Annotated in this window: 39 protein-coding genes, 1 other RNA gene and 1 pseudogene; 39 read left to right on the forward strand and 2 right to left on the reverse strand. The window is 30.0% G+C overall.

The window, feature by feature from the left end:
- The 6 genes and pseudogenes from OIO11_RS06360 to holA all read left to right on the forward strand — a co-directional run.
- A pseudogene (locus OIO11_RS06360) lies at nt 1-254 on the forward strand (Rpn family recombination-promoting nuclease/putative transposase); the annotation flags it as partial.
- 1,018 nt (nt 255-1,272) lie between these two features.
- Nucleotides 1,273-1,563: a hypothetical protein gene (locus OIO11_RS06365; RefSeq protein WP_268070604.1), complete on the forward strand. Its 291-nt coding sequence runs from the start codon at nt 1,273-1,275 to the stop codon at nt 1,561-1,563.
- A gap of 176 nt (nt 1,564-1,739) precedes the next feature.
- A complete protein-coding gene (locus tag OIO11_RS06370) occupies nt 1,740-4,334 on the forward strand; it encodes a cation-translocating P-type ATPase (protein ID WP_268070605.1) in 2,595 nt (864 codons plus the stop codon).
- A 70-nt stretch (nt 4,335-4,404) separates the two neighbouring features.
- Nucleotides 4,405-4,668 carry a hypothetical protein gene (locus tag OIO11_RS06375; protein WP_268070606.1) on the forward strand — a complete coding sequence of 88 codons (264 nt, stop codon included), beginning with the start codon at nt 4,405-4,407 and terminating at the stop codon, nt 4,666-4,668.
- Between the two features lie 9 nt (nt 4,669-4,677).
- On the forward strand, nt 4,678-6,015 hold the full coding sequence (locus OIO11_RS06380; RefSeq protein ID WP_268070607.1) for a ComEC/Rec2 family competence protein: 1,338 nt from the start codon (nt 4,678-4,680) through the stop codon (nt 6,013-6,015).
- 42 nt (nt 6,016-6,057) lie between these two features.
- Nucleotides 6,058-7,080 (forward strand): DNA polymerase III subunit delta, encoded by a 1,023-nt coding sequence (gene holA / locus OIO11_RS06385; RefSeq protein WP_268070608.1) that lies wholly within the window; start codon nt 6,058-6,060, stop codon nt 7,078-7,080.
- Nucleotides 7,081-7,126: 46 nt separating this feature from the next.
- Here holA and rpsT read toward each other — a convergent pair whose 3' ends face one another.
- On the reverse strand, nt 7,127-7,393 hold the full coding sequence (gene rpsT / locus OIO11_RS06390) for a 30S ribosomal protein S20 (RefSeq protein ID WP_268070609.1): 267 nt from the start codon (nt 7,391-7,393) through the stop codon (nt 7,127-7,129).
- 339 nt (nt 7,394-7,732) lie between these two features.
- Here rpsT and gpr point away from each other — a divergent pair, with 339 nt between their 5' ends.
- From gpr to ppdK, 24 genes are all read left to right on the forward strand, one after another.
- Nucleotides 7,733-8,707: a GPR endopeptidase gene (gene gpr, locus OIO11_RS06395; protein WP_268070610.1), complete on the forward strand. Its 975-nt coding sequence runs from the start codon at nt 7,733-7,735 to the stop codon at nt 8,705-8,707.
- A 54-nt stretch (nt 8,708-8,761) separates the two neighbouring features.
- Nucleotides 8,762-9,880: a stage II sporulation protein P gene (locus tag OIO11_RS06400; RefSeq protein ID WP_268070611.1), complete on the forward strand. Its 1,119-nt coding sequence runs from the start codon at nt 8,762-8,764 to the stop codon at nt 9,878-9,880.
- A 48-nt stretch (nt 9,881-9,928) separates the two neighbouring features.
- Complete coding sequence (locus OIO11_RS06405) at nt 9,929-10,357, forward strand: hypothetical protein (RefSeq protein ID WP_268070612.1); 429 nt, start codon at nt 9,929-9,931, stop codon at nt 10,355-10,357.
- Nucleotides 10,358-10,569: 212 nt separating this feature from the next.
- On the forward strand, nt 10,570-12,375 hold the full coding sequence (lepA, locus tag OIO11_RS06410; protein ID WP_268070613.1) for a translation elongation factor 4: 1,806 nt from the start codon (nt 10,570-10,572) through the stop codon (nt 12,373-12,375).
- A gap of 32 nt (nt 12,376-12,407) precedes the next feature.
- The gene (gene hemW, locus OIO11_RS06415) at nt 12,408-13,538 is read left to right on the forward strand and encodes a radical SAM family heme chaperone HemW (RefSeq protein WP_268070614.1); all 1,131 of its coding nucleotides are present in this window, start codon (nt 12,408-12,410) and stop codon (nt 13,536-13,538) included.
- A 204-nt stretch (nt 13,539-13,742) separates the two neighbouring features.
- Nucleotides 13,743-14,795, forward strand: a complete 1,053-nt coding sequence (gene hrcA / locus OIO11_RS06420; protein ID WP_268070640.1) for a heat-inducible transcriptional repressor HrcA — start codon at nt 13,743-13,745, stop codon at nt 14,793-14,795.
- Nucleotides 14,788-15,423, forward strand: a complete 636-nt coding sequence (gene grpE, locus OIO11_RS06425) for a nucleotide exchange factor GrpE (RefSeq protein ID WP_442781244.1) — start codon at nt 14,788-14,790, stop codon at nt 15,421-15,423. The genes hrcA and grpE overlap by 8 nt, the downstream gene beginning before the upstream one ends.
- A 54-nt stretch (nt 15,424-15,477) precedes the next feature.
- Nucleotides 15,478-17,325: a molecular chaperone DnaK gene (gene dnaK / locus OIO11_RS06430; RefSeq protein WP_268070615.1), complete on the forward strand. Its 1,848-nt coding sequence runs from the start codon at nt 15,478-15,480 to the stop codon at nt 17,323-17,325.
- A gap of 124 nt (nt 17,326-17,449) precedes the next feature.
- Nucleotides 17,450-18,577 (forward strand): molecular chaperone DnaJ, encoded by a 1,128-nt coding sequence (gene dnaJ / locus OIO11_RS06435; protein ID WP_268070616.1) that lies wholly within the window; start codon nt 17,450-17,452, stop codon nt 18,575-18,577.
- 126 nt (nt 18,578-18,703) lie between these two features.
- Nucleotides 18,704-19,639 carry a 50S ribosomal protein L11 methyltransferase gene (gene prmA / locus OIO11_RS06440; RefSeq protein WP_268070617.1) on the forward strand — a complete coding sequence of 312 codons (936 nt, stop codon included), beginning with the start codon at nt 18,704-18,706 and terminating at the stop codon, nt 19,637-19,639.
- 17 nt (nt 19,640-19,656) lie between these two features.
- Nucleotides 19,657-20,412 carry a 16S rRNA (uracil(1498)-N(3))-methyltransferase gene (locus tag OIO11_RS06445; RefSeq protein ID WP_268070618.1) on the forward strand — a complete coding sequence of 252 codons (756 nt, stop codon included), beginning with the start codon at nt 19,657-19,659 and terminating at the stop codon, nt 20,410-20,412.
- Nucleotides 20,412-21,713: a tRNA (N(6)-L-threonylcarbamoyladenosine(37)-C(2))-methylthiotransferase MtaB gene (gene mtaB / locus OIO11_RS06450; protein ID WP_268070619.1), complete on the forward strand. Its 1,302-nt coding sequence runs from the start codon at nt 20,412-20,414 to the stop codon at nt 21,711-21,713. Before OIO11_RS06445 ends, mtaB begins: the two co-directional genes overlap by 1 nt.
- 89 nt (nt 21,714-21,802) lie before the next feature.
- Nucleotides 21,803-22,147, forward strand: a complete 345-nt coding sequence (locus tag OIO11_RS06455; RefSeq protein ID WP_268070620.1) for a histidine triad nucleotide-binding protein — start codon at nt 21,803-21,805, stop codon at nt 22,145-22,147.
- 141 nt (nt 22,148-22,288) lie between these two features.
- Nucleotides 22,289-22,471 carry a 30S ribosomal protein S21 gene (gene rpsU / locus OIO11_RS06460; protein WP_268070621.1) on the forward strand — a complete coding sequence of 61 codons (183 nt, stop codon included), beginning with the start codon at nt 22,289-22,291 and terminating at the stop codon, nt 22,469-22,471.
- Between the two features lie 323 nt (nt 22,472-22,794).
- Nucleotides 22,795-23,082: a sporulation protein YqfC gene (gene yqfC / locus OIO11_RS06470; RefSeq protein WP_268070622.1), complete on the forward strand. Its 288-nt coding sequence runs from the start codon at nt 22,795-22,797 to the stop codon at nt 23,080-23,082.
- Nucleotides 23,079-24,248, forward strand: coding sequence for a sporulation protein YqfD (gene yqfD, locus OIO11_RS06475; RefSeq protein WP_268070623.1), 1,170 nt, complete (start codon nt 23,079-23,081; stop codon nt 24,246-24,248). Before yqfC ends, yqfD begins: the two co-directional genes overlap by 4 nt.
- Before the next feature lie 38 nt (nt 24,249-24,286).
- On the forward strand, nt 24,287-26,350 hold the full coding sequence (locus OIO11_RS06480) for an HD family phosphohydrolase (protein WP_268070624.1): 2,064 nt from the start codon (nt 24,287-24,289) through the stop codon (nt 26,348-26,350).
- Between the two features lie 3 nt (nt 26,351-26,353).
- Complete coding sequence (gene ybeY / locus OIO11_RS06485; protein WP_268070625.1) at nt 26,354-26,854, forward strand: rRNA maturation RNase YbeY; 501 nt, start codon at nt 26,354-26,356, stop codon at nt 26,852-26,854.
- A 120-nt stretch (nt 26,855-26,974) separates the two neighbouring features.
- Nucleotides 26,975-27,685 carry a diacylglycerol kinase gene (locus OIO11_RS06490; RefSeq protein WP_268070626.1) on the forward strand — a complete coding sequence of 237 codons (711 nt, stop codon included), beginning with the start codon at nt 26,975-26,977 and terminating at the stop codon, nt 27,683-27,685.
- Between the two features lie 164 nt (nt 27,686-27,849).
- A complete protein-coding gene (era, locus tag OIO11_RS06495) occupies nt 27,850-28,734 on the forward strand; it encodes a GTPase Era (RefSeq protein WP_268070627.1) in 885 nt (294 codons plus the stop codon).
- A gap of 219 nt (nt 28,735-28,953) precedes the next feature.
- Complete coding sequence (recO, locus tag OIO11_RS06500; RefSeq protein WP_268070642.1) at nt 28,954-29,724, forward strand: DNA repair protein RecO; 771 nt, start codon at nt 28,954-28,956, stop codon at nt 29,722-29,724.
- Nucleotides 29,717-30,301, forward strand: a complete 585-nt coding sequence (locus OIO11_RS06505) for a DUF4342 domain-containing protein (RefSeq protein WP_268070628.1) — start codon at nt 29,717-29,719, stop codon at nt 30,299-30,301. The genes recO and OIO11_RS06505 overlap by 8 nt, the downstream gene beginning before the upstream one ends.
- 231 nt (nt 30,302-30,532) lie before the next feature.
- Nucleotides 30,533-31,174, forward strand: a complete 642-nt coding sequence (locus OIO11_RS06510; protein ID WP_268070629.1) for a helix-turn-helix transcriptional regulator — start codon at nt 30,533-30,535, stop codon at nt 31,172-31,174.
- 69 nt (nt 31,175-31,243) lie between these two features.
- Nucleotides 31,244-33,874 carry a pyruvate, phosphate dikinase gene (ppdK, locus tag OIO11_RS06515; RefSeq protein WP_268070630.1) on the forward strand — a complete coding sequence of 877 codons (2,631 nt, stop codon included), beginning with the start codon at nt 31,244-31,246 and terminating at the stop codon, nt 33,872-33,874.
- Between the two features lie 32 nt (nt 33,875-33,906).
- On the opposite strand, the gene OIO11_RS06520 is transcribed toward ppdK, so the two are convergent.
- Nucleotides 33,907-34,983 carry a CotS family spore coat protein gene (locus OIO11_RS06520; protein ID WP_268070631.1) on the reverse strand — a complete coding sequence of 359 codons (1,077 nt, stop codon included), beginning with the start codon at nt 34,981-34,983 and terminating at the stop codon, nt 33,907-33,909.
- Between the two features lie 143 nt (nt 34,984-35,126).
- Between OIO11_RS06520 and OIO11_RS06525 the strand changes: the two genes are divergently transcribed.
- The 9 genes from OIO11_RS06525 (at nt 35,127) to OIO11_RS06565 (ending at nt 43,674) form a co-directional block, all read left to right on the forward strand.
- The gene (locus OIO11_RS06525) at nt 35,127-36,155 is read left to right on the forward strand and encodes a deoxyguanosinetriphosphate triphosphohydrolase (protein WP_268070632.1); all 1,029 of its coding nucleotides are present in this window, start codon (nt 35,127-35,129) and stop codon (nt 36,153-36,155) included.
- A 193-nt stretch (nt 36,156-36,348) separates the two neighbouring features.
- A complete protein-coding gene (dnaG, locus tag OIO11_RS06530) occupies nt 36,349-38,130 on the forward strand; it encodes a DNA primase (RefSeq protein WP_268070633.1) in 1,782 nt (593 codons plus the stop codon).
- A gap of 4 nt (nt 38,131-38,134) precedes the next feature.
- Nucleotides 38,135-39,244 carry an RNA polymerase sigma factor RpoD gene (gene rpoD / locus OIO11_RS06535; RefSeq protein WP_268070634.1) on the forward strand — a complete coding sequence of 370 codons (1,110 nt, stop codon included), beginning with the start codon at nt 38,135-38,137 and terminating at the stop codon, nt 39,242-39,244.
- A gap of 80 nt (nt 39,245-39,324) precedes the next feature.
- Complete coding sequence (locus OIO11_RS06540; protein ID WP_268070635.1) at nt 39,325-40,212, forward strand: PH domain-containing protein; 888 nt, start codon at nt 39,325-39,327, stop codon at nt 40,210-40,212.
- A 10-nt stretch (nt 40,213-40,222) separates the two neighbouring features.
- Entirely contained in the window at nt 40,223-40,912 is a 690-nt protein-coding gene (locus tag OIO11_RS06545; protein ID WP_268070636.1) for a tRNA (adenine(22)-N(1))-methyltransferase, read from the forward strand.
- Nucleotides 40,903-41,718 (forward strand): Nif3-like dinuclear metal center hexameric protein, encoded by an 816-nt coding sequence (locus OIO11_RS06550; RefSeq protein ID WP_268070637.1) that lies wholly within the window; start codon nt 40,903-40,905, stop codon nt 41,716-41,718. Before OIO11_RS06545 ends, OIO11_RS06550 begins: the two co-directional genes overlap by 10 nt.
- A 98-nt stretch (nt 41,719-41,816) precedes the next feature.
- Complete coding sequence (locus OIO11_RS06555; RefSeq protein ID WP_268070638.1) at nt 41,817-42,530, forward strand: zinc ribbon domain-containing protein; 714 nt, start codon at nt 41,817-41,819, stop codon at nt 42,528-42,530.
- Between the two features lie 39 nt (nt 42,531-42,569).
- An RNA gene (gene rnpB, locus OIO11_RS06560) (RNase P RNA component class A) lies at nt 42,570-42,914 on the forward strand.
- A 463-nt stretch (nt 42,915-43,377) separates the two neighbouring features.
- Nucleotides 43,378-43,674 carry a ribosomal protein L7/L12 gene (locus OIO11_RS06565; RefSeq protein WP_268070639.1) on the forward strand — a complete coding sequence of 99 codons (297 nt, stop codon included), beginning with the start codon at nt 43,378-43,380 and terminating at the stop codon, nt 43,672-43,674.
- Nucleotides 43,675-43,954 lie beyond the last annotated feature (280 nt).

The raw sequence follows: 43,954 nt of genomic DNA on the forward strand, positions 1-43,954 counted from the left end.
ATATTAAAACTGCGTATGAAATATTGCAAAGAGTTAGTAAAAGTAAAGACGCAAGAATAGCATACGAAGCAAGACAAGCAGAAATTATGGATCAGTTGACAAGAGAGAAAACAGCAAGAGAAGAGGGTATAAAAGAAGGTGCTACTAGCAAGGCAATAGAAATAGCAAAAAATTTAGTTGGTATACTTGATGATGAAACAATAGCTACTAAAACGGGATTAGCTATTGATATAGTTAGAGGTTTAAAAAATTAATAAGAATTTAGGTATAGAAGTAGTAATAGTTATCTTTAGAGTCTATCATACAGTTCAAATTGAATTGTGGTGTTAGGCTTTTTTATTGAATAAACTGAAATATTAAAGGATAGGGATGAGAGTTCTAGGAATTTTTATTTTTAGATTATTTTATTCCAAAATTCTAACTGTTAACTTTGAAAAATTAAACGGATAGCAAGTGAGTTAAAATCAGAATTATTTTGTGATATAATGGAAGCGCGTAATATGCTTTATTTTGGCAGGCCAAATAAAGCATATTATAGATTAGAGGATAGTAGCACTTACAAAGCTTGTAAGAATTTAAAAAGATTTCACCAAGCAGGTGGGAATGATACAGACTATTTCTACTATGAAATAAAAAGAAGAGAAAAGTATGAAATTGGAGATAATATTCACTTTCCCATATGCACCACCAACAGGAAATGCAATGTACTCAATGCCTATAGAATAAAACATCTGAATATTTATTATTTCATTTTCCAATTTATCCAAGCTTATCTTTATGACATTGAGCTACGGGCTACCGCCCTAAAACATAAGTGCGAAAGTTGAGTAAATAATAATTCAATTGATTTAAGTTTAGTATTGAATAAACAGTTGTCATATCTAAAGAATGATGGATTTATCTATGTTATTTGTACCTGTATTTTTTATATACTAGAATACAATCCAAAGCTTTTAAGATCTTAAACTATGAATGCTTATTTGAATTGTTTAAAAGGTGTTTTTTATATTTTCCAACACAATTATTTATAAAAAATATATTCAAAATATAAGATTTTAGTAAAAGTAGAGCAACAAAATAAAATGTAATTAACAGAAATAGAACAGCAGGAATTGGAATCATAAAAATAACCAATTCCTGATAATTTTAAATTTTTATTATAGGTTTTGAATTAAATGAATAAAGATGATATAATATTTACCATGCTATAATATAAGTATTAAATTTGATATGAGTCATATCAAAATATTTTGTAAAAAGGAGTTTTGATTAATGCAAGAAATATATGAAACACAAGAAATTGAACAAGTAGAAGAATTACAGGAACCAAAAGAACTTGTTAAGCCTATTAAAAAGGTAATTTTCAAGAGTAACTCATTGGAGCAATTAGGTGTTGAAGTAAATTTAACTAAAGATAAAGAATATGAAGTGTTGAGTGTAAAAGTACCTGTACAATATGACATAAAACCAGCAGTTAATAACTCTACTTTATATTTAATTGAAGATGATAATGGTGAAAAACATTATTTTAGAGCAAACTTTTTCAAAAATAAAGAATATTAATTGATTAGTGAGTCTCGAGGAGACTCACTAATTTTTATGTGGAGTATATTTAAATAGTTATCCATATTTAGGGAATTTCATTAAAGACTTTAATAATATGTACGACTATAGATATGGAACATATTATTTTTACAAAATATAATACTACAAAAATAAAACAAAAATGAGGGAGTTTTATGATAGATTGGTATAACTATAGTTGGAATGATGTGGTTAGAGAACTTCAAAGTGACGTAAATAAAGGACTTAGTAAAAAAAATGCAGAAGAAAATAGGGAAAAATATGGTGGAAATAATACTCTTAATTTAGAAATAAAAAGTGGAGCTTTTTTATTTGTTAAACAAATCGTTAATATATATGCAATAATAGGGTTAGGAATTTGTTTTTTGTTATTTTTAAATAGAGAGGCTTTTTTGGCAAGCATTCTGGCAAGTATAATTTTCTTATGTATAATATTGCATACTGTTAAAGATTATAATAATGAAAAAAGTTTAAAGGAGTTAGAAAAAATAATTCCAAAGGAAGCTTTAGTAAAGAGAGAAGGTAAAGTGCAAAAAATTGATTGTGAGGAGCTTGTAATAGGAGATATTGTATATCTTGAAAGAGGAGACATAGTTCCAGCGGACTTGAGATTAATAAGTTGTGAAGGGTTAAATATAAAAGAGTCTGCTTTAACAGGAGACAACAGTATTATTGAAAAATATTCAACAAAAATTGAAGATAAAGAAATATCTTTAAGCGAAATGAAGAATATGGCCTTTAAATCTTCTTTTGTTATAGAAGGAATAGCTGTAGCAATAGTTACAGCTATTGGTGAAAATACTCAAATAGGGAAAATTACAAAAGGATTGATTAAGGGTAAACATGAAAGAAATGTACTAGAAGAAAATGTTTCAAGGATAATCAATATTTTGACAGGTGTTTTTTGTAGTCTTTCTTTTTTTATATTAATATACAACTTTTATAGAAAAACCAATGTTAAAGATATTGATTCTTTAATATCTAGCCTATATTTAATAATTGTTCCGTTACATATAATTTTCGTTATTGGAATAATTTCCTTGGTAGTGAAAAAGAAAATGAAGAATCATGGAGTTCAGTTTAAAGGATTATCTTCTATTCAAAGACTATCAAATACTAATATAATCTTTGTTGATAAAGTTGGTACATTGACAGAGGATAAAATGTGTGTAAGCAAATTATATACAAATGGTAGAATTTTAGAAGACAATTACGAGCAGAATGAGGAAAATAAAGATAACGTGGATAGAATATTAAATATAGGATTGGTTTGTAATGATGTTAAAAGAGATATTGATGGACAAGACTTAAAAGGGGATTTGACAGAAGTATCTTTGGCGAATTACGGTTTCAAAAAATCAGTAGATAAGAGAATAATAGATAAAGAACAACAAAGAGTTTTACAGATACCATATGATAGGGATAAGAGAATAAAAACTACAGTAAACAAGATAGAGGATAAATATAGAGCTAATGTCAAAGGAACAGTAGACAAGCTAATTGAAAGATGTACTCATATAATGAAAAATGGAATAGAGGTAGAAATAACTGATAAGGACATAAATGAAATACGAAATGCAGACTTGATCATGTCTAAGGAGTCTCTTTATGTTGAAGGGTTTGCTTATAGAAATTTTAACTATGAACCTAGCATTAATGAAAATATTGAGAGTAATTTAGTATTTGTCGGTTTAGTAGGATTCGAGAATCCTATTAAGGAGGATGCAATAAAGTATTTGAATTATTGTAAGTCACTAGCTATAAAACCTACACTAATTACAGAGGATAATAAGATTACTGCTGAGGCTTTTGGTAGAAAAATAGGAATTTTAAATAAAAATGATATAGTGTTATCCGGAGTTGAACTAGACCATATGGAGGAGAAGGAGTTTGAAAAATATGTTGAAAGAGTAAGCATATATTCAAAGATTTCTTCTAAAAATAAATGGAAAATCTCAAGTGTTTTTAAAAAGTTGGGATATAACTTAACTGTTACAGGAAATAAATTTACAGATTCTCCAAGTTTCAGAATTGCACATGTTGGGGTTGCAGCAGGGAAAAAATGTACAAATATTACCAAGAAATTAGGAGATATATATATAGAAGATAATGATTTCATGAAGCTTTTATCATTAATTGAAGAGAGTAGAAAATTAATGAAGGTTTTGAAGGATGAAGTAAGATTTGCGTTAACAGTTGCTATGGGAGAATTTATTTCATTGGTATTGCCAGTAATTTTAGGATATAAGCCAGCAATCAATCCTATAAAACTTATTTTTATGAATTTTATTACGGTTATATTAAGTTCCATATACATATATAGTCAGCACTATAATATCACAATAAATAATTATGAAAGAGAAAGTTTGGATAAGACCGTTTTTCGAAGCTTAACTTCTAGTATGATAATGTTTGGTAGTTTAACAGGAGTATTGACTACTTTGGCTTTAACTTTCGGAAATAAAAATAATCTTCTCTTAGGTTCAGCAAATGCATTTATTATTTTAAATTTAAGTCCAATAATATTCTCGCATTATTTTTTAGAAGTAAAAAAATGTTTTAAAAACAAGTTAACTATTTTACTATTTATAATAAATTTAATTATCAGCATGTTTTTATTAAGTATTAACTTTAATAAAAAAATAGTACTTTCAATAGTTAATAATTCAAGTAATCTTAGAATGATTATTATAATAATGGTTATACAGATTGCTTCAGTGATATTTATGAAGGAAATAGATAGAAATTAAATATTAATATATTAGTCTGTGATTAAACCTCCATATATTTGGTTAAATTAATATATGGAGGTGTATTTTTATGCTTGACAATATTTTTGAAACTATTATTGTTGGCAGTAATACTGAGTTTTTGGACATACCGGAAAAAGATTTTTTCTTAAAATATGAAAATTTAGACAAGAAGTCAGCTAAAGATTTAACAGATAGTTACTTTTCTATGATGAAAAAAGATGTAACATCACATATTAAAGATATAAAAATAGATAATTTAACCCATAGAGTAAATATAACAATAGAAGTACACAAAATTGAGAAAGAAATAGATAATTCTTTAGTGGATTAGAGTAAAAAAATGAAAAGACCATTAATATATTATGCAGTATCAGTGTTTATGGGATGTTTTTCTATAATGGTTTTAGGGTATAATATTATTTTTGGTGCAGCTTTAGCTGCATCATTTTTGGGTGTTATATTTTTTACTTTAGATAGAAAATCATTTATCGTTATATGTTCATTTTTTATTATGGGTTGTTTTAGTTTTTATATGTATTATAATACAAATTTAATGAATAAGGTAACTTTTAGAATAAGTGAGAAAGAAAACAAGTATTGTATGGCTAACTTTAAAGGAAGAAAGATATATATTATTGGCAATATAAATGGAGTAGAAAAAGGAGAAAAAATAGAAGCCTTTGGTGAGTTTAATAAAAATATAAATTATTCTAATGGAAGCATTGGATGTTATAAAGTAGAGTATTATATAAAAAAGAAGAAAGATATTATATTTCAATTGTATCAACTTAAAGAGAAGCTATTTAAAAAATATTCAAAAGAACTTGGAAAAGAAAAAGCTGCTTTAATCATGGGAACATGCTATGGGGAAAGCAAATATTTATCGCTAGATCAAAAAGAAAAATTTAAGACTTTGGGTATAACTCATATAATTAGTGTTTCTGGTTTTCATATGGCATTAGTATATAAGCTTTTAGAAAGAGTTTTAGGAATGAATTTAAGCTTGGCACTATCCTTTATATATTTAATATTCACAGGGGGAAAGGCAGCGACTATAAGAGCTTATATAATGATAGTGATTTTAAAATTATCAAAAATTGTTTATAGGAAGTATGATAGTCTTTCGGCTATTGCTTTAGCAGGTCTTGTACTATTGCTGATCAGACCATATTATATTACAGACATAGGGTTTATGTTATCATTTTTAGCTACACTTGGAATAATACTGTATAATAAGAAAATCCAGAGATGTTTATATAGACTGCCACAAAAACTTAATGAGAGCTTAAGCATAACTTTAAGTGCACAGATTTTTTCAATGCCTTATGCTATGTGTTCTCTAAACAATATAAGTTTATTTTTCATACCAGCAAATTTAATTTTAATTCCTTTATACTCGCTCCTTATACTCTTTGGAAATTTAGAACTGTTGACTTTTAAAATTAATGTAGTATCAAGGTTTATAATGTCTATGTTGTATTCCATAACTACAGCAATAGAAGGTGCAAATCATATTTTGCTAAGATTATGTCCACCAATAATCGAATATAATTATTTTTATGGCGTTGCTTTAATGAGCATATTTGCAAGCTATTTGTTTTATAAGCATGGATATACTGAATTGAAGTATTTCCCAGCAGTGCTGGCATATTTTATTATCCTCTACAACATGATATAATTATTATGCTATAAGAGTGATTTAGAAAATGGGGGACTAAAATTGATTGACTTTTTACAATTAGAAAATAAGCTGAAAAATAATGAGATTAGTAATTGTTATATTTTTTGTGGAAGTGATGAGCAAAGTATAAAAAATAATATTAAGATAATATTAGATAAAACTGTAAGCAAAGATTTTTTAGATTTAAATTATGTTCAATTAGATGGGCTTACTGTTGATATTAACAATATTATCAATGCTTGTGAAACACTGCCTTTTATGTGTGAAAAAAAAGTAGTTGCTATTTATAGAGCAGATTTTCTTAGAGATAAGTGTGATAAAACTATGGAAAAAGTATATAAAGATGCATCAGAGTACATAAAGAATTTGCCCAAAGAATGTATTTTAATTATGTATTATATTTTTGAAAATGATAGAGAAAAAGAGAGTAACAAGCTAAAAAAACTAGACAAACTAGCTACAGTTGTAAAGTTTTCAAAGCTAAAAGGTGCAGTGCTGCAAAAAAAAGTTAAAACTATTTTTGATAGGAAAAACAAAAAAATAGAGAAAGCGGATCTTGTGTTGTTCTGCAGTAATGTAGAAAACAATATGGATATAATAGAAAATGAAGTTGAAAAGTTGTGCTGCTATACATTAGATAGAGAAATTACATCAAACGATATTGGGGATATTATAAGTCTTAAAAACGATAATGACATATTTAATTTAGTGGATTATTTATCTCAAAGAAAGCCGCAAAAGTCTTTAGATATTTTAAATGAGTTAATATTTAAAGGAGAGTCTATAACTGGTATTCTAAGAATGATAGAAAGGCAATTTAAATTGATTTTTGAGATAAAGCTTGGAGTGGAAAGTGGAAATACAAAGGAAACATTAGCTAGAGAATTGAGAATTCATCCATTTATTTGCGAAAAAATGATGATTCAAAGTAAAAAGTTTACTTTGGAACAAATTCAAAAGAGTATAGAGTTATGTTTAGAGACTGAAAAGACTTTAAAAAGCAGTTCCGTAGATTCAAAAACAGAAATGGAACTTCTTATTATAAATACAGCAATGGCATAAAATAATATATAATAAAATAAACCGGTGAGTTTCACCGGCTTTTTTATTAAGCGCTTAATCCGTTTAATTTTGAAGCTAATCTTGATTTTTTTCTTGCAGCTTGATTTTTATGTATTACTCCTTTTGAAGCAGCCATATCTAAAGATTTAACGCAAGCTGTGAAAGCAGAATTAGCTTCTGCCCCCTCGTTGTTAGCAACAGCTATTTCAAATTTCTTTATAGTTGTTTTTAATGCTGATTTAATCATTTTATTTCTAAGAGTCTTAACTTTTATAACTTTAACTCTTTTCTTAGCTGATTTAATATTTGCCATTTCTTTTTCACCCCCTTATGAATTTAGTAGGGTTAAGCAGCTTTGGGGAATTCGTAATTGAATTGCCTTACTCAACAAATGATATTATAGCATTATTTGTTAAGTACTTCAAGTACAAATTTTTAAAATTATAATACCATATAAACATATACTTAGATAAAGATTTAACAGGCCTTTATAGTGAAGGGTATTTGGGGTACAGTAAGAAAAAATACTAAAGAATTTATCTAATACACCAAATATACATACTAAAAGCTATTTGATAAGAGAGTTTATGAATTATTAATGGGAAATAGGAGAAAATATTAATATAAGTTAAATAAGAAAGGAAGTGTACATATGGTTAGTGTAAGAACGGATTTAGCTGTTGAAGCAAAAGAGATTTATGAACAGAAGAGTAAGGGGAAAATTTCAGGTGTTGAAATAAATGATTATACACAAAGTGGAATGAGAGTTACAGATGTAAGGATAATCAATGAAGTAGGAGAAAAAAATATGGGTAAACCTGTTGGCAGGTATATAACTATTGATATTCCAGAGTTTGTTCAGTATGATAAGGATATTATGGAGGATGTGAGTAAAGTTCTTGCAAAAACACTATCAGATATGATAGGTATTGACAAAAGCATGACAACATTGGTTGTAGGACTTGGAAACTGGAATGTAACCCCAGATGCGTTAGGTCCTAAGGTAATATCGAGAATGATGGTTACAAGACATTTGAAAGAATTGATTCCAGATAGTATAGATGAAAATATAAGACCAGTGTGCGCTATGTCTCCAGGAGTTTTGGGACTTACAGGTATTGAAACAGGTGAGATAATTAAATCAGTTGCAGATAAAATTAAGCCTGATTTGATAATATGCATAGATGCCTTAGCTTCAAGAAAGACGGAAAGAGTAAACAGAACTATTCAAATTGGTGATAGTGGGATATCTCCAGGATCAGGCATAGGTAATAAAAGAATGGAAATCAGCAAGAGAACTTTAGGAATACCAGTTATTGCTGTAGGTGTACCTACTGTAGTTCATGCTGCAACTTTAGCTAATGATACTATTGATTTGGCACTTGATGAGATGATAAAGCAATCAACTGAGGGAAGTACATTTTATAATATGCTAAAATCACTTGATAAAGGAGAAAAAGAGAGACTTATTAACGAAATATTGCATCCTTATGTTGGAGATTTAGTTGTTACGCCAAAAGAAGTAGATGTGGTCATTGACTCAATATCTAAGGTAATTGCAAATGGTATAAATATAGCACTTCAGCCTGCTCTGGATTTAGATGATATAAACAAATATGTAAATTAGGAATATTTTAAAAATGACTCCTCATATAATAGAGTAAACAAGGGAGGGGTCGTGATGAACGGTAAGAGAAGTGGTATGGATAGTGATAAATTTACTTTACTAGTAAGTGTTTTAATATTTTTAATAAGTATTCTTTTGGCTGTGGCTTTATTTGGTGGAGTAAAAAAGATTATGATGAAAAACACCGGAAGAGAAATTAATTTTTACTCAAGTATCATAGATTGTACAGCTCCAGTATTGCAATCCAATCTTTCACAAGAAGAGGAAAGCGGAAGGCAAGAATTTTTTACAAGTAATATTTTAAATATGTTAGGTATTAACAGTAAAAAATCCTTATCAATTGTAGGAAAGGAAATGTCTTATTTAAAAGCAGATGAGAACTATCAAATTGCTTTAAATAGTGAAAGTGATGATGGAAGCAATTTTAGTGTGATAAAAAGAGACCCTGAAAATGTTTTAGATAAATTTACTTTGAGTGAAGATCAGGTTTTTGAAGAGGCGACTCAAGCTATTAGTAATTCTAATATTAAAACTTCTCCAGCATATAACCCAAAGTTAAAAAAGAAGTTATCGGCTAAACCAGAAGTCCTTATTTATCATACACATACCTGTGAAAGCTATAAGCCGAATGGAATTAATACTATGAATAAGACTCAAAATGTATGTGCAGTTGGAGAAGAATTAAAAAAAGAATTACAAGAAAAATATGGTATATCGGTAATTCATGATACAACTGTACATGATGCAGCAGCTTATGCACAAAGCTATGATAGGTCTGAAGTAACATTAAATAAATATATGAAGGAGTATGGAAACTTCAAGCTTATAATTGATTTGCATAGAGATTCAGTGGAAAATAAAAAAGCAGTTACTACAAGGATAAATGATGAGGATATGGCGAGATTTATGTTCGTAATGGCTAAAAAAAACCCTCATTTTGACAAGAATATGAAAATAGTTAATAATATGATAAAGGTATCAGAAAAATTATATCCTGGTTTCTCAAAAGGAATATTTTATTATAATTATGGAAGAAAATTTTTTAATCAAGCTGTTAGTGATAATGCTGTTTTAATAGAAGTTGGTTCTCATATAAATACAGTTAATGAAGCCAAAGCTTCATCCAAATATTTAGCTAGAATAATTGCTGAGTGTTTAAATGGGAATAATTGAATAAAAAATATAAAAAAGTACATCCTTATAAAAAGGAGGTGCTTTTTTATGGAAAAATCTAAAAAAATTTTAACGGGTATGATTACTCTCTTTGTATTGGCATATGGTCTTTTTTCAGTAAATATTAATCTGAATAGACAAATATATGCTAGTGTGGTTGGAGAAACATCTTCTACAAATAATAAAAAAGTATGGAATTTAGACCGGATGCAGCAGGTACTAGATAATCCATGTAAATATAAGATAAAAGATATAAACAATAAGGAAGATGCAAGTTGTGTTCCTAAGATTAGAGTATTATTTAATGCAAATCCTTTTGATTTTAGAATAGATATGAATAATTATTTATTTTTTATTAATAATGAAGCTATTCCTAAAGTCCAAACAAAAGAATTTTTTTACAATTTAAAGAAAGAGACATTAGGATTAAGAGAACTAATAAAAGATAAGCTTGGAATAATATATAATATGGGTTAAAATATAGTTTTTATTGACATATATACAGAGATATATGCTATAATTTATTTTGATTTATGCCATAGCTTAATGCCACTAAGAATCCGTCTTCTACAAGTATGAGAAGTGACAATAAGTTCATGGATAAGGTTAACTAACCTTCAGTGTGAGTACAAACTCCTCTTGAAGATAAGTTTAAATTGATTATGCACAAATTGGGGGTAAAAAAACAAATGCAGAATGATAGAAAAAAGCATATTAGAAATTTTTCCATTGTAGCACATATCGATCATGGTAAGTCTACACTGGCAGATAGATTATTAGAAGTTACAGGTACATTAACAAAAAGAGAGATGGAAAATCAGGTTTTAGACAATATGGAACTTGAAAAAGAGCGAGGAATTACTATAAAGTCTCAAGCTGCAAGATTAGTTTATAAAAGAGATAATGGAGAAGAATATGTACTGAATTTAATTGATACTCCAGGACATGTCGATTTTAACTATGAAGTTTCACGAAGTTTAGCAGCCTGTGAAGGTGCAATTCTAGTAGTCGATGCAACACAGGGTATACAAGCACAGACATTGGCTAATTGTTATCTTGCGTTAGATAACAATTTAGAAATAGTTCCAATTATAAATAAAATTGATTTGCCAAGTGCAAGGCCAGAAGAAATAAAACAGGAAATAGAGGATGTTATAGGCATAGAGGCACATGATGCTCCTTTAGTTTCTGCCAAAACAGGTCTTAATATTGAGGATGTGTTAGAAGCTATAGTTGAGAAAGTGCCAGCACCAGGAGGCGATGAAGAAGCACCTTTAAAGGCATTAATATTTGACTCATATTATGATAGCTACAAAGGCGTAGTATCCTATGTAAGAATTAAAGAAGGAACAGTATGCCAAGGAACTAAAATTAAATTTATGGCAAGTAATAAGGAGTATGAAGTAACAGAGGTTGGAATTTTTGCTCCAGGTTTTGTATCCATGAAAGAGCTTAAAGCAGGCGATGTTGGATATATAACAGCTTCTATAAAAAATGTTAGGGATGCAGCAGTTGGAGATACTATAACGGAAGCACTAAGACCAGCAGATGGACCTTTAGAAGGATATAGACCAGCAATCCCAATGGTGTACAGTGGTATTTATCCTGTAGATGGGGCTAAATATGACGAATTGAAGGAAGCACTTGAAAAATTAAAAATAAATGATGCTGCTTTGTCATTTGAGCCAGAAACATCGATAGCTTTAGGGTTTGGATTCAGATGTGGATTTTTAGGGCTTTTACATATGGAGATTATTCAAGAAAGAATTGAAAGGGAGTTTAATCTTGATATCATTACTACAGCTCCATCTGTTATATATAAGATATTTAGAAATAATGGTGAAATGATGGATATTACAAATCCAACAAATATGCCAGACCCAACAGAAATAGAGCATATGGAGGAGCCGGTTGTAAAGGCCTCAATAATTACTCCATCTGATTACGTTGGTGCAGTTATGGATCTTTGTCAAACTAGACGTGGTACTTTTATTGATATGGAATATATAGAAACTACCAGAGTAGTTCTGAATTACTATATACCTTTAAATGAAATAATATATGATTTCTTTGATACTTTAAAATCTAAGACAAGAGGTTATGCATCTTTAGATTATGAACTTCATGGATATCAGAGTACTAAGCTTGTTAAACTTGATATGCTTTTGAATGGAGATGTTGTTGATGCATTATCAATGATTGTACCTGAAGAAAAAGCTTATCAAAAAGGAAGAGCTATAGCTGAAAAACTAAAAGAGGTTATTCCGAGGCAGATGTTTGAAATTCCAATTCAAGCAGCTGTTGGAGCTAAAATCATTGCAAGAGAAACTGTAAAAGCTATGAGAAAAGACGTTCTTGCAAAGTGTTATGGTGGAGATATTTCAAGAAAGAGAAAGCTTCTTGAAAAACAAAAGGAAGGTAAAAAGAGAATGCGTCAAGTGGGCAGCGTAGAAGTGCCGCAGGAAGCATTTATGTCAATATTAAAGGTTGATTAATCTTCGAACTGAGAAGAAGGGAGATGGGTAATATGAATAAGGGTATTTCGCTATATATACACATTCCATTCTGCAGACAAAAGTGTTTGTATTGTGACTTCCCATCTTACTGCGGTAAGGAAAATAAAATGCTTAGTTATTCAAATTCCCTTTCTAAAGAGATAGATAATATAAAAGATAGAAGAATTAACACAATATTTATAGGTGGGGGTACTCCCACCTATTTATCTTTAGAGGGATGGAATATTATAAAGAAAAGCATAGAAAAATTGAATAAAAGTGAAGATTTGGAGTTTACAGTAGAAGGTAATCCAGGTACGTTTAGTGAAGAAAAATTAAAGTTGTTCAAGGAAATGGGAGTAAATAGATTAAGTATAGGGTTACAAGCATGGCAGGATAAACACCTTAAAAGATTAGGAAGAATACACTCATCTGAGGAATTTGTAAAAAGCTTTTTCATGGCAAGAAAATTAGGGTTTGATAATATTAATATAGATTTAATGTTTGGACTTCCAAGTCAAACTTTAGAGGAATGGAAAGAAACTTTAGAAAAAATAACAGAACTAGATCCGGAACATTTATCATGTTATAGCTTAATAGTAGAAGAGGGAACAAAATTCTATGATATGTATAAACAAAACAAATTAAAGTTGCCAGATGAAGACGTAGAGAGAAAAATGTATATGCATACTTTGGAATATTTAAGGGAAAAAGAATACTATCAATATGAAATATCAAATTTTTCAAAAGAAAATAGAGAATGCAGACATAATTTAGTCTACTGGAATTTAGAAGAGTATATAGGGCTTGGAGCAGCGGCTCATTCCTATGTAGGTGGCTTCAGATATAGCAATGTTGCAGAAATTGACCAATACATAACTATGATGGATAATACTAATTCTGCAGTTATAGAAAAGAAAAAAAATCTTATAAAAGATGATATGGAAGAATTTATGTTTATGGGATTGAGAAAAATAAGGGGTATATCTACAGAAAAATTTAACAAAAAGTTCAAAATTTCTATATATGAAGTATATGGTGAAATAATTGAAAAGTATAAAAAGAAAAATTTATTAATGGAAGCAGAAGGACAATTACTTTTAACTTCAAAAGGAATTGAAATATCAAATGCTATAATGAGTGATTTTATGCTGGATGGATAAAACACAAGTAAAAACATGAAGAAAATAGAGAATTTCAAAGAAAAATATAACTATTTCTAGATAATTAAACAAAATAAATAAATTATGCAAATAACGCAAAGTTGACAAAAAAATACTAGAGTGATAATTTAGAAACGTAGTCATTAGCACTCAATGACCTTGAGTGCTAATAAAAGAGGTGATTCAGTAAAAATGAATTTTAACATGGATGAAAGAAAAATTAAAATACTTGAGGCTATTATCTGTGATTACATCTATACTGGAGAGCCTGTAGGATCAAGGACAATTGCTAAAAAGTATGATTTAGGTATCAGTTCAGCAACTATAAGAAATGAAATGTCAGATTTGGAGGAAATGGGATTTATTGAACAGCTGCACACTTCTTCAGGGAGAAAACCTTCGGATAAAGGCTATAGATTGTATGTTGACAAACTTATTCAATTACAAAGGCTAACTCCAGAAGAAGAACTTAAAATAAAAGCAGAACTTATAAATCAAGCCTTATATGAGATAGACAAAATAGTAAAAAAAGCAACACTACTGCTTTCAGAACTTACTAAGCTTACGTGTGTAGTTAAAACACCATCTGTAAGAACTAGTTCCATTAGATTGATTCAACTAATGAATATAGATAAGAATAATATTCTTGCGGTAATAATTACCCAAGATGGCATGATAAGCAACAAAGTTATAAGAGTTAATCAAAATATTGATAGCTCCTCGCTTCAAAAGCTTTCTAATGTTTTGAATGCTAAACTTGTTAATTTGACAATTCAAGATATCAATTTAAAAGTAATAAATGATTTAAAAAATGAACTAAAAGGTTATGAAAGCATTTTTGATGGAATTATTTCTGCACTTTATGAAGCTTTAAGCAAAGCTGATGACAGTGAAATTTATTGTGAAGGTACAGCGAATATATTTAACTATGCAGAATATAATGATGTGGAAAAGGCAAAACAGTTCTTGGGTTTATTGGATAATAAGAAAGCCATTGGACAATTATTTAATAACAAATTACCTGTGATTAATAATGATAATAATATGATTTCAATAAAAATAGGTAAAGAAAATTTTATTGAAGATGCTAAAAATTGCAGTATAGTATCTGCAGTTTACAGTTTAGGAGGAAAGCCAGTAGGTACTATAGGCGTTATAGGGCCTACAAGAATGCAATATTCTAAGGTTATTTCTGTGCTTACTCAATTTGTGAAATCACTAAATGATAGCATAGGGCAAATATATACTGATGACTGATAGAGGTGAGTTGATGGAAAACATGGAAAATAATAATGAAACGTTAGAAAAAATTTTAAAAGATGAAGTAGAATTTAATAGCAATGAAGAAATGAAAGATGAAAAAGTTAGTGAACAAACAGAGGAAGAAGATAAAGCAAATAAGCTTAATGAAGAAAATGATGAGTTGAAAAGTAAGAACAAAGCATTAAGCGATGAAAATAAAAAACTTGAGAATGAGTTAAGTGCTTTAAAAGATAGATTTTTAAGAATGAATGCAGAATATGAAAATTTTAGAAAAAGAACAGAAAAAGAAAAGAAAGCTATTTATACTGACGCCTGTGAAGATGTACTTAAAAACATGTTTCCAGTATTAGACAATTTAGAAAGAGCTATTAAGGCAGAAGGAAATGCAGAGGATCTTAAAAAAGGGATTGAAGCTGTAATTAAGCAATTTATGGATTCATTAGGAAAACTTGATGTTGAAGAAATTACTGATGAAAGTAACTTTGATCCAAATTATCATAATGCTATAATGCATGTAGAGGATGAAAATTTTGGAGATAATGAAATTGTAGAAGTTTTCCAAAAAGGGTTTAAAAGAGGAGATAAAGTTTTAAGATATAGTTTAGTTAAGGTAGCCAACTAACTTAATACCAATAACTAAAATTGTAAATTACTTATAATATAGGAGGTAAACAAAATGGGAAAAATTATAGGAATAGACTTAGGAACAACTAACTCTTGTGTAGCAGTTATGGAAGGTGGAAATCCAACTGTTATAGCAAATGCGGAAGGTGCTAGAACTACACCGTCAGTAGTAGCATTTAAAGGTGATGGAGAAAGACTTGTTGGTCAAGTTGCCAAAAGACAAGCAATTACAAATCCAGATAAGACTATAATTTCTATAAAAAGACATATGGGAACTGAGTATAGAGTAGATGTAGAAGGAAAGAAATACTCACCAGAAGAAATATCAGCAATGATACTTCAAAAATTAAAAGCTGATGCAGAAGCTTATTTAGGTGAAACTGTAACAGAAGCAGTTATAACAGTTCCAGCATATTTTAATGACAGCGAAAGACAAGCGACTAAAAATGCTGGTAAAATAGCAGGACTTGATGTAAAAAGAATCATAAATGAACCAACAGCTGCTTCACTTGCTTATGGACTTGACAAAATGGATACTACTCAAAAGATTTTTGTATATGATTTAGGTGGTGGTACTTTCGACGTATCTATCTTAGAACTTGGAGATGGAGTATTTGAAGTTAAAGCTACAAACGGAAACACTTCTTTAGGTGGAGATGATTTTGACCAAAAAGTAATGGATTATATAGCTGAAACTTTTAAAGCTGAAAATGGAATAGATTTAAGAAAGGATAAGATGGCGCTTCAAAGATTAAAAGAAGCATCAGAAAAAGCTAAAATAGAATTATCATCATCAACAACAACTAATATTAACTTACCATTTATAACGGCTGATGCAACTGGTCCAAAACATATTGATATGAACTTGACAAGAGCTAAATTTGATGAATTAACTCATGATTTGGTAGAAGCTACAATAGAACCAATGAGAAAAGCATTAAGTGATGCAGATATGTCAATAAATGAAATTGATAAAATTGTATTAGTTGGTGGTTCAACAAGAATTCCAGCAGTTCAGGAAGCTGTTAAGAAATTCACAGGACAAGAACCAACTAAGGGTGTTAATCCAGATGAATGTGTTGCTATGGGTGCAGCAATTCAAGCAGGAGTATTAACTGGAGAAGTTAAAGATATATTACTTTTAGATGTAACTCCATTAACACTTGGAATAGAAACAATGGGCGGAGTAGCTACTCCATTAATAGAAAGAAATACAACAATACCGGCAAGAAAGAGTCAAATATTCTCAACAGCTGCAGATAATCAAACTTCAGTTGAAATTCACATAGTTCAAGGTGAAAGAAAAATGGCTACTGGAAATAAGACACTTGGAAGATTCCAATTAACTGATATACCACCAGCACCAAGAGGAATACCTCAAATTGAAGTAACTTTTGATATAGATGCTAATGGTATATTAAATGTCTCAGCAAAAGACAAGGGAACAGGCAAAGAAGCTAATATTACAATTACAGCTTCTACTAACCTAAGCGATGAAGAAATAGATAAGGCTGTTAAAGAAGCAGAAAAATTTGCATCAGAAGATGAAGAAAGAAAAGAAGCTATAGATGCTAAGAATAATGCTGATTCTGTTGCTTATCAAACAGAAAAAACATTAAAAGATCTTGGAGATAAAGTTTCACCAGAAGATAAAAAATCTATTGAAGATAAATTAGAAGAACTAAAGAAAGTAAAAGATGGGGAAGATATAGAGGCTATAAAAAAAGCTACTGAAGAATTAACTCAAGCATTCTATGCTGTATCTTCAAAGTTATATCAACAAGAAGGAGCGCAAGCAGGAGCAGACATGGGAAATATGGGTGGAACTGATGCACATGGACAAAAAGCAGCTGATGATAATGTAGTAGATGCTGATTTCAAGGTTGAAGATGATAAATAATTTGTATATAATAAAATAGTTGTACCATATAAGGGATGGGGAATTACCCTTCCCTTAATTTTCGTAATCAAAGATAAGTTGTATTTTTCTGAAAGAATAAACATTAGGCGGTGAAAAAACAGGGATGGCAAATAAAGACTACTATGATATTCTAGGAATATCGAAAGGTGCTAGTGATGATGAAATAAAAAAAGCATATAGAAAACTTGCAATGAAATACCATCCAGACAGAAATCCAGACAATAAAGAGGCAGAAGATAAATTTAAGGATATAAATGAAGCTTATCAAGTATTATCAGATCCTCAAAAGAAATCACAATATGACCAATTTGGTACTACTGATTTCAATGGTGGATTTGGTGGTGCAGGTGGTTTTGATTTCTCAGGTATGGGTGGATTTGAAGATATTTTTGATTCATTTTTTGGTGGTGGATTTTCATCTAGAAAAAGAAGAAATGGACCTGAAAGAGGAGATGATCTAGAATATACTCTAAATTTAACCTTTGAAGAGGCTGTTTTTGGAATGGAGAAAGAGATATCCATTTCCAAGAATGAAAATTGTGATATTTGTAATGGAACTGGTTCAAAGCCAGGTTCTAATACAAAAACCTGTGATAAGTGTGGTGGTACAGGTCAAGTAAAATATCAAAGAAACACTCCCCTTGGAAGTTTTGTAAGTACTGCTACTTGTGATAAATGTAATGGAACAGGTAAAGTTATAACTGACCCATGTTCACATTGTCATGGAAAGGGTACTGTTAGGAAAAATAAAAAAGTAAAAATAAAAATACCGGCAGGAGTAGATACAGGAAATGTATTACCTCTTAGAGGACAGGGGGAACCAGGAAAAAATGGAGGTCCCTCAGGAGATTTGTATATTAATATCAGGGTTTCACCACATAAATTATTTAATAGAAAAGGCTTTGACATATATATAGAAGAGCATATTAGCTTTGGAAAAGCATCTTTGGGAACGGAACTTAAGGTTCCTACAATAGATGGAGATGTTAAATACAAAGTTCCATCAGGAACTCAATCTGGAACTGTTTTCAGACTAAAGGGTAAAGGAGTTCCAAGAGTCAATGGACATGGCAGAGGAGACCAGTACGTTAAGATTATAGTAGATATACCAAAAGCTCTAAATGAAAAGCAAAAAGAAGCTTTATTAGCATTTATGGAAGCTAGTGGTGAGAAAATAGATGATACTCATAAAAAATCTTTTGTAGATAAAATAAAGGATACTTTTAAGTAAAAACTTGTTTCTCTCTTTAGTGGGAGAAACAAGTTTTTTAAAGTTTACAGTACAAGGTTATATAGATTATAATGAAATGAGTTGTAAGCTAAAGAATATTTAGTAAAGAAGGAGTGCTATCAAGTTATGGATAAGGATTGGTTAGAGGTAGAGATAATTACTAGCTGTGAGGCTGCAGAGGCTGTAACAGGAATATTATATAACACGGGAGTGCAAGGAGTTGCTATTTTAGATTCACAGGATATTAAGTTTAAAAAAGAAAATCCGGGAAAATTTGATTGGTTTGATGAAACAATAATAGATGTTAAAGAAGGAGCAATAGTAAAAGCATACTATAAGGAAGATGATAAATTTAACGAATATGTAGAATATATAAAAGAAAGTGTTAATGAACTGGAGAAATTCGGATTAAACAAAGGCCAAGGACTGGTTACTGTAAAAAAAGTTAATGAAGAAGAATGGGAAAATAATTGGAAGAAATATTATAAGCCTACAAAAGTAGGGGGAAAAGTAGTGGTTAAACCTATTTGGGAAGAATATAAACCTAATGAAGAAGAGATAGTAATAGAACTTGATCCTGGTATGGCTTTTGGTACAGGAACTCACGAAACTACCAGATTATGTATCAAAGCTCTTGAACAATATGTAAAAGAAGATTCAACAGTCTTTGATATAGGCACAGGTTCTGGTATTCTTGCCATTGCAGCGGCAAAATTAAAAGCGAAGCAAGTAGTTGGAGTAGATCTTGACCCAGTAGCTGTAGCTTCAGCAAAGGAGAATGTTAGTTATAATAATATAGATAATATTGAAATATTACATGGTAATTTAATGGATGTAGTAGAAGGTAAAGCTGATATTGTAATAGCTAACATATTAGCTGACGTTATTAAAATATTAGCAGAAGATGTTAAGAAATTTATTGTCAATGGAGGATATTTTGTATCCTCAGGAATAATTTTAGATAGAAAAGATGATGTAAGTAAAAAACTTGAAGAATGTGGGTTTAAAATTGAGAAAATTAATACAGATGGAGAATGGTGCTGCATAATAGCAAAAGCATAGAAAAAGGAGAGTTAGCTATGCATAAATTTTTTGTATCTGAAGAGAGAATATTTGGAAATAATGCAATAATTGAAGGTGAAGACGTTAAACATATTTACAAGGTTCTCAGACTTAAAGAAGGAGAAAAAGTAAATATTAATAATTGTAATGGTAAAGAATATTTAGGAAGAATAGAATCTATAAACAAGGTTAAAGTAGAAGTAGAACTTTTAGAAGAACTAGAAGTTAACAACGAAAGTCCTATTGATATTTATCTTTATCAAGGATTTCCCAAAGGAAGTAAGATGGACTTAATTGCTCAAAAATGTACTGAGCTGGGTGTAAAGGAGGTAACTCCTGTAATAACTTCAAGGGTATTATCTTCTATGGGAGAAATAAGACGCGATAATAAAAAGATAGAAAGATGGACTAGGATTGCTTTTGAAGCGTGTAAGCAAAGTAAAAGGAGTCTTATACCGGTTGTAAATGATACTATTTATTTCAGTGAAATTATAAATGAGTTAAAAGAAATGGATTTGATTGTTGTACCTTATGAAAATGCAGATAATTATGGTGTTAAAGCTATGATTAAGAATTTGAATACAGATGTAAAGAAAGTAGCAGTAGTAATTGGTCCAGAGGGTGGATTTGAAGAAGAAGAAATAGCTCAGCTAAAAGAAAATGGAGCGCATATAGTTACATTGGGACCAAGAATACTTAGAACAGAAACAGCTGGGTTTACATGTGTTAGTTTACTTATGTACGAATTAGGAGATTTAGGAGGAAAAATTTAATGAAAGTTGCCTTTGCTACATTGGGTTGCAGAGTAAATCAGTATGAATCTGAAGCCATGGCTGAAAATTTTATAAAAAGCGGGTATGAAGTTGTATCTTTTAGTGATACAGCAGATGTATATGTAGTAAATACATGTACTGTTACAAATATGAGCGATAAAAAATCACGTCAGATGATATCTAGAGCAAGGAGGTTAAATGATAAAGCTGTAATTGCTGCTGTAGGGTGTTATACGCAAATTGCTCCAGAAAAGGTGTCAGAGATTGGAGATGTAGATGTTGTACTTGGAACAAGGAATAAAGGGGAAATTGTATATTGGGTAAATAGAGCCAGAGAAGAAAAGAAGCAAATAGTTGCGGTAAACGATGTTCTTAAGAACAAAGTTTTTGAGGATTTAAGAATAGAAGAATATCAGGATAAGACTAGAGCTTTTTTGAAAATTCAGGATGGGTGTAATAACTTTTGCTCATATTGTCTAATACCTTTTGCAAGAGGGGCAGTATGCAGTAAGAAACCAGAAAGAGTTATAAGTGAAGTTAAAGAGCTTGCAGCTCATGGATTTAAAGAAATAATCTTGTCTGGTATTGATATATCTTCTTATGGAGTTGATTTAGAGGAAGATTATAATCTTCTTACAATTCTCCAAAATATAGATGAGATTGAAGGAATAGAAAGAGTTAGAATAGGATCTATCGGACCTGAATTCTTTGATGAGTACATTATAAAAGAACTGGGCAAATTGAAAAAGTTATGTCCTCATTTCCATCTTTCTCTTCAAAGTGGGTGTAACGAAACATTAAAAAGGATGAATAGAAAATACAGTGTAGAACAATATAAAGCTATAGTAAATAGTCTTAGAGATAATATTGAAGATGTATCTATAACTACTGACATAATTGTTGGATTCCCAGGAGAGACTGAGGAAGAGTTTAATAAAACATATGAGTTTTTAAGAGAAATAAAATTAGCTAAAATGCACATATTTAAGTATAGTCCAAGAACAGGAACTAAAGCTGCTTCTATGGAAGATCAAGTGGATGGCACTGCAAAAGAAATTAGGAGCAAGATGCTCATAAAGCTTAATGAAGAAAATGAAAAAGAATTTATGAGCAAGTATATCGGAAGAAAAATGAAGGTTTTATATGAGCAAAAAACAAATGAGGATAGTGATATGTATGAAGGATATACCCCTAATTATATAAAAGTTTTATCTAAAACAAAGGAACAAGTTAAGGAAAAAATTATAAATATATCACTTGTGGAAGTGAAAGAGGAACATATGATTGGTTTAATTGAATAAATTAAAAAAAATATAAAAAATATTATTATCTTAGAAGGAAATTGCCATGTCTTTGTTGAATACTTAATATTGGTAAGGAGGTGAGAAGCATGGAAGAGTGCATATTTTGCAAAATAATTAAAGGCGATATACCAGCTAAAAAGGTTTATGAGGATGATATGATATTGAGCTTTGAGGATATTAATCCAGCAGCACCGGTTCATGTTCTCGTGATACCTAAAAAACATATTAAAAGCTTGAATGAGTTAGAAGATGATGACGCGAATATAATATCACACATTTTTACTGTAAGCAGAGATATTGCAAAAAAATTTAATATAGATGAAAGTGGATATAGAGTTATCATGAATTGTGGAAACGATGGAGGACAAGAAGTTCCCCATATTCATTTTCATATATTGGGTAGAAGAAATCTCTCGTGGCCACCAGGTTAAATTTTGGAGAAATTTAGTCTAAATCATGAAAATAGTTGACAGCTTGTAAAATTATATTGTATAATTACCAATGTGCTATTTTGCCCTCAGCAACTGCAAACAACTTAGGTTTGAATACTGCTAGGGAGGGAGGGATAATCGGTGTCAGAAATTAAAATTAGAGAAAATGAAACTTTAGAGAGTGCTTTAAAGAGATTTAAAAGATCTTGCGCTAAAGCAGGTGTTTTATCTGAAGTAAGAAAGAGAGAACATTACGAAAAGCCAAGCGTTAAAAGAAAGAAAAAATCAGAAGCTGCAAGAAGAAGAAAGACAAAAGTTAGATAGTATAAATTGAATAAATAGAAAGAAGGTACCTCAAGTATGTCTCTTGAAGTTTGTTTAAGTAAGTAAACAAACTAGAGTAGTATTAGAGATTTTATTAGAGTACCTTCCTAAGCAGTTGACCGAAGATGAAATTGCTGAAATAGTTCGTCAGTAGGTTGATGAAAACGGGGCAGATAGTATAATATAAAATTAAGATTACAGTCTTTTAGACTTAACTTTAAGAACCAGTTAATTAACTGGTTCTTTTATTTTGCCTTAATTTAGTAATTTATTAAAAGCAAACCTCATAAATTAGTATGAAAGCAATTGTTAGGAGATAGAAATTGAGTGGAAAATTAGATAGGACTAAGGAGAATGTAGCTGAAAAACTTGATCTTCCTAGAGATGTAGTCTTGGATATACCCAAAATAACAATAACAGGCGATAATGAAATAATCATTGAAAACCATAAAGGAATAATAATATTTGAAGAAAAAGAAATAAAAATAAATTCTAACGTAGGAGTAATATCAATCAATGGAGAAAGACTTGAAATATTATTCATTGGGGGAAGTACCGTAATTGTAGGTGGGAAATTTAAAGGGGTAACATATGAGGGGATTAGTTTATGAGTAAATTTAATTTTGATAAATATAAAAAAGGAATTATAAGAATTGAAATTCATTCCATTATGCCAGAGAAATTTATAAATTTATTGTGGAAAAACGATGTATATGTAAAAAATATAAAAAAAATAAATATTACTACTGTAGCTATGGATATAAATCTTAAAGATTATGAAGTGGTGCAGGATATTTCTAAGAAAACAAATACAAAGATAAAGATAATTAATAGAAAAGGGATATCTTTTTTTCTGATTAAAACCAGAAAAAGAAAAACTTTAGCAGGAGGTATAATAATATTTGTTGGGATGATTTATTTTTTATCAACCTATATATGGTTTATAGATATAACTACGGAGAAAAACATTACACCATTTGAACTTAGAAATCAATTAAAAACTTGTGGTATTGTGCCAGGTATTAATAAAAGAAAAATTAATGTTTATGAGATGGAAGAGAAAATTGTTAAAGACAATGAAGATATAATGTGGGCGAGAGCTAGAGTAGAAGGGGCTAGATTAAAGATAAATATAGCAGAGAGACAAGAACCCCCTAAAATAGAAATTGACGACTCACCCTGTGATATAGTGGCAAAGGAAGATGGAGAGATTGTTAGGGTTTATTCAAAAGGTGGAACATCGGTTGTAGAAAAAGGAGATATAGTTAAAAAGGGTGATATACTTGTAAAGGGAGAGCAGGGGAAGGCAGATAGCTTATATACAGTGCATGCAGAAGCAGATGTAATTGCTAAGACTTTTTACGAAAAAATTAAGGAAGTTTCAAATAAAGAAATTGAAAGAGTGAGAACAGGGAAAAAACAAACAAGCATTTATTTAAATATATTTGGAAAAAATATTTATCTCAAAAAAATAAAAAATAATTTTAAAAATTATGATAAAATAGTAATAGATAAATCATTAATAAAGAAAGAAATTTATTATGAAGTAGATCAAAAAACAAAAATATTAGATAAAGATCATGTTATAAAAGACACTGCACAAGAACTTTTTTCTGAAATAATTGTAAAGTTAGATAAATCTGTTAAAATAGTAGATAAGATAGTTGATGTTAAGCAAATGAGTCAAAAGTATAGTGTAAGAGTTGTGTTAATAGTGGAAGAAAATATCGCCGAAACTCAAAAAAGAGAGTTGGAAAACAATAATAATGCCACTTAAGATAAGATAGTAATAAAAACTAAGGGACGTGATTAAAAATGGGTAAATTTAAGATGATATTAGATAATAAAAAAGCTAAAAGAATAATAATTTTCTTGACTGCTTTTATTTTTATAGTAGGTATTTTAATAACATCTCTAGTAACTAAAAAGTATAATTTACATGAAGGTGATATTGCTAAGTTTGATATCAAAGCACCGAGAGAAGTTAAGGATATATTAAAAACTAAAGAAAAAGAATTACAAGCTGAAGAGTCTGTAGGAGAGCAGTATAATAAAAATTTAGAACTAAAAAAAGATACTCTCGATAAAATTAACAATTTATTTTTTCAAGTTACAAAGTCTTTGGAAGCAGGGTCAGATGAAAATGTAAAGATAGAAGCTTTAAAAAAACAAATTCATATGAATTTATCTGAAGAAGATATAAAAACCATTGTTTCACTAAATAAAGAACAGTTGGCGCTTTTTAAGAAAAATGTGATAGATATCATGAATAAGGTGTTGGATTATGATATTAGAGAAGATAGTGAAGAGGATATAAAAAAAGCTCAAGATGCCATAGATGTTAAATTTAATGCTGCAAAGCTTCCAAAAACTTTAAGAGAATTAGGAAAAAGTATTGGATATTCAGAAATAAAATCTAATTTTTTCTATGATGAAGAGAAGACTAATCAGTTAAAAGCAGAGGCAAGGAAAACTGTACAGCCGATTATGATTAAAAAAGACCAGATAGTAATTAAAGAAGGCGAACCTGTAACTGCACGAGACTTGATAATTTTAAAAGATTTAGGACTATTAGATAATGAAGACAACAAATACATTTATATTGCAATAATTGTACTGGCACTTGCTGTATTGTTTATACAATGGTTTTACTTGTATAAATATTATAGAGAATTTTATACTGATATCAGTAAGCTGATTTTAATAAATATACTTACCTGCTTATCAGTATTATTTGCAAGAACATTCTATGAGGTGTATCCGTTTTTGATACCTCTTGCATGTGTTCCTATGTTGTTTACTCTTTTAATAAATCACAAGATATCATTGAATATGAATATAATTAACTGTATTTTAATAAGTGCAGTTGTTCAATTTAATATAGAGATAACCTTATTAGCTATATTGAACAGTATATTGGGAGCAATAGCTTTAAAAAAGTTGCAGCAGAGAAATGATATTTTATATGCATCATTATTTATAGGTATTATGAATATAGTTTTAACTTTTACAGTTGGATTTTTGCTAAGTAATAATGTTTTTGAAGTAATGAAGAAAACAGGATTTTCATTTATTGCCAGTGTTGCAGCAGCAGTATTAACTATTGGGTTTCTGCCAATTTTTGAAAGTACTTTTGATATTGTTACAACTATAAAACTTTTAGAATTATCTAATCCAAATCATCCAGTACAAAAAATGCTGCTTTTAGAAGCGCCAGGTACATATCACCACAGTATATTAGTGGCTAATTTAGCGGAGGTTGCAGCAGAACAGGTTGGCGGGAATCCAGTACTTGCTAGAGTTTCTGCGTATTATCATGATATAGGAAAAGTTAAAAGACCCATGTTTTTTAAGGAAAATCAGATGGGAAAAGATAATCCTCATGATAAGATTAATCCAAATCTGAGCACCTTAATAATAACATCACACATAAAGGATGGAATAGAAATTGCAAAAGAATATAAGCTTCCTAAAGTTATTAGAGATGCTATTGAACAGCATCATGGAACATCTCTTGTAAAATATTTCTATGTAACTGCAAAAAATACAAGCGAAAAACCTGAAGAAATAAAGGAAGATGATTTTAGATATCCAGGACCTGTACCTGAGAGTAAGGAAATAGCTATTTTAATGCTTGCAGATAGTGTTGAGGCAGCGGTAAGATCTATAAGTGAACCAACAAAAGGCAAAATAGAAGAGATGGTAAACAATATAATAAAAGCAAGACTTAATGAAGGACAGTTGGATAACTGTGATTTAACTCTTAAAGATTTGAATAAAATAAGAAGAGCATTTTTAAAAGCTTTATCAGGAATATATCATCAGAGAATTGAATATCCCTCAGAAAAAAATGAACACAAAAGAATAGAAGGAGAGTAATATATGATCTTTATAGATAATAGACAAAATAAAATTAAGATTGAAACACAAACAATTCATAGGGTTGAGGAAATAATAAAATATGCGTTGAAGGAAGAAAAAGTTGATATTCCTACTGAGGTAAGTGTAATTTTTATAGATAATGAGAAAATAAGAGAGATAAACAAAGAACAAAGAAATTTTGATAAAGTTACAGATGTTTTATCATTTCCAATGCTGGATTATCCAGCAGGGCAGGTTTATAAAGATACATACCAGCATCATAAATTCACTGACGCAGATTTGGATGAGGGTGACCTTGTTTTAGGTGATATAGTTTTATCTTTGGAGAGAGCTGAAGAGCAAAGTGATGAATATAATCATTCCTTTGAAAGAGAAGTATGTTATCTTACTGTTCATTCTGTTCTTCATCTTTTAGGATATGATCATATGGAAGATAATGATAAAATAAAAATGAGAAGAAGAGAGGAAGAAATTTTAGAAAAGTTCAATATTACTAGATAATTTAATTCAGTAATTGTAAATGGCATGCAGTAGTGTAAAATCTGCATGTCAATGTTTTATCCCCTGATTGACAATTCTAATTTTTAAGTTTTTGAATTAAATTTTACTTTATATTAAGAGGTGATCTTCATTAAAAAGGTTAAAAAGCTTGTTGATAGTTTTAATTATGCTATTGAGGGTATAATATATACGGTAAGAACTCAGAGAAACATGAGAATACATATGGTAGCAGCTTTATTTGTTCTAAGTGTATGTTTTTTTTATGATTTGAGTAAAATAGAGTTGCTAACTATAACAATAACCATAACCATGGTTTTGGTATGTGAAATGCTGAATACTGCTATAGAATGTACAGTTGATGCTACAACTAATTATTATCATCCGTTAGCCAAAATCGCGAAAAATGTTGCAGCTGGTGCTGTTTTAGCTTCAGCAATCAATGCTGTATTGGTTGGCTATATAATATTTGGGGATAGAGTAACACCTTTTACTTTAGTTGTAATAAGCAAAATTAAGAATTCAAATCCCTATATGGTTTTTTTGAGTTTGGTTATCGTATCTCTGGTTACAGTTATTGTAAAAGCTATTTTTGGAGAAGGAACTCCTCTAAAAGGTGGAATGCCAAGTGGACATAGTGCAATAGCTTTTTCCATTGCTACAATGATAGCACTGCTAACAGAATCACCAGTAGTTATTGTTTTAAGTTATATTATGGCTTTAATAGTTGCACAAAGTAGAGTGGATTCGGAAGTACATTCAATTGTTGAGGTGGTTGCTGGAGGAATATTTGGCTTTTTACTAACCTTATTAATTTTTAGGACTTTTGGTTAAAAGATTTTGAAATGCAAATAAGACATGATATAATTTATATACTGAAAATTAATCCTATGTAGGAAAAGTTATGGAGTATATAATTATTAAAAAACTTTAACGTTTAGAGAAAAATTTTTAGGAACATATATGAAAAAAAAGATATAGGAAAACAAGGAGGCTTTATGTTTAAATCAGGATTTATAACAATTATAGGAAGACCTAATGTAGGAAAATCTACTCTTACAAATAAAATAGTGGGAGAAAAGTTATCTATTGTATCATGTAAACCACAGACTACAAGAAATAATATAAGAGCCGTTTTAACAAAGGAGGATTATCAGCTAATATTTGTTGATACTCCAGGAATTCATAAACCTAGGCATAAACTAGGAGAATATATGGTTAAAGTTGCTGAGGATTCAGTTAAAGAAGTAGATTTGGTTATATTTATGACAACACCTCAAGAAGAAATTGGTAGAGGGGATGAAATGATACTGGAAGGGTTAAAAAACAGCAAAAAGCCTGTTTTTTTAGTGGTAAATAAAATTGATGAAAATCCTTCAGAATTAGTTGCAAGTACATTACAAAGATATTCTTCATTTATCAATTTTGATGAGATAATACCTATTTCTGCAAAAAGAGATAAAAACATAGATACACTGCAGCAGTTGATGATTAAATATATTCCAGAGGGACCTAAATATTATCCAGAAGATATGATTACTGATCAGCAAGAAAGATTTGTAATATCTGAAATCATAAGAGAAAAAGCATTGAGATTATTATCAGAAGAAGTACCACATGGCATTGCAGTTGAAATATTATCTATGAAAAGAAATGATAATGGAACATACCATATTGATGCAAATCTTCTTTGTGAAAAAGATACCCATAAAGGCATAATTATAGGCAAAGGAGGACAAATGCTTAAGAGAATTTCTACTTATGCAAGACAAGATATGGAGAAGTTTCTAGAAAGTAAGGTCAATCTTAAAATATGGGTTAAGGTGAAAAAAGAGTGGAGAGACAGTAAGTTTATGCTAAAAGAGCTGGGATATAAAGAATAAGAAATAATTAATCTGAGAAAAGGACAGTAGACAATTTTATTATTTATATAATTACTATTTTAATAGTTAATGTTTTTGGTGCATAAGCTTTAATTAAAGGTAAAATATCAAAAAAATAGAAAAAATTTACAAAAGGTATGTTATTTCTTTCGGTAAATAGGTTATAATATATGTAGATAGAATAATTGTCATCTGTTAATTTTAAAAGCTGCTGTTGGAATAGGGGATGGTGTTCTGTCGATATTTAAAACTAGAGGGTTAGTCTTGAAAACTCAAGATTATAAGGAAAATGACAAACTTATATGGATTTTTAGTGAAAAGTTAGGCAAAGTTTCAGCAATAGCTAGGGGAGCTAAAAAAGGTAAGAGTAAATTTATGGCAACGACTCAATCCTTTTGCTTTGGCGAGTATGTTCTTTACAGAGGTAAAAGCATATATACAATAAATGAAGTTCAAATAATAGATTCTTTTCAAAGTATACTTAAAGACATTGACTCAATAACTTATGGATCATATTTTTGTGAACTGATATTGATTGCACTTAATGATGAAGAAAGTAATAGAGAACTTTTTAAGGAGTTTATAAAAGCATTTTACCTTTTAAAGAGTAAAGCAGTTGATATTGAAATTTTAACGAGATGCTTTGAAATAAAGCTTTTAGATGCTACTGGATATAGATTTAATTTTGATAGGTGCTGTATATGCGGTAAAGGTGTAGCAACTTGTAATTACATTAACTTTCAATATCATGGAGGTATTTGCACTGAGTGTAATAGAGTTAATGGTATGGGTATAAGCTATCCGGCTTATAATGTGTTGAGATTTTTAAATAAGACACCTATAGAGAATATAAATAGAATTTCAGTATCAAATGAAATTAAGAAGGAAATATATAAAATATTGGATATATTTATTTCTCATAGTTATACAAGAAAACCTAAAAGCTTAGAGATTTTTAATTATTTAAAAGGGAGTGAATATAATGAGTGATATATCTTTAGAAAAAATTGATATTATTAGAGAAAGAACTGGTGTAACTTATACAGAAGCAAAAGAAGCTTTAGAGGCATGTGATGGTAATGTGGTTAATGCTTTAATTTATATTGAAGAAAAAGATAAAAGTAGATATAATATAAAAGAGGAAATATATACCAGTAAAGACGAGTTTATAAAATGGTTAAAGGATATTATAAAAAAAGGTAATGTTAATAGAATAATAATTAAAAAAGATGAAAAAGTAGTTACAGATATACCAGTTAATGCTGGGCTTGCAGCAGGAATAGTTGCGCTCTATATTCCAGTTCTTGCAATTGTAGGTGTGTTAACTGCAGTTGTTACAAAATTGACTGTTGAAATAGTTAAAAGTGATGGCTCAGTAGAAGTAGTAAACAAAATTATTAAGAATACAGCACAGGAAGTAAAAGAAAAAGTTGATGATCTTACATCTGAAATGAAGAATAAATTTGATAGTAAAAATGATAAAAATGAAGAAGAAAATATATATCAATATACTGTAACTTTTGAAGAAATTGATGAGGATAAAGAAAAGAATAATGACGGCAGATAATACTGTCGTTTTTATTTTTAGATATTAAGAGACTTTCTACATCAAATACATAATATGGATAAAAGTAACTATAATAGTGTTAATACACAAAAAACATACTAAATATGCGAAAGAAAAAGAAAAGTATAACATTTATCACAATAACCTTAAAAAATGAGTAACAAATAAACAAAAGTGCTATACTATTTCCAAGTAATACATGATATAATGTACTAGTATGGCGTGAGGAGGTTGAAAACAATTAATTTATCATCGAGACAAAAAGAAATTATTGAATTGGTAAAAGAACATGGACCTATAACTAGTGAACAATTAGCAAGTAAAATTGGTGTTACACGTGCTGCCTTAAGACCAGATTTAGCTATACTTACTATGACTGAAATATTAGAGGCAAGACCTAAAGTTGGATATATTTATTCTAAAAAGCCAACTTCTAGCTTAGTTTATGATTATTTAAGAAAAATAAAGGTTAAAGATGTAATGTCAAAACCTGTTACCGTAGATGAACAAACGACTGTATATAATGCTATAGTAAATTTGTTTTTAAATGATGTAGGAACAATATTTGTAGAAAATAATAATTATTTAGTTGGGGCTGTATCCAGAAAAGATTTTTTAAAAACAGCCATAGGCGGTACTGATATTAATAAGGTTCCAGTAGGTATAATTATGACAAGAATGCCAAATATTATATATGTAGAGCCTGAAGATTCAGTATATGTAGCGGCGAAAAAAATTATTGAACGTGAGGTCGACAGTCTTCCAGTTGTAGAAAAAGCTTTGGAAGGAAAGGAAGATAAGGTTAGAGTTATAGGTAAACTTTCAAAAACAAACATAACACGTCTTTTTATTAAAATGAGTGAAAATGATTAATAAGCTTTTTAGACGAGGAAACTCGTATAATAACCTAATAATGACAATTTAGAAAAGGGGATGTTTAGTATGGAAAAAAAGTATGTTTATCTTTTTAGTGAAGGTAATGCAAGTATGAAAAATCTTCTAGGAGGAAAAGGGGCTAACTTAGCAGAAATGACTAATCTTGGAATACCTGTTCCACAAGGATTTACAATTAGTACAGAAGCCTGCACTAAATATTATGATGATGAGGAAGCTATAGCTGAGAGTATTGTTCAGCAGATAACAGAAGCTTTGAAAAAAACAGAAGAAATAACAGGTAAGAAATTTGGAGATAAACAAAACCCTCTTCTTGTTTCAGTAAGATCAGGTGCAAGAGTTTCTATGCCTGGTATGATGGATACTATACTAAACTTAGGATTAAATGATGAGGCTGTACAAGGTCTTGCAGTACTTACAGGAAACGAAAGATTTGCATATGATTCATATAGAAGATTTATTCAAATGTTTTCAGATGTAGCAATAGGTATTGAAAAAAGAAAATTTGAAAATATTTTAGAAAACATAAAAGAGAACAAAGGCGTTGAATACGATACAGAATTAACTTCTGAGGATTTAAAAGAAATAGTTGGTAAATATAAAGAACTTTATTTTAAGGAAATGGGAACAGAATTTCCACAAGATCCTAAAGAACAGCTTATGGAGGCAGTAAAGGCTGTATTTAGTTCATGGAATAACCCTAGAGCTATAGTGTATAGAAGATTAAATGATATACCATCTAGTTGGGGCACTGCTGTAAATGTTCAAGCAATGGTATTTGGTAATATGGGAGATAACTCAGGAACGGGAGTTGCCTTTACTAGAGACCCGGCAACAGGTGAAAAGAAAATTTTTGGAGAATATTTAATTAATGCTCAGGGGGAAGATGTAGTTGCTGGTATTAGAACACCTCAACCAATTTCAAAACTTCAAGAAGATCTTCCTAAATGCTATGATCAATTCATGGATATAGCACAACGTTTAGAAAGCCATTATAAAGATATGCAGGACATGGAATTCACAATAGAACAAGGAAAATTATATTTCTTACAAACGAGAAATGGAAAAAGAACAGCTCCAGCTGCTTTGAAAATTGCGGTTGGTTTAGTTGAAGAAGGATTACTTACAAAGGAAGAAGCATTATTGAAGGTTGAACCTAAACAACTAGATTCACTACTTCATCCAGCCTTTGATGCAGAAGAATTAAAGAAAGCTTCTCCGGTAGCAAAAGGATTACCAGCATCACCAGGAGCTGCGTGTGGTAGAATTTATTTTACAGCTCAAGATGCAAAGGTACATCATGAAAAAGGAGAAAAAGTAGTATTAGTAAGACTTGAAACTTCACCAGAAGACATTGAAGGAATGGTTGCTGCGGAAGGAATACTTACAGTAAGAGGTGGAATGACATCTCATGCTGCTGTTGTAGCAAGAGGAATGGGTATTTGCTGCGTAGCTGGATGTGGAATGTTAAAAGTGAATGAAGAAGAAAAACAATTTACCGTTGATGGAAATATGTATAAAGAAGGAGATTACATATCTCTAGATGGAAGTACTGGAAATGTATATGGTCATGCTATAAAGACTGTAGCTCCTGAAATAACTGGTTATTTTGGAAAATTCATGAAGTGGGCTGATGAAATAAGAGTGTTAAAGGTTAGAACAAATGCTGATACACCAAGAGATGCTGAGCAAGCTGTTGGATTTGGTGCAGAAGGTATAGGACTTTGCAGAACGGAACACATGTTCTTCAATGAGGAAAGAATTCCGGCAGTTAGAGAAATGATTGTCTCTGAAAATGAGGAACAAAGAAGAAAAGCATTAGAAAAATTACTTCCAATGCAAAGAGAAGATTTTATTGGAATCTACAATGCAATGGAAGACAGAGCTGTTACAATAAGATTTTTAGATCCACCACTACATGAATTCTTACCAAGTGAAGAAGAAGATATTAAAGAGCTTGCCGAGGATATGGGAATCAGCTATGAAGAATTGAAAGCAACTATTGAGAGCTTACATGAATTTAACCCAATGATGGGTCACAGAGGTTGCCGTTTAACAGTTTCATACCCAGAAATTGCAGAAATGCAAACAAGAGCTGTAATCGAGGCTGCAATTGCAGTTAAAAAAGAAAAAGGATACAATATTGTTCCAGAAATTATGATTCCATTAGTTGGAGAGGTAAAGGAATTGAAATATGTAAAAGACATCGTAGTTAAAACTGCAGATAAAATAATCTCAAATGCAGATGTAGATATGGAATACAAAGTAGGTACTATGATAGAAATTCCTAGAGCAGCTTTAACAGCAGATGAAATAGCTAAAGAAGCGGATTTCTTCTCATTTGGAACTAATGATTTAACTCAAATGACATTTGGTTTCTCAAGAGATGATGCAGGAAAATTCTTGAATGATTATTACGAAAAAAATGTATATGAATTCGATCCATTCCAAAAATTAGATCAAAATGGAGTAGGTAAGCTTATCAAAATGGCTACTTCATTAGGAAGAGAAACAAAAAAAGATATTAAACTTGGAATTTGTGGAGAACATGGTGGAGATCCATCATCCGTTGAATTTTGCCATAATGTAGGGCTTGATTATGTTTCATGCTCACCATTCAGAGTTCCGCTAGCTAGGCTTGCTGCAGCACAGGCTGAAATTAAAAATTCAAGAAAGTAAAGTAAGTAATAGAAAAGTCACTGATAGTTTTATCAGTGACTTTTCTTAGGTGAATTATTAAATTTGGGTTTAATACACTTTTTAAATCCTTCTACAAATTTTATCTGAGAGTCAAAATTACTACAAGATTTAATAAGTATCTCTCTAAAAGTTTTTTTATTACATTTTTCAATATTTCTGTAGTAATCTCTAGAAAGTTTCCAATATCTTTGGGGAAAAGCCAAGTATCCCAGTAGATAGTGATATTCATCCGAATTTAAAGGACGTGTTTTTTCATAAGAGTCTAAACATATTAAAGCAGTATCAATATTCCAGTTAGTATTATCTCTTTTTAATAATCTTCTAAAATAATAGGATAAGTCATGAATTGTATAGTCCATTCTGCATTTATCAAAGTCTATAATCCATATGCTGGAACTCTCGTCGAAAATAAGATTTTTATTAACATAATCCATATGGCAAAGCGATACGCTTAAATTTTTTCTATTAACTTTACTTAAAGCTTCAATAGATTTTTTTGCAAGATAAATACCTTTTTCGAAATTTTTCAGGTATAATTTTGAAAAAGAGTCTCCGTATTTAAAAGCCAGGTTAGAATTTATTAATAACTGATCGAAGTGTTTATTTATGGATTCGTATAAATTATTGCAGCCACTTCGATGTACACTGCCTTTTATTGGCGAGAAGCTATTACATTTATTATGCATTAAGGCTAATGTAGTACAAGCTTCATGTAGATGAAGAGGGGAGTCATAATCACATTTTTCTCCACCAATCCAAGGGGTGAGAATAAACAGCATATCTTTATAGTTGATGAACCTTCCATTATGTTTATTAGGGAGAATTCTTGGAACATTTATGTTATTTCTATATAACCATTCGATGGCAGAATATATAAACAGTAAATCTTCTTTACCAAAATACACTTTTTTAAGACAGTATTGTTTATTTTTATGTTCTACTTTATAAACAGCTCTTTGCTTGTCAGTATCTTTAAATTTTATTGCAGTAACTCTAGATTCCTGTAAATCATAATATGGGAGAACAAATTTTTTTACGTTTTCTTCTGATAATAAATTTATGTTACATAATTTAGCTGATTCAGGCATAACGGCCCCCCTTAAATAAAATCCTTAATATAAACATATTATAAAAATTATTAGAATATACATTTTACTTATAAAAAGGATTTTATATTATTGTATAGAAATATTATTGTGAAAAAGAAAATATATTTGAAAGGAGCTTCTAGATGAATATTCGAGAAAAAATTGAAGAAAATGAAAAAAAAATATTAAATCCTCATGCTGCTTTTTCTTCAAATGCCAAAAGAAAAAAGTATTTTGAAGAGAAGGATACCATAAGAACAGAATTTATGATGGATAGAGATAGAATTATTCACAGTAAATCATTTAGAAGACTTAAACATAAGACTCAAGTGTATATTAAGACTTGGGGAGATCATTACAGAACAAGGCTTACACATACACTGGAAGTGGCACAAATTGCAAAGACTATAGGCAAAGGGATAGGACTTAATGAGGAGCTTATTGAGGCTATATCTCTAGGACATGATATTGGGCATGTTCCCTTTGCTCATAATGGAGAAGAGGTTTTAGATAAATTAAATCCAACTGGATTTAAACATAATGAAAATAGTGTAAGGGTTCTTACGAAGATTGAAAGGCAGGGAATAGGACTAAATTTGACTCATGAGGTTTTAGATGGTATATTACATCACAGTGGCTTTTCAAAGTCATCATCAAAATCTTACACTTTGGAAGGTCAAGTTGTAAGATATAGTGATAAAATTGCTTATGTAAATCATGATATAGATGATTCAATAAGAGCTGGCTTGCTAAGTGCAGAGGAAATTCCAAAAGAATTTTTGGATGGATTAGGAGATACTCATGGCAGAAGAATAGATGCTCTTGTTAGGGATTGTATATACACTACCATTAGAAATATTGAGAGTGGAAATATAGCAGTATCCTTAAGTAAAGCTGGGGAACAAAGTTTAGTTGGACTTAGAAAATTTATGTTTGACAATATTTATAAAGGTGAAATGTTAAAGAAAGAAAGAGAAAAGGCAAAATTTGTTTTAGAACAAGTGTATAAGTATTTTTTAAAAAATCCAAAGGAGATGCCATGGTTTTATTACGAAATTGTAGAGAGAGAAGGCTTATATACTGGTGTAACAGATTATATATCAGGGATGAGTGATGATTATTGTTTATTGTTGTTTAATAAACTTTATGTTCCTAAACTTGTAATATACTAAAACTATGAATATTTTTTGCAAAGAAATGGAAAAATATATGTGTGAAAAATAAAAAAAAATGAAGGAAATTTGTCTTTTATAAAGAATATATTATATAGAGAAAAAAGTGAAAATTTATAGAAGGAAAATAAGATTATTTGTCGAATAGGTATATAGTTGTCGCTAAAATTAATAAGTAGGTGGTAATGCTTCATTGATAAGTGAAGAAGTAATTCAAAAAATAAAAGAACAAAATGACATAGTAGATATTGTTTCTGAAAGTATTCAATTAAAAAGATCAGGAAGAAATTTTGTAGGAATTTGTCCATTCCATAATGAGAAGACTCCTTCTTTTAGTGTTTCACAGGATAAACAGATATATAAATGCTTTGGATGTGGAGAGGCAGGTAATGTAATAACATTTGTTATGAAAACCAAAAATATGCCCTTTATCGAAGCATTAAAATATCTTGCAGATAAGGCTAACATAGAATTGGACTTACAAGGTACAAATAATGTACAGAGAGATAAAAGTGAAAGGCTATATAAGATTAATGTAGAAGCAGCCAGGTATTATTTTAACAACCTTCAAAAGGAAAAAAAGATAACTCAATATTTTACTGGCAGAGGAATTTTAAGTAGTACAATAAGAAAATTCGGTTTAGGTTATGCACCTAAGGGATGGAATAATCTTATGAATTATTTAAAAGCTAAAGGGTATTCTGAATTAGATCTTTTAAATGCAGGATTAATAATTAGAGGGAAAAATAATTCCGCATATGACAGATTCAGAGAGAGAGTTATCTTTCCTGTTTTTGATTATAAAGGTAAAGTAATAGGTTTTGGTGGAAGAGTGCTAGATAATTCAAAGCCTAAATATTTGAATTCTCCTGAAACAGAAATTTTTAAAAAAGGAACAAATCTTTATGGATTGAATTTTGCAGTAAAAAATTTAAAAGACAGGACATTAATTATTGTTGAAGGGTATATGGATTGCATATCTTTGCATCAATATGGGATAACTAATGTTGTGGCTTCTTTAGGTACAGCGCTTACATCTGAACAAGCGAAGTTATTAAAGAGATATGCTGATAAGATAATAATATCCTATGATGCAGATTTAGCAGGAAGAAGTGCAACAATACGAGGACTTAAAATATTAAAGAAAGAGGGGTTTGACCTTAGAGTATTGACAGTACCACAAGGTAAAGATCCTGATGAATTTATAAGGAATAATGGTAAAGATGCTTTTATGGATCTTATAAATAATTCCTTGCCTTTTATTGAGTACAGAATTAAAATGGCTAAATATGGAATGAATTTAAAAGATAAAGAAATGCTCATAAAATACATAAATAAGGCTTGTGAGATAATTTCAGAGTTAGATCCTATTGAAATGGATGTTTATGTGAAGAAGCTATCAGAAGAAACTGGTATAAAAGAACAAGCAATTTATGATATGTTGACAGAAAAAAATCAAAAAAATGTAAAAAAATCACAATATGCGTATACTGAGAAGGATTTTGGACAAAAATTATATTTAGAACCTGCTTATGTCAAAGCAGAAAGGAATTTACTTAAAATCATGTATGGAGATATAGAGTACTATAGATATATCACTGATATTTTAGATAAAGAAGATTTGATATTAGACAGTCATAAAAAGATATTTAGCTTAATCTGTGAAACCATAGAAAATGATATTGAGAATATAGAAACGCACATAGAGGCTAAATGTGATGATGTAGAAAGTTCTAAAGAATGGATAAAGATTTGTCAAATTGAACTCTTAGATGAAGAAAATCATAAAGAACTAATAAATAATTATATCAGGGAAGTCGAAAAATTTAAGCTAGAGGAGTCGAAAAAAGAAATTATGAATAAAATTAAAGACTATGAAGCAAAAGGTTATTTTGAAGAATCCTTAAAACTTGTAAAGCAACTCCAAAATATTCAAAAAGATATAATGCAAATGAACAATAGCGAAAGGAGGTAATCAAATGCCAGAGAAGAATAAAAAGAATGAGAATAACAAAAGAAAGAATGTAAAAGATAATAATGAAAAAATGAAAATAATAAAGAATCTTATTGACAAAGGGAAGAAAAAATCTAGCTTAACATACAAAGAAATAATGGATGAATTAGAAAATGTGGAGTTGAGTCCTGAACAAATAGAAAAAGTATATAATGTTCTTGAGTCTATGGATATAGAAATAATTGGAGATATGAGAGAGGCAGAAGTTGAAGAGGAAGAATTAGATTTAACTATACCAGAAGGTATCTCCATAGATGACCCTGTTAGAATGTACTTGAAAGAAATAGGTAAGGTTCCTCTTCTGTCTTCAGAAGAAGAAATTGAACTGGCTCAAAAGATTGAAGATGGAAGTATGTTTGCTAAGAAGAAATTAGCAGAAGCAAATCTTAGATTAGTTGTAAGCATTGCCAAAAGATATGTAGGGCGTGGAATGCTTTTCCTTGACCTTATTCAAGAAGGAAACTTAGGATTAATAAAAGCAGTAGAAAAGTTTGACTACAGAAAAGGTTACAAGTTTAGTACCTATGCAACATGGTGGATAAGACAGGCGATTACTAGAGCTATAGCAGATCAAGCTAGAACTATTAGAATACCTGTTCATATGGTTGAGACAATCAACAAGCTTATTAGGGTCTCTAGACAACTTCTTCAAGAGTTAGGACGTGACCCACAACCAGAAGAAATAGCAAAGATTATGGAAATGCCAGTAGAGAAAGTTAGGGAGATAATGAAGATAGCTCAAGAACCTGTATCTTTAGAAACTCCTATTGGAGAGGAAGAAGATAGTCATTTAGGAGACTTTATTCCAGATGACGAAGCACCGGCACCAGCAGAGGCAGCTGCATTTACAATGTTAAAAGAACAGTTAATAAATGTTCTAGATACATTGACACCAAGAGAAGAAAAAGTCTTAAGACTTAGATTTGGACTTGATGATGGAAGAGCTAGAACATTGGAGGAAGTTGGAAAAGAATTTAATGTAACAAGGGAAAGAATAAGACAGATAGAAGCAAAGGCTTTAAGAAAGTTAAGACATCCAAGTAGAAGTAAAAAGTTGAAGGATTATTTAGACTAGAGGTTTATTATAGGCTCCAAAGAGTAAAGTTTAACTTTACTCTTTTTTTATGATATAATACCTTTAAAGAGGGTGATAAAATGAAAGCATACAACAATAGAAAAGGCCTAGGAGCTTCTATTATTCTTTCTTGTACTATATTGATAAATATAGGTATAGTATTAGTAACTAAATTAATAGATTTGTATGTAATACTGTCATTAATTAAGATATTTTTGATACTGGTTAATTTATATGGAATTTATTATTTACTGTTAACTTTTACACTGAAATATTTGGCAGATGAAGAAAACTTATACATTATAGGGTTTTGGGGTTTGAAAAAAATAAAAATCCCTTTTAAAAGTATTGAAGGATATAGAGACTCAAAAGGTATAATTCATGGAGTTAAGCTTTCAGGAGTTGGAAAGAATAATTTTGCTTTAGGAAGATTTGTAGTTGATAAGATAGGAACAACAAGAATGTTTGTAACTTCCAGTAAAGAAGTAATTTATTTAAAAACATCAGAAATAAACTATGCTATTTCACCAGAGCAAATTGAAGAATTTAAAAACTTATTGGAAGAAAGAGGAGTTAGGTTTTTAGAGTGGGAATATAAACCCAATAAGATGGTAAGCCTACATAAAGAAAAGGGATTTATGATACCTTTTTTACTAGTAAGTGTAATAATCGTAGTATTTACACTAACACCATTTATTTTATACTTGAAACAAATGCTGCCAGCAGAGATGCCAATAAATTTTAATGCAAAGTTTGAAGCAGTAAAGATGGGGACTGGTAAGCAGTTTGCATTTAAACAAATGACTTATGGTGTATTAAATATGGCAATTTTATTATGTATGTATTATGCAGCTCATTTTCACGCAAAATATGATAAGAAAAGTGCTAACAGATATATTTATGTGTCACTTGTCATATCAGCAGTATTCTTTTTAATGCAATTAAAAACATTATTTCAATTTTTATAGGAGACAAGCAATGAATATAAGTGATAGACTAAAAACTATTGGACAAATGGTAGATAATTGTGAATCAATCTGTGATGTTGGTACAGATCATGCATATTTACCAATATATTTAATTCAAAAGGGAACCTGCAGCAAGGCTATTGCATCAGATATAAATAAAGGTCCAGTGGAAAAGGCAAAAATAAATATTAAAAGGGAAGGTTTAAGTGATAGGATATTTTGCAGGCTAGGGGGAGGACTCTCTACTATTAAGCCCTTTGAAGTAGATGGTGCAGTAATTGCTGGAATGGGTGGAAATTTAATTAGAGATATAATAGAAGAAGATATGAATGTATTCAAAAGTTTAAAATTTATGATACTTCAGCCAGTTCAAAATCCGGAAGTATTAAGACAGTATGTGTATGAAGCCGGGTATGATGTAATTGATGAAGAATTATGTTTTGACGAGGATAAATATTATGAAATAATCAAGATAAAATATAATAATAAACCAACAAAGATGGATAATATATATTACGAAGTAAGTAAGAAACTTATAGAAAAAAAACATCCTCTTGTAGAAGAGTATATTGGATTTAAAATTAATAAGTATAGAAGTATATTGGAATATATTGATGAAAGAACTGAATCAGCTAGAAAAAGAAAACAAGAAATTACGAATAAGATAAAGAAATTGGAGGAGTTACTCTTATGTCTTTAAAGGTTGTGGATATTAAAAAAATTATGGAGGAAATGGCTCCAATAAAGTTAAAAGAGAGTTATGACAATGTGGGTTTAATGGTTGGAGACGTAGAGGAAAAGGTAACGTCTATTTTGGTGGCTTTAGATTGTACTTTAAACGTCATTGAAGAAGCAAAAAATAAAAAATGTAATCTTATTTTGACTCATCATCCTCTTTTATTTAGAAAGCCTTCATCTATAACAACTGAGACTTTACTTGGAAAGAAGTTAATAAAGTTAATAAAAAATAATATAAATGTTTATTCAAGTCATACAAATTTAGACTCTGTTAAGGGTGGAATTAATGATATAATTACTGGGATGTTAGGCTTTGAAGCTTCAAAAACTATTGATCTTTCACCAAATAGAGATTCTAATGATTATAACAGTGGCATTGGTAGAGTTGCTGAATTAAATGAGAGCATAACTCTAAAAGAATTATGCTGCAAGATAAAGTCAGCCCTAGAGCTTCCTTATTTAAGATATGCAGGGGAAGATTCTATTCTTATAAAGAAGGTTGCTATAATAAATGGCAGTGGGCAGGATTATTTTTATGCTGCAAAAAAACTAGGAGCAGACTGTATAATTACAGGAGATACAACCTATCATTATGTTAGTGATTATAGTGAAGAAGGTATAGGGATAATTGATGCTGGACATTTTGGAACGGAATGGCCTGGTATTAAAGTTGTGGCTAAGGAATTAGAAAATAGAATAAAGAAATTGGGTTTTAATAATGATGTTACAATATCAGAGAATATTAAGGACCCATACAAATTAAAATAGAAATAAGTTTTGTACTTATTTCTATTTTTCATATATAATTGAAATTTTAAACTATCATATAATTATTTAGATGAAAACAAAAAATAGGAGGAATGTATATGGATACTTTACAAAAGTTGATTAGATTAGAGGAGAACTATAGAAAAATTGAAGAAGGAAATAAGATAGTGAAAGATGATACAGATATGAACATGCTAAAGAAAATGAAAAATGATTTTGAAAGATTAAAAGCAAAGTATTTAGAAAAAAAGGAACAAATTCAAGAGATAAAAAGTGAATATATAAAAATCAGCAGTAAAATTAACAGTGAGAAAACAGAAATGGAAGATATACAAAATAAATTGTACAATGAGTATGGTAGTGATGTAAGAATGATCGAAAAATGTGAAAAGCAAATAGAAAATCATAAAACTGCAATAAAAGAAATGGAATATAATTCTATAGAAATCTTGGAAAAAGAAGAGAAACTTAAGCTGCAAATAGAAAATTCAAGACAGGAGCTTGTTAATTTAAAGAATAATTTTCAAGAATATAAAGAGAGTAGTACAAATAGAATTATGCAGGCAAATAAAAATATTAAAGAGGCTGAAAAGGCTATAGCTATATTAGAAAGTGAGCTGCCAGAAAAAATGTTGTTGGAATATAAGTCAATAAGGAAAGCTAAAAATAGTGCTGTGGTTCCAGTAAGGAATGAAGTATGTGGTGGATGTAAAATAAAGCTTTCGGCAATTACAATAAGCCAATTGAATAAGAATAAAGAAGTAATTTATTGTGATAACTGTGGAAGAATAGTATATTTGCCAGAAAAATAAATTTGATTTTTCCTTTGTAGTATGTTAATATAGTATCTGCGAGTAAGCCAGATGGTCGCTGCTGCAGATTATGCAGGAGAGGAAAGTCCGAGCTCCATAGGGCAGGGTGCTGGGTAATACCCAGTGGAGGCAACTCTAAGGAAAGTGCAACAGAGATATACCGCCAAAGTTTACTTTGGTAAGGGTGGAAAGGTGAGGTAAGAGCTCACCAGCGCAATGGCGACTTTGCGGCTATGTAAACCCCACTTGGAGCAAGATCGAATAGAGGGACTTATGGGGCTGCCCGTTCCGTCCCCGGGTAAGATCGCTTGAGCCTACTGGTAACAGTAGGCCTAGATAGATGACCGTTTAACACAGAACTCGGCTTATAGGCTTGGTCGCACATTATAAATACTACCTTTCGGGGTAGTTATTTTGTTTTTTGCTACTATACAGTAAAAGGACAGTATTCAATAAAAAACCTTATGGTTAACATTAAATTTCTTGAATACATACCCTTTTGAGATTTGTTGTTTCAGCCATTCCTTTTTCTTCAAGTATCCTTCAATACATTTTTTAATTGATAAGACAGTTTCACAGGTCAGGAATTTGAAGAATAAGGGGATTGAGCAGTTGAAGAAAAATGTAAATAAAGATTAGAAGGAAAGATATTTCTATAAAAATAACTCTAGGTATTAGGTATTTAGGGTTATTTTCGTTAAATAATATACATTATTTTACTATAATGGGATTTAATATGATATAATTTCATTGGGATGGTGGTGCCACATATAAAGAAGATGCGTAGCAAATATGATAAAATTATACAATATGACCAATTGATTTAAAAATAAAGGAGATATAAGCTATGAATAACACAGATATTTTTGCAATTACAATAGGACTAATATCATTAATGGTCATATCAACTGGTATTAGTCAGTTGCGAAATGATATTGCACGTATGAATACAACTTTAGATAAGATTGCTAAACAACTTGGAGTGCCTGACACAATCATAGAAAATATAGATAATGAGTTGAAAAGTCTTATTTCACAAGGTAAAAAGATTAAAGTAATTAAAAGATATAGAATGGTTACTGGACTTGGTTTGAAGGAATCTAAAGAATATATTGATTCCTTAAGTGAACAGGAATTAATATAGGTGAATTTAGAACTATATAGTGAATAATTGTAAATATATTGAAAGGAGATAAAAGTATTCCTGGAGATATTGGCATTATCATAGGTCTTTTAATTGCATTCATATCCCATATTTTGAAGTGAGTGTAATATATAATTAAGTCATAGTATAAATAAAATGCGTAGCAAATATGATATTTATGGAGGTAGTATAATGAAAGTATTGGGGATAGTAGGGAGTAGAAGAAAAAATGGTAATACAGCATATTTGGTACAGCAAGCACTAGATGCAATTAAATGCA

The organism is Clostridium sp. ZS2-4 (genome assembly GCF_026719745.1).
Classification (GTDB): Bacteria; Bacillota; Clostridia; order Clostridiales; family Clostridiaceae; genus Clostridium_H.

Bases quoted from the DNA above. Each gene is read 5' to 3' on its own strand.
- OIO11_RS06365 (WP_268070604.1), top strand. From the start codon at position 1,273: ATGCAAGAAATATATGAAACACAAGAAATTGAACAAGTAGAAGAATTA.
- OIO11_RS06370 (WP_268070605.1), top strand. From the start codon at position 1,740: ATGATAGATTGGTATAACTATAGTTGGAATGATGTGGTTAGAGAACTT.
- OIO11_RS06375 (WP_268070606.1), top strand. From the start codon at position 4,405: ATGCTTGACAATATTTTTGAAACTATTATTGTTGGCAGTAATACTGAG.
- OIO11_RS06380 (WP_268070607.1), top strand. From the start codon at position 4,678: ATGAAAAGACCATTAATATATTATGCAGTATCAGTGTTTATGGGATGT.
- rpsT (WP_268070609.1), bottom strand. From the start codon at position 7,393: ATGGCAAATATTAAATCAGCTAAGAAAAGAGTTAAAGTTATAAAAGTT.
- gpr (WP_268070610.1), top strand. From the start codon at position 7,733: ATGGTTAGTGTAAGAACGGATTTAGCTGTTGAAGCAAAAGAGATTTAT.
- OIO11_RS06400 (WP_268070611.1), top strand. From the start codon at position 8,762: ATGAACGGTAAGAGAAGTGGTATGGATAGTGATAAATTTACTTTACTA.
- OIO11_RS06405 (WP_268070612.1), top strand. From the start codon at position 9,929: ATGGAAAAATCTAAAAAAATTTTAACGGGTATGATTACTCTCTTTGTA.
- lepA (WP_268070613.1), top strand. From the start codon at position 10,570: ATGCAGAATGATAGAAAAAAGCATATTAGAAATTTTTCCATTGTAGCA.
- hemW (WP_268070614.1), top strand. From the start codon at position 12,408: ATGAATAAGGGTATTTCGCTATATATACACATTCCATTCTGCAGACAA.
- hrcA (WP_268070640.1), top strand. From the start codon at position 13,743: ATGGATGAAAGAAAAATTAAAATACTTGAGGCTATTATCTGTGATTAC.
- grpE (WP_442781244.1), top strand. From the start codon at position 14,788: ATGACTGATAGAGGTGAGTTGATGGAAAACATGGAAAATAATAATGAA.
- dnaK (WP_268070615.1), top strand. From the start codon at position 15,478: ATGGGAAAAATTATAGGAATAGACTTAGGAACAACTAACTCTTGTGTA.
- dnaJ (WP_268070616.1), top strand. From the start codon at position 17,450: ATGGCAAATAAAGACTACTATGATATTCTAGGAATATCGAAAGGTGCT.
- prmA (WP_268070617.1), top strand. From the start codon at position 18,704: ATGGATAAGGATTGGTTAGAGGTAGAGATAATTACTAGCTGTGAGGCT.
- OIO11_RS06445 (WP_268070618.1), top strand. From the start codon at position 19,657: ATGCATAAATTTTTTGTATCTGAAGAGAGAATATTTGGAAATAATGCA.
- mtaB (WP_268070619.1), top strand. From the start codon at position 20,412: ATGAAAGTTGCCTTTGCTACATTGGGTTGCAGAGTAAATCAGTATGAA.
- OIO11_RS06455 (WP_268070620.1), top strand. From the start codon at position 21,803: ATGGAAGAGTGCATATTTTGCAAAATAATTAAAGGCGATATACCAGCT.
- yqfD (WP_268070623.1), top strand. From the start codon at position 23,079: ATGAGTAAATTTAATTTTGATAAATATAAAAAAGGAATTATAAGAATT.
- OIO11_RS06480 (WP_268070624.1), top strand. From the start codon at position 24,287: ATGGGTAAATTTAAGATGATATTAGATAATAAAAAAGCTAAAAGAATA.
- ybeY (WP_268070625.1), top strand. From the start codon at position 26,354: ATGATCTTTATAGATAATAGACAAAATAAAATTAAGATTGAAACACAA.
- era (WP_268070627.1), top strand. From the start codon at position 27,850: ATGTTTAAATCAGGATTTATAACAATTATAGGAAGACCTAATGTAGGA.
- OIO11_RS06505 (WP_268070628.1), top strand. From the start codon at position 29,717: ATGAGTGATATATCTTTAGAAAAAATTGATATTATTAGAGAAAGAACT.
- ppdK (WP_268070630.1), top strand. From the start codon at position 31,244: ATGGAAAAAAAGTATGTTTATCTTTTTAGTGAAGGTAATGCAAGTATG.
- OIO11_RS06520 (WP_268070631.1), bottom strand. From the start codon at position 34,983: ATGCCTGAATCAGCTAAATTATGTAACATAAATTTATTATCAGAAGAA.
- OIO11_RS06525 (WP_268070632.1), top strand. From the start codon at position 35,127: ATGAATATTCGAGAAAAAATTGAAGAAAATGAAAAAAAAATATTAAAT.
- rpoD (WP_268070634.1), top strand. From the start codon at position 38,135: ATGCCAGAGAAGAATAAAAAGAATGAGAATAACAAAAGAAAGAATGTA.
- OIO11_RS06540 (WP_268070635.1), top strand. From the start codon at position 39,325: ATGAAAGCATACAACAATAGAAAAGGCCTAGGAGCTTCTATTATTCTT.
- OIO11_RS06545 (WP_268070636.1), top strand. From the start codon at position 40,223: ATGAATATAAGTGATAGACTAAAAACTATTGGACAAATGGTAGATAAT.
- OIO11_RS06550 (WP_268070637.1), top strand. From the start codon at position 40,903: ATGTCTTTAAAGGTTGTGGATATTAAAAAAATTATGGAGGAAATGGCT.
- OIO11_RS06555 (WP_268070638.1), top strand. From the start codon at position 41,817: ATGGATACTTTACAAAAGTTGATTAGATTAGAGGAGAACTATAGAAAA.
- OIO11_RS06565 (WP_268070639.1), top strand. From the start codon at position 43,378: ATGAATAACACAGATATTTTTGCAATTACAATAGGACTAATATCATTA.